38 protein-coding genes and 1 pseudogene (2 of these 39 running past the window's edge) are annotated in these 57,671 nt (G+C 38.7%); 18 read left to right on the top strand and 21 right to left on the bottom strand.

Annotated elements, in window-relative coordinates:
• The 4 genes from M2265_RS26045 to M2265_RS26030 all read right to left on the bottom strand — a co-directional run.
• On the bottom strand, positions 1-743 hold the 5' portion of the coding sequence (locus tag M2265_RS26045) for a D-TA family PLP-dependent enzyme (protein ID WP_206368338.1). It extends 367 nt beyond the left edge of the window; 743 of the gene's 1,110 nt are visible here — the first part of the coding sequence; the start codon lies at positions 741-743; its stop codon lies off the left edge, out of view.
• Entirely contained in the window at positions 740-1,216 is a 477-nt protein-coding gene (locus tag M2265_RS26040; RefSeq protein ID WP_021190979.1) for a RidA family protein, read from the bottom strand. Before M2265_RS26040 ends, M2265_RS26045 begins: the two co-directional genes overlap by 4 nt.
• Before the next feature lie 52 nt (positions 1,217-1,268).
• Positions 1,269-2,597 (bottom strand): gluconate:H+ symporter, encoded by a 1,329-nt coding sequence (locus tag M2265_RS26035; RefSeq protein ID WP_132773517.1) that lies wholly within the window; start codon positions 2,595-2,597, stop codon positions 1,269-1,271.
• A 317-nt stretch (positions 2,598-2,914) separates the two neighbouring features.
• Positions 2,915-3,958 (bottom strand): hypothetical protein, encoded by a 1,044-nt coding sequence (locus M2265_RS26030; RefSeq protein WP_132773515.1) that lies wholly within the window; start codon positions 3,956-3,958, stop codon positions 2,915-2,917.
• Between the two features lie 434 nt (positions 3,959-4,392).
• Here M2265_RS26030 and M2265_RS26025 point away from each other — a divergent pair, with 434 nt between their 5' ends.
• The 5 genes from M2265_RS26025 to M2265_RS26005 all read left to right on the top strand — a co-directional run bounded on the left by M2265_RS26025 (position 4,393) and on the right by M2265_RS26005 (position 9,833).
• Positions 4,393-5,562, top strand: a complete 1,170-nt coding sequence (locus M2265_RS26025; RefSeq protein WP_132773957.1) for an IS4 family transposase — start codon at positions 4,393-4,395, stop codon at positions 5,560-5,562.
• A gap of 612 nt (positions 5,563-6,174) precedes the next feature.
• The gene (locus tag M2265_RS26020) at positions 6,175-7,134 is read left to right on the top strand and encodes a YeiH family protein (protein WP_132773913.1); all 960 of its coding nucleotides are present in this window, start codon (positions 6,175-6,177) and stop codon (positions 7,132-7,134) included.
• Positions 7,135-7,591: 457 nt separating this feature from the next.
• Entirely contained in the window at positions 7,592-7,783 is a 192-nt protein-coding gene (locus tag M2265_RS26015) for a hypothetical protein (RefSeq protein WP_021190072.1), read from the top strand.
• 60 nt (positions 7,784-7,843) lie between these two features.
• Positions 7,844-8,599 carry a Ku protein gene (locus tag M2265_RS26010; RefSeq protein WP_132773915.1) on the top strand — a complete coding sequence of 252 codons (756 nt, stop codon included), beginning with the start codon at positions 7,844-7,846 and terminating at the stop codon, positions 8,597-8,599.
• Positions 8,600-8,858: 259 nt separating this feature from the next.
• Entirely contained in the window at positions 8,859-9,833 is a 975-nt protein-coding gene (locus tag M2265_RS26005) for an alpha/beta fold hydrolase (RefSeq protein ID WP_132773917.1), read from the top strand.
• A 56-nt stretch (positions 9,834-9,889) separates the two neighbouring features.
• Here the strand turns inward: M2265_RS26005 and M2265_RS26000 are convergent, their stop codons facing one another.
• A complete protein-coding gene (locus M2265_RS26000) occupies positions 9,890-10,957 on the bottom strand; it encodes a DUF4476 domain-containing protein (RefSeq protein WP_165905992.1) in 1,068 nt (355 codons plus the stop codon).
• 298 nt (positions 10,958-11,255) lie between these two features.
• On the opposite strand from M2265_RS26000, the gene M2265_RS25995 reads away from it, so the two are divergent.
• The 3 genes from M2265_RS25995 (at position 11,256) to M2265_RS25985 (ending at position 13,509) form a co-directional block, all read left to right on the top strand.
• Positions 11,256-12,398: a TlpA family protein disulfide reductase gene (locus M2265_RS25995; protein ID WP_165905993.1), complete on the top strand. Its 1,143-nt coding sequence runs from the start codon at positions 11,256-11,258 to the stop codon at positions 12,396-12,398.
• A 135-nt stretch (positions 12,399-12,533) separates the two neighbouring features.
• Entirely contained in the window at positions 12,534-13,181 is a 648-nt protein-coding gene (locus M2265_RS25990) for a SatD family protein (RefSeq protein ID WP_132773922.1), read from the top strand.
• Positions 13,165-13,509 carry a hypothetical protein gene (locus M2265_RS25985; RefSeq protein WP_132773924.1) on the top strand — a complete coding sequence of 115 codons (345 nt, stop codon included), beginning with the start codon at positions 13,165-13,167 and terminating at the stop codon, positions 13,507-13,509. Before M2265_RS25990 ends, M2265_RS25985 begins: the two co-directional genes overlap by 17 nt.
• A gap of 39 nt (positions 13,510-13,548) precedes the next feature.
• On the opposite strand, the gene M2265_RS25980 is transcribed toward M2265_RS25985, so the two are convergent.
• The 4 genes from M2265_RS25980 to M2265_RS25965 all read right to left on the bottom strand — a co-directional run bounded on the left by M2265_RS25980 (position 13,549) and on the right by M2265_RS25965 (position 18,127).
• Complete coding sequence (locus M2265_RS25980; RefSeq protein WP_132773926.1) at positions 13,549-14,454, bottom strand: AraC family transcriptional regulator; 906 nt, start codon at positions 14,452-14,454, stop codon at positions 13,549-13,551.
• A 253-nt stretch (positions 14,455-14,707) separates the two neighbouring features.
• Positions 14,708-15,730: an AraC family transcriptional regulator gene (locus M2265_RS25975; protein ID WP_132773928.1), complete on the bottom strand. Its 1,023-nt coding sequence runs from the start codon at positions 15,728-15,730 to the stop codon at positions 14,708-14,710.
• 174 nt (positions 15,731-15,904) lie between these two features.
• Positions 15,905-16,960: a sugar phosphate isomerase/epimerase family protein gene (locus M2265_RS25970; RefSeq protein WP_132773930.1), complete on the bottom strand. Its 1,056-nt coding sequence runs from the start codon at positions 16,958-16,960 to the stop codon at positions 15,905-15,907.
• A gap of 3 nt (positions 16,961-16,963) precedes the next feature.
• Positions 16,964-18,127: a Gfo/Idh/MocA family protein gene (locus M2265_RS25965; RefSeq protein ID WP_031288329.1), complete on the bottom strand. Its 1,164-nt coding sequence runs from the start codon at positions 18,125-18,127 to the stop codon at positions 16,964-16,966.
• 516 nt (positions 18,128-18,643) lie between these two features.
• On the opposite strand from M2265_RS25965, the gene M2265_RS25960 reads away from it, so the two are divergent.
• The 10 genes from M2265_RS25960 (at position 18,644) to M2265_RS25915 (ending at position 31,819) form a co-directional block, all read left to right on the top strand.
• Positions 18,644-20,914, top strand: a complete 2,271-nt coding sequence (locus M2265_RS25960; protein WP_207902517.1) for a PSD1 and planctomycete cytochrome C domain-containing protein — start codon at positions 18,644-18,646, stop codon at positions 20,912-20,914.
• Positions 20,915-20,917: 3 nt separating this feature from the next.
• The gene (locus M2265_RS25955) at positions 20,918-22,369 is read left to right on the top strand and encodes a DUF1501 domain-containing protein (protein WP_132773934.1); all 1,452 of its coding nucleotides are present in this window, start codon (positions 20,918-20,920) and stop codon (positions 22,367-22,369) included.
• A 12-nt stretch (positions 22,370-22,381) separates the two neighbouring features.
• The gene (locus tag M2265_RS25950; protein ID WP_132773936.1) at positions 22,382-23,407 is read left to right on the top strand and encodes a 6-bladed beta-propeller; all 1,026 of its coding nucleotides are present in this window, start codon (positions 22,382-22,384) and stop codon (positions 23,405-23,407) included.
• Between the two features lie 7 nt (positions 23,408-23,414).
• Positions 23,415-25,568 (top strand): FN3 associated domain-containing protein, encoded by a 2,154-nt coding sequence (locus tag M2265_RS25945; RefSeq protein WP_132773938.1) that lies wholly within the window; start codon positions 23,415-23,417, stop codon positions 25,566-25,568.
• Positions 25,569-25,586: 18 nt separating this feature from the next.
• Positions 25,587-26,876 carry an MFS transporter gene (locus M2265_RS25940; protein WP_021189434.1) on the top strand — a complete coding sequence of 430 codons (1,290 nt, stop codon included), beginning with the start codon at positions 25,587-25,589 and terminating at the stop codon, positions 26,874-26,876.
• Positions 26,877-27,158: 282 nt separating this feature from the next.
• The gene (locus tag M2265_RS25935; RefSeq protein WP_132773940.1) at positions 27,159-28,031 is read left to right on the top strand and encodes a ThuA domain-containing protein; all 873 of its coding nucleotides are present in this window, start codon (positions 27,159-27,161) and stop codon (positions 28,029-28,031) included.
• Positions 28,032-28,075: 44 nt separating this feature from the next.
• The gene (locus tag M2265_RS25930) at positions 28,076-28,963 is read left to right on the top strand and encodes a sugar phosphate isomerase/epimerase family protein (RefSeq protein ID WP_132773942.1); all 888 of its coding nucleotides are present in this window, start codon (positions 28,076-28,078) and stop codon (positions 28,961-28,963) included.
• Between the two features lie 182 nt (positions 28,964-29,145).
• On the top strand, positions 29,146-30,312 hold the full coding sequence (locus tag M2265_RS25925; protein WP_132773944.1) for a mandelate racemase/muconate lactonizing enzyme family protein: 1,167 nt from the start codon (positions 29,146-29,148) through the stop codon (positions 30,310-30,312).
• Positions 30,313-30,334: 22 nt separating this feature from the next.
• Positions 30,335-30,820 carry a VOC family protein gene (locus tag M2265_RS25920; protein WP_132773946.1) on the top strand — a complete coding sequence of 162 codons (486 nt, stop codon included), beginning with the start codon at positions 30,335-30,337 and terminating at the stop codon, positions 30,818-30,820.
• 33 nt (positions 30,821-30,853) lie between these two features.
• The gene (locus tag M2265_RS25915; RefSeq protein WP_207902518.1) at positions 30,854-31,819 is read left to right on the top strand and encodes a 2-hydroxyacid dehydrogenase; all 966 of its coding nucleotides are present in this window, start codon (positions 30,854-30,856) and stop codon (positions 31,817-31,819) included.
• Between the two features lie 73 nt (positions 31,820-31,892).
• Here M2265_RS25915 and M2265_RS25910 read toward each other — a convergent pair whose 3' ends face one another.
• The 12 genes and pseudogenes from M2265_RS25910 to M2265_RS25850 form a co-directional block, all read right to left on the bottom strand.
• Positions 31,893-35,066 carry a PVC-type heme-binding CxxCH protein gene (locus M2265_RS25910; protein WP_132773947.1) on the bottom strand — a complete coding sequence of 1,058 codons (3,174 nt, stop codon included), beginning with the start codon at positions 35,064-35,066 and terminating at the stop codon, positions 31,893-31,895.
• A 1,155-nt stretch (positions 35,067-36,221) separates the two neighbouring features.
• Positions 36,222-37,591: pseudogene (locus tag M2265_RS27065) on the bottom strand (IS3 family transposase).
• 84 nt (positions 37,592-37,675) lie between these two features.
• Positions 37,676-40,177: a sugar-binding domain-containing protein gene (locus M2265_RS25895; RefSeq protein WP_132773870.1), complete on the bottom strand. Its 2,502-nt coding sequence runs from the start codon at positions 40,175-40,177 to the stop codon at positions 37,676-37,678.
• A gap of 27 nt (positions 40,178-40,204) precedes the next feature.
• Entirely contained in the window at positions 40,205-42,148 is a 1,944-nt protein-coding gene (locus tag M2265_RS25890) for a glycoside hydrolase family 97 protein (protein ID WP_132773871.1), read from the bottom strand.
• Positions 42,149-42,195: 47 nt separating this feature from the next.
• Positions 42,196-44,118, bottom strand: coding sequence for a family 43 glycosylhydrolase (locus M2265_RS25885; protein ID WP_206368344.1), 1,923 nt, complete (start codon positions 44,116-44,118; stop codon positions 42,196-42,198).
• A gap of 76 nt (positions 44,119-44,194) precedes the next feature.
• Entirely contained in the window at positions 44,195-44,872 is a 678-nt protein-coding gene (locus M2265_RS25880) for a DUF3823 domain-containing protein (protein WP_132773873.1), read from the bottom strand.
• A gap of 11 nt (positions 44,873-44,883) precedes the next feature.
• Positions 44,884-46,740 carry a RagB/SusD family nutrient uptake outer membrane protein gene (locus M2265_RS25875; RefSeq protein ID WP_132773874.1) on the bottom strand — a complete coding sequence of 619 codons (1,857 nt, stop codon included), beginning with the start codon at positions 46,738-46,740 and terminating at the stop codon, positions 44,884-44,886.
• A gap of 12 nt (positions 46,741-46,752) precedes the next feature.
• Positions 46,753-49,878 carry a SusC/RagA family TonB-linked outer membrane protein gene (locus M2265_RS25870; RefSeq protein WP_132773876.1) on the bottom strand — a complete coding sequence of 1,042 codons (3,126 nt, stop codon included), beginning with the start codon at positions 49,876-49,878 and terminating at the stop codon, positions 46,753-46,755.
• 452 nt (positions 49,879-50,330) lie between these two features.
• Entirely contained in the window at positions 50,331-51,407 is a 1,077-nt protein-coding gene (locus M2265_RS25865; protein WP_206368347.1) for a glycoside hydrolase family 43 protein, read from the bottom strand.
• A gap of 8 nt (positions 51,408-51,415) precedes the next feature.
• Positions 51,416-53,989: an alpha-L-arabinofuranosidase C-terminal domain-containing protein gene (locus M2265_RS25860; RefSeq protein WP_132773878.1), complete on the bottom strand. Its 2,574-nt coding sequence runs from the start codon at positions 53,987-53,989 to the stop codon at positions 51,416-51,418.
• A 713-nt stretch (positions 53,990-54,702) separates the two neighbouring features.
• Positions 54,703-56,664: an alpha-L-arabinofuranosidase C-terminal domain-containing protein gene (locus M2265_RS25855; protein WP_132773879.1), complete on the bottom strand. Its 1,962-nt coding sequence runs from the start codon at positions 56,662-56,664 to the stop codon at positions 54,703-54,705.
• A 6-nt stretch (positions 56,665-56,670) separates the two neighbouring features.
• A protein-coding gene (locus tag M2265_RS25850; RefSeq protein WP_021188843.1) for an aldose epimerase family protein crosses the window boundary here: on the bottom strand, positions 56,671-57,671 show its 3' portion. Its footprint extends 142 nt past the window's final position; the window shows 1,001 of its 1,143 coding nt (coding positions 143-1,143); its start codon lies beyond the right edge, outside the window; its stop codon occupies positions 56,671-56,673.

Here is a 57,671-nt window from a genome sequence, read left to right as displayed (position 1 = left end):
CCATAGTCCCAAAATACAAACGTCCCTGGACTACAAATCACATCAGTTCTATCTGCGTGAAAAGTAAAAGAAGGTGAACCTCCGATAATCATCCTTGATATTGAGCTACATAATTGGTTTAATAATAAATGTGCTTTACTTAATAATGCATATGATATAGCACTTTGTTCTTCTCTGATTTTGAGATCAGAGTCATGGATATGACCATCATATCCATGTACCCCCATCAAACGAAGCCCTGGAAGTGACAGTATGGTCACGGCTAACTTCTCGACCTCTTCCAATGCTACCCCTGTCCTATTCATCCCAATATTTACATCAATATACACATCCATAGAGCAGTCTGCTAAAACACATGCCCTATTTAATGCCCTAGCGCTCTCATTATGATCGATTAAGCACGAATAATTGGTTTTACCAAAATGTTTTTTAAGCTTAATCAGACGTTCAATCTTAGGACCTGTTGGCTGATAAGCCAATAGGACGTCTTTAGCTCCAACATCTCCCAGAATTTCAGCTTCAGCAATAGTCGCACATTTAAATTGATTTATACCCGCCTTCCTTAAAGCAATACAGACATCTGTCGATTTATTTGTTTTGACATGTGGGCGAATCCGGCTACAATCGCCCCCTACCATCTCAATAGCTTTTTGAATATTATCGACAACCCGCTCTTCATAAACCAAGAGTGCGGGAGAGTCTACTTCTGAAACATCATTTAATTCATACCAATGCTTAATCATACTGTTTCATGTAATTCAAACAAAGCTTCTATTTCTACAGGAATATTATCCGGAAGTGATCCAAATCCAACCGCACTACGCGTTCCGATTCCATTCTCAGTTCCCCAAACTGCAGCAAACAATTCACTGCAACCATTAATAATAGCTGGATGCGCTTCAAAATCAGAAGTACAATTGACCATTCCCAACACCTTGATTACACGTTTTATACGATTAAGGCTACCTAGATTAGTTTTTATAGTAGAAAGCATTGTTAATCCAACCTGTCTTGCGGCAAGTTTACCTTCCTCAGGATTAAGGCTTGCACCGATTCTACCAATAATTAATGATGCATCATCTTGTACAGGCCCATGACCAGATAAATAGAGATATTTACCATCAATTACAAAAGGTTTATAAACACCCTTAGGTGCAGGTGCCGGAGGTAATGTTAAACCTAATTTTTCAAATTGTTCGTCTGCATTATAATTCATAATATGTTATATATTTTATGTTATTCAAATAATTATTTAAGGTAATTAAATTTTAAGTAATAATCATATCCAACGCTAGGACAGCAAGTAAACCGACAACAGATACAATAGCTTCCATGATTGACCATGATAGAAGCGTATCCTTTACACTCAACCCAAAGTATTCTTTAAATAGCCAAAAACCAGCATCGTTAACATGTGAAAACATCAAACTGCCTGCTCCAATTGCGAGAACCATCAAACTTGGATGAATATGCCCACCTGTAGCTAGTGGCAATAACACACCAGCCGCTGTTAACGCAGCCACTGTTGCAGAACCGATACATCCTCGTATCACAGCAGTTATCAACCACGCTAAAACCAATGGATGAATGGGTAAGGTCTGTAAATAATTAGCGAGTGCCAAACTGACCCCACTATCTTCCATTACTTGTTTGAATACACCTGAGCCTGCAATAATAAATAAAATCATTGCTATATCTCTCACAGCTCCATCAAAGATCTCCATAATTGACTTGATACTTCGCCCCTGTTTTATGCCCAAGCTATATCCTGCAAATAAAATAGCCAGTAACATAACTAGGGTTGGATTTGAAATGAATTTCACCCAAGACAATAATTTTTCATTACCCGTATCAATTACATAAGGAAGAACTGTACCGATAATCAATAAAAAAACTGGAAATAGCGAGGCTAAAAAACTAATACATGCACTGGGCACACTATAGTCACTACCTACTTCAGTACCAACCGGTTTAAAAAACAGTTCGTGCTTTGGTCTTATATTTCGTAGTGTCATTCCAAAAATAGGACCTCCTATAATTATTGCAGGAGTTGCAACTAGAAGCCCGTAAATCAATGTTACTCCCATATCGGCATGAAATAATGCCACTAGTGCCACAGGAGAAGGATGCGGGGGTATAAATCCATGTGTCACTGATAATGCGGCAAGCATAGGAAGACCAATATATACGGCAGGAAGTTTATAGCGATAGGATATTGAAAATATCAGTGGCACTAACAGGACAAATCCTACTCCATAAAAAAGAGGGATTCCGACTATAAAACCAGTCAGCATCAAACCCCATTGGATATACTTTTCTCCCATTAATCGTACCATGACTTTCGCTATACGCTCGGCGGCTCCACTATCTGCAACAATTTTCCCTAGCATAGCACCTAGTACCAAAATTAACATGAGGCTTCCCATTACTGAGCCAATACCTTTTTCAATAGCGAGAATAAGACTCTCCAAAGGCATGCCTAGCAAAATTCCAGAAATAACAGAAACTATTAAAAAAGATAGAAAAGCATTTATTTTTGCCTGTGTAATAAGAACAATTAGCAAAAACAAGCTTAATACAATGACGGTCAAGATCATTAGAGCAAGTTTAGGTCTATCCCAAAAGCATGTTTGCTTCAGAATATTGGTTCAATAAATCATTTTTTTCAATAATGAAGTTAGTGAACTAAACTCATAACTCCTAAAAAATATAAAAATAAAATCCTTTCAAACCTCTTCCCCAGTACAATAATGAAAAACTATATCAATCGTAATTTATTACAAGAAACCATTAATTTAATATATGTTGATGATTATTTTTATATCATAAAATTTATGACAAAAAGAACAATAGCTATTTTAAAACGAATAAGAAGGATGAAAAATAATTATCCGACAAAATTGAATGACAAATATTAGTGATTGAAACGCTTATTTGCATATCCATCTACAATTATACGAAGTTTATCACCTAGACTTGGATGTATATGAAAATAACCAGAAGGTTTACCTTTAACACGATAACTATTTAGTTTTTCATTCACACGCTTACTTCTAATATTATGTAAATTTCGATCGATGGCGGGATTTAAAACAACATAATTATCTTCAAAGTTAAAAATATACACTTGATCTATCCTAAAATATAAAGCTATATTAATATGTAAAAAGTGACACTCTGCTAATACTATTTCCGGATTTTCATCACCAAAGATAAACGGAATATCCAGTCCGGAATCTAATAAACAGTAATCAAAACCATCACCGTAAACATAAATTACGATATTAAAATTAACATCTCCAATGGGTTCAACTTCCAACTCTTCTGTAGAATTAATTAACTTCTCAACTCTTTTAATCAATTCATCATTTGGATTTTCCTCACACTTTGGCTCTTCATTTTCTTTTATTGGAAGCTTTCTAAAATCATCTAAACTAAACTGATCTCCAGCTTTACCATAACTTTGGTTATAGGCAAAAACCATCGCATTTTTAAAAATAGACTGAAAACCTTTTATAAAATGTAAAACAATAACACCAGCAATCAATACAGTGACTCCAGACAATATTATATAAACAGTATCTATCAAACTCCACTTATCCTCACTAGTAAATTCATTATAGCCAGGTCCAAATAAAAGAAAATATACACAAAATACACTAACCATAGGCAAATAGGGTAACAATTTCACTAAAACATAATCAACATTTTCCTTTTGTAGATATTCAAAAAAGAATATGGGAGAAACAAAAAATGTCGTTACAAGAGTTAATGAACTTATTACAAGCAAAGAGTAAAGAATATAAGTCCCATTTATAGAAGCTTTATCTAAAGCATTTACAATTATGAGTTTATGATATTGAAGAAAAACAACACTGATAGCTACAACGAGTATACATATCAAAATGTACAGCACTATAGATCTTAGTCCAAGATTATTTTGAAATAACTTTCGCATAAGCTTTGATTTTATTGGTTATATAAATTTATTAATTTTTTATTTAAAAATCAAATATTAAATATGAACACAGCAATCTTACATGATAGTCAAAAAAAACAAAATATAAATTAACTACTTAAGACATCTTTCTGTTATCTGTAGTTTTAAAAAAAGTGGTGCTTAATGATACAGGCAGCAAACCCTAATAAATTATCAATGTAAATAGTATATTCAATTAGTATTTAAGAATCTGCTACTAAATGTTAAAAGCTCAAAAAATCTATTTTTAAATGCATTAGAACATCTCTACATTCTAAATAACTTAATTTAACCTACTGTAAAACAATGACTTTAGAGATTAGCCCAGTAGCGTCCTAAACGTTTTTTAAAAAGTGGTGGTGAATGATATAGCATGGAATGCTATATTTAGTTTGCTAAAACAAATCACCACCATGGTAAATATAAATGTATTTTCTCAGATTCTCTCGCTTATCGACCGCGGTGGTTTCAATTTTTTGGTGCGCAAGCATGAGTCAGACAAGCACCACAAGGGGATCAACAGCTGGACGCATTTGGTAAGCATGCTTTTCTGCCATTTATCGTCTGCAGATTCTGTCAGGGACATCAGCAACGGTTTGCGGAGTACGACGGGCAATATGCACCACATGGGTATCAGCAGGGTGCCCAGCAAGTCCAATCTTTCCTACATGAATGCGCATCGTGACCACGTGTTATTCCGCGACCTGTATATTGGGTTATTGGACACACTCTGGCAGAAGCAGACGCATCTTCGCTCAGAACTGCGCATGCTGAAACGCAAAGTGCTGCTGATGGATGCCACGGTGATCCCGCTCTGCCTGTCGGTGTTTGATTGGGCAAGGTTCCGAAGTGCCAAAGGTGCGGTGAAGTTGCATACGGTACTGGATTACGATGGCTGTATGCCCAGCTTCGTGCATATTACCGATGGCAAAACACATGAATCCACCCTGGCAAAGACCCTATCCTTTCCCAAAGGATGTGTGGTAGTGGTGGATCGGGGCTATGTCGATTACGCCTGGATGAACGTTTTGGACAGCACTGGCTGCTTTTTCGTAACAAGGAGCAAATCCAATATGAAATATACGGTATTGAAGTCCTGGAAAAGCGATGAACTGAAAGAAGCCGGGGTGATTGAAGATCAGGTTATTGCCTTGGATGGCAGCTCAGCAGCTCGGTACGGAGATAAGAAGATGCGTCTTGTCCGGGTTTGGGACAGCATCAAAAATTTAGAATACGAGTTCCTGACCAATCATTTTCAGTGGAAGGCTGCCACCGTAGCTGCACTTTACAAAGAGCGCTGGGAGATCGAGACGTTCTTTAAACACCTCAAGCAGCGGCTGAAGGTCACCAGTTTTGTAGGCACCTCCCAGAATGCCGTTTACATCCAGATATGGACAGCCCTGATCGGGATATTACTCTTCAAGTATATTCAGAAAAGGGCGAAATATAGCTGGAACCTGTCAAATCTGGTGAATTTCATACGGCTGAATATCTTCGTGAAGATTGATCTGTGGAAATGGGCCGATGACCCGTTTATTTCGGGCAAACCGCCCGATCAAAATGGACAGTTTAACCTTTTCTGAAACGGACAGGGAGGATTTATTCGGAGAGTAACAATAAAATCTGCATGGAAACACCAGCAGATAGGGATTTATATGGCCCTAAAATTTATTTAGGACGGTACTGAGATTAGCCATAAATCAAATGCATAAAAAAGGTCAGAAGTAAAACTTCTGACCTACAACGAAGCTCCAATAATAATTAAAATTATTTTCCTTCAAATATTTGTTTTAATTTTTTAAATAAAAACTCTCCCTTAACATTGATAGCAACAATCTTTCCATCATGACCAATCAAATAATTCTGAGGAATTGCTTTGATACCGTATAGCTTTGATGCCTCATTATTGCATTTTATCAAATCCGACACTTCAGATGAAGTTAAAAGCGATTTATTCTAAAACTCCTCCCTTACAATTAAAGCCAAGTCAGCTAAAGCACTTTTTTAAAAGTAACATAGTGTAAACTAAATTCTCAACTTTTCCACTAATAAACCTATAACAAATAAGAATAATAAATCATAACCATAGGTAATACCCAATAACAAATCACCATTTCTATCAAAATTTTGTGTTCACGACATTTGTATCAGTCAAAAACACAAATCAAAACAGGACTAGTAACGAAAGGATAGAGATGGAAATTAAGGACAAAATAGTAGTTATAAGGAATAATCGTATCCGACAAATTATATTTGTAACGATAGCTATCACTTGCTGTATACCAGCACTCATCTCACCTCCTATAGCGCTCCTATTAGGGATAGTTATTGCCCAAACAGTTGGGCATCCCTATCTCCATCTTAATCAAAAAGCAACGCATATTTTATTACAGGCTTCCGTTGTTGGCTTAGGATTTGGTATGCAAATAGACAAAGCGTTAGAAACAGGAAAAACAAGTTTTCTATTAACGTTGACCTTCCTCTCATTCACATTAATTTTTGGTTATCTCCTTGGTAAACTTTTGAAAATAGAAAATAAAACATCTTTCCTAATAGCTGTCGGCACAGCTATTTGTGGTGGAAGCGCAATAGCGGCTATTTCCCCTGTTATTAGAGTACAAGAAAAACAACTTTCTATTGCATTAGGGACTATATTCACCCTTAATGCTGCAGCACTGTTTATATTTCCTGCAGTTGGAAATGCGCTTGATCTTTCGCAACTTCAATTCGGAATATGGAGTGCTATCGCTATTCATGACACCAGCTCGGTAGTTGGCGCTGCCAATAAATATGGTCCTGAGGCATTAGCAATAGCAACAACAGCTAAATTAGGTAGAGCATTATGGATCATACCTGTTGCTTTTTTAGCAGCTTATTTGTTTAAAACCAATGGTCCAAAAGTAAAAATTCCGTGGTTTATAGGACTTTTTGTAGTAGCCATGTTGGCAAATAGCTATATACCAAGTATCCATAACTATCAGCATATCTTCACTTGTTTTGCAAAAACAGGTTTAACACTAACACTTTTCCTAATAGGTTGTGGACTAAGCCGTAAACTCATTATCGAAATGGGGATAAAACCGTTCCTTCAAGGAATAATACTTTGGGTCATCATTTCCCTGCTTTCTTTAGGGACTATACTTTACTTTTTTTAATTTTTTCCATCATAAATGAAGGGAATAGTAAATCTAAATTTCTTAAAAAGGAACGCAGAAGATTATGTACGGTATAAGCATTGTTCAACTCTTTTCATTTGTCGAAACAGCCAAACCGATTATTATCGATTGTGCTTTTACCTGCCATTCCATTATTCAGTCAGTCCCTTATACTGCTCAAAATCTCCATTTATACACACCGATACTGTACAAATTATTACGTATTATTTCCGCGACATTTAGAAGATAAATAATTGCAAATTTCTATAAATACCATCTTGAGTTTAATAAAACTTTTACATCAAAATAATCCGTAAAACAATTTAAAAATAACATGTTAAATTAAAACCATTTACAGATCAATATGTTATATATTTAAAGGATAGCAGTTATCATTTATTTAAAGCTATACCAAATCAGTCAACAACGAAAAACATCAATATTTAATTTTAAAGCTATGAGCAACACTGACTTAGATTCTGTACAAATGCCAGAGGGTTATCTTGAAAAAGTATACCTTTCGGCGCTAGAAATTGCACGAAGAGAAGGATTTATAGAAGGCGAACGACACCTAAGAGAAGCCTTAACGCAATTTCCGGAATACATCGATCAAGTATTAAGGAGACTAAAACAGACTTGCTCCCTATAAACTGGAGATAAACTTTTAAAGAATTTAATTCCTAGTTGTAAACAGTAAAATTCATTCACTATGCGCGCTATTTGGACGGGAGCTATAGGATTTGGGCTCGTTAATATTCCAGTAAAATTATACAGTGCTACGGAAAGTAGCAGTCTAGATCTGGATATGCTCGATCGTAAAGACCAAGCTAATATTAAATTTAAAAGAGTAAACGAAAAAACCGGAAAAGAAGTTGTTTGGGAAAACATTGTGAAAGGATATTTTCTTAAAGATCATTATGTCATCTTAGAAGATGCTAACTTTGAAGAAGCGAGTCCAGAAAAAACAAAGATTATTGGCTTACATGCTTTTGTACAACTCAACGAAGTTGATAGCATCTATTTTGACACTCCTTATTATCTTGAACCTCAAAAAGGTGGCGAAAAAGCGTATCAATTACTCACAAAAGCACTTGAAAAGAGTAAAACTGCTGGACTTGGATCATTCGTCATGCGCAATGTTGAACACCTTGCCATAGTCAGACCCTACAAGGGCACATTATTGCTTAATAAGATCCGATATGAGCAAGAGATTAGGGCTATTTCTGAGTTAAAGTTACCCACTACAATCAAAATTCAGAAGAATGAAATGGATATGGCTCTTCAACTCATAAAACAACATAGCAAACCATTTGACATCAGTAAATACAAGAATGAATATACTGAAGATCTGCTAAAAATAATCAAACAAAAAGATAAAGGAAAAAGAGCAACAATCAGAAAAATTAGTATAGACAATACGAAGGCCAGCGATCTACTCGCCAAGCTAAAAGCAAGTCTCGCATAAATGACCATATTTTACGAAAAGAACTTTTGAATAAAAAATACATGTTATCTCAGCGTAAGAAACGTCTTATCAATAAATCATAATTTCACAAGCATTCTCAATCATCTATAAAAGACAATTTCTAGAATTAGGTAAAAAAGACTTATCTTACATCTGTTTATTGTTTGTGAATCAACAGGCCATAATTTTGGATTAAAGATCAAGCATCAAGCATTTTAAATAGATATTTTTAGGATTTACCCCAATTGATTTATTAAACATGATACATCTTGAATCTAGTTTTCATGAGATTACAGATACCATAGGCGGTACACATGACATCTTTAAAACTCTTTACTTCCCCACGGAAAAAAAAGCCAAAGCAACAATACTCATATTGCACGGCATGCAGGAACATAGTGGACGTTATGATGATTTTGCAAGATTTCTCGCAACAAACGGCTTTTTAGTAATGACCTATGATCATCTGGGACATGGTCGCTCCGTTAAAAATAAAGATGCATTAGGATTTATACAACGCGAAAACCCGGGAGTTAGATTAGTAGACGATGGTATTGAGATGGCAAAATTAATTGCAAAACAGTATCCCGATCTACCACATTTTATTATAGGACATTCTATGGGTTCTTTTATTACCCGTTGTGTTTTACAAGAAATTGGTGATCTATTCCATGGAGCCGTACTCATCGGTACAGGTACAATGGATAAATCCGCTGTTGTAGGAGAAAGACTACTCGCTTTATTGAACAAAATGTTTCCTAAAACCAGATCAAGTTTTATTAACTATTCATTTGGTGCATTTAATAATAAAAAATTTAAAAATGAACCTAACCAAAAAAATAGCAACTGGTTGAGTTTAGCAAAAGAAAACCGTGACCATTTTTTAGCTGATACACTATGTGGAATTCCATTTTCCAACAACGCTTTTTATGCGACTGCATATGTTGCCAATCGTGGTTCCGGTCCAAACTGGACGGATGGCATTCCAAATCAACTTCCATTTCTATTAGAAAGCGGTAAAGAAGATCCTATAGGTAATTTTGGAAAAGGTGTTATTAAGACCGCTGAAGACCTTATGGACCATGGTAATCAGGATGTAAAATACCACCTGCATCCCATGATGCGTCATGAACTTCTCAATGAATCGATCAAAGAAAAGGTATATATCGAAATCTTACAATGGCTTGAACTTAAATTGCCTTTTGAATCGATCTCTGTGACTGAGCATCCTTAAGTCTCAAAAAATAAGGATCGCTATATTTAGCGATCCTTATTTGATTAGAGCTTTACTTATTTTTGATTTCTCACAAATGCTGTGAATTTATCTTTGTAATCCAAGAAAGTAAACTCTTCTAACAAGGTTGCATAATTACGTTTATCTATACAATTCGGATACAGCTTTTGTGCTGCAGATAGCTTTCCCTGATCCCAACTTAGTTCTTTGAGAATTCTTTTAATCGAAGCAACAGGAAAAGCGACCTTTCCACTTACAGTTCCGAGTACTTTAAGTTTGTCGTCATCAAATCCATTCTGTCTCATTGCTTTAATCAGATCATTCAGCTCAACCTCAGTCATTCTCTCCAGATAATCACGATCGACAGGTTGATTTTTTATAAAATCCATCAATTTATTTTTACTATCTCCAAAAGCAAGTTGATCAGTTAAGGTCATATAGTTTCTTTTTTCCGGGCAATTAGAATAGGCCATTTTTGCAAAAGCAATCTTACCCTCATCCCAAGAAAACTTCTTAAGTACCTCTCTGATTTGATTCACCGAAAATGCAACCTGAGGAGCAGTCATACCAGCTATTTTCAATTTGTCATTATCGAATCCAGCTTGATCTATCGTTTTCAAAAAAGCATTAAACTCTGCATTCGTCATTTGTTCTCCATAATAATCATCACCACCAGATCCTGGATCAAACTCTCCCTCAATCATTTGCTTAGGGCGACCGTAAATAAATACATTTGCTGTACGCGAGTCAGGCATATCCTCTTCTGCAGGAAATAAAGCATACAAAGTCAAACTACGAGTTCTGTTACTTCTGGAAGCATTAGCCAAATAAGTCAAATCCAAAAAAGAACCTTCTTCATTAACCATTGAAATACCCCTTTTTAAAAGTGTCGATTTTTCTCTTCCGACAAAATCAACCTGAATATCGTAGCTATGGTCTTTCATGCGCTCCACTCTGATTTGTTTCGTGGGCCGTTCGTTATACTGAATTCCATTGATGTATAAGTAGAATGCTTCCTGATCCGAAAATACAGTTACATTTCCTCCTCGACTACTTCGATTTTGACCGTGAACAAGGCAAAAGCAAAACAAAAAAACAGCAATTAAATAAGATTTCTTTAACATAAAAAAGGATTGATGGTGTCTATATTCGACAGACATAAATATAAAAGGATTAACGCAAGTAACAATTTATTTTAATAGAGATGATTGATTGGCATTCTTATTAAAAATGCTTTATTTAAAAATTTCATTCATTTAGATCTCTCGTCATCTTTAATAATCAATATATTATACAACTAAATTTCCCCATTAATGAGATATAGTGAAATTTAATCTTTATATTCATTTAGTGATAAGAAATATATCATTATAAACCAATATAAAATCCTATTAATATATGACACAAGTAGTCAAAATTATCTTGTTTATTATTTTTTGTCAGGTAACTGCGCAAGCACAAGAAGTGACCATTTATGGAAATGTTTATGGAAAAAATCCTATTCCAAAATATATTTATCGTTTATATGAAAGTAGCAAATTAGATCAGCAGCAAATCGTAAATGAGCGTTTTAGCTTTACATTAGAAAAAGAAATAACGAAAGATATTTCGGGCTCGGAAACTTTTATAGTTTCTGATTCGATTTATAAAGATTTTAATGCATTAAATATAGCTTTTAGCAATGGGGACATTAATCCCAATAGAGATTTAATCTCCGTAATTATTGATCGTAAAAATATAAACTGCAGTATCGATAATGACACAAAAATTGTATATGTTAAAAATTCTATTTTAAATGAGGAGATGCAAAAAATCGTAGCAATAAATAGGGAATTTGGCGATCCGCTATTACAAACTGATAATAGCCGTCAAGAAGAATGGGATCGTAACAAACTAGCGCAATATTTAGTTATTTTGAATGATTATCCTCAATCATTGGTATCCTATGAGATGTTATTATCCATGATAGCTAACCCCTCGTTTTACTATATAAATTCGGGGCATGTATTCAAAAATCGAGAACAAATTTTAAATACGGTTTTACGCATCGATACTGCTACTATTGGAAGCAAAAAAGCAACCTTGCTCTATAATGCCTATGACAACATGATTTTAACCTATAGCGATAAGAAAAACGCTCTATTTCCTTTAATCAAATTAACATCTCAAAATAATAAGGTTAAAAGTCTAAAAGAAGTTAGTGGTAATTCTAACTATCTAATTATCGATTTTTGGCACACTGCATGTGGCCCTTGTAGACAGCAACATCCCGAATTCTCAAGAATATCAAAAGCATATGCAGATCAAAGTGAATTAAAGTTTATAAGCATATCGATGGACAGTAAAATGCAGGATTGGAGATCATATTTACAAAACCACAATTTTAACTTTATCAATTATTGGTTAGATTCAAAGCAATACCCGGCTTTCCAAGTTGAAGCCGGCATAGTGTCATACCCTCGTTATATTCTAGTCGATATGAGAACCAATCGGATTGTAAATGGTAATATCAAAATAGAACATCTAACAACAGTATTAGAAAATCTACTTAAAGAAAACTCATAAACATTTCAAAATACTAATCAGTCATGGTCAAGAGCTATTAAAAAAATGCTTCCATGTTTTTTATAATTTCATTTTTAATGAAATAAAACACTTTGTTTCATTATATTTGACATAAAGTAATAAAAATCATTTATCATGAAACACTTTATATTGATGAGCGATGTGATTGGAAGCGGTCAAAAAAATCAAGCATTGTTGATGCAAAACTTTAAAGAAACAGTAAGCAAAATCAATCATGATTATGAAAACAGTCTATTATCTCCGCTTACCATCACACTTGGTGATGAATTTCAGGGACTAACAAAGGATTTAGAAACAGCATTAAATATCATTATCGCACTAGAAGAAGAAATTATCATACAAGGGTTTGATTTTCAATTACGCTACGTGCTTATTTACGGTGATATTGAAACCAACATTAATAAGAGAATCGCCTATGAAATGTTAGGTGAAGGATTACGCGATGCACGATACAAACTCAACAGTATGAAGACCAATTCTCAAAGATTTTACATACAGATCGGAGATATTAATTTAGACTCTCTTCTAAACAATACATTTCTTATCTTCGAAAATATCATTGACAAATGGAATCCCGAGAAAGATTATAATTTAATCTCTGCATTTATTAAATTTAATGATTATAAGATTGTTGCTGAAAAAATAAATAAAACAAGATCTCAGATTTGGAAACGTGAGAAAACTTTAAATATTTCATCTTATGAAGCAACTAAAACAATTTTAAAATCAATAAGTAAACTGCCCCATGCACTTCGTTTATAAAATAATAATCATTCTTTTTTCAGAAGTCCTTCTTAGTCTTCTATTTTGGCTTTTCACGCCTAAATCGGTCAACAACAAAAAGTTTGATCCTAAATCTACAGTAAAAGGTATTTTGGAACGTTTATTTATGACTTATAGTTTATGTCAAGGTTTTCCACATGTGCTCACACTCTTTGGCGCTTTAAAATTAGGAACAAGACTTAAACGCGCGGATAAAGAAGACACTCCTGAAAACATCAAAAAAGAAGCGGCTTATAATGACTATTATCTGATCGGAAATTTAATTTCCGTAGCCCTAAGCATATTCTATTATACATTATTTAAGTAAAATGGATCATTGCACTGCCATCCAAATCTAAAGAAAAAATTACACAGTTGCCAGAGAACTTCCTTTGCTAACATGATGATAGGCATTTATATAAGCTTTTGGTGATTGCCCAACCACACTTTTAAAAGCCCGGTTAAAATTTGTCAAGCTATTAAATCCCACTTGATATGCAACGCCAGATATACGGTCCTTATGTTTTCCTGTCAATAAGCTTTTGCAGGCATCATTAATTCTGATCTCATTAAGAAAGGTAACAAAAGTATTTCCGGTATGTTTTTTAAAATAACGGCAGAAAGCCTGAGGTGTCATATGTGCCTCATTTGCAACATCCTCTAAAGTAATCTGACTATTAAAATTTTGCATGATATAATTGATAATAGCATCAAACCGAACTCCTTCATTCGCATTAAGATCAGACGAATACACATCGGTACTTAATGGTAACAAATGAGGTGACATTTCTTTCAATTGGTTCAATAAGCTTAGTAACTGTAACAGCACATCCACACCGCTAGCATTGTGAAGTCGGAGCATTAGATTTGCAATTTCGACCGTATACCTGCCCGGTATCTGAAAGCCTTGTTTATTCTGATTTAAGAAAGAACGTAACACATGCATCTCTGGCAATTGGAATAAACCCGATAATATACCCGAAAGGTTAAAATATAATGAACATGCTTTCACTTTTAACCGATCTTTCATTGTGAAATATTCCGGATTGGATTTAAATACATGAGGGACATTTGCTCCAATTAGAAAAATATCTCCTGAACGAAAATTATGCATATTATTTCCAACTAGCAAAGTTCCTTCACCTTGTTCAACCCAAATAATTTCATATTCATTATGATGATGCATATGCTGATAGAAATGCGGCAATTCAACTCTTTCCGATAGCATACTCTTACCATCAGGTATTAGCAAAGTAAATGGAAGTACTTTCATATTAATTGATCTTATTGGTGGTTTAGTTGGTGATTAAATTCCCTATTTACAATCACATGTTGCACATTTTCCATCCTTATAATTTCTATCGACTTATCACGTCACTAAACTAAAGAATAAAAAAAATGCATTGACAATGCTAAAAATACCACTAAAAAAATTGCGATATGTTTAATATATACCGTTGTTAAATAATGAACATATTTCCATTCTTCAAAACCACCATTTCGCTTTCACAAAAAGAAATCAGAATTTAAGCAGTCTTTCCCACATATCCATTTCTAAATCTGCTGCGGTATTCGCTCGGGCTGCATTTATATCTTTTTTTAAAGGCAGTAGCAAAATATTGAGAACTAGTAAAACCACAAGAATAACAAAGGTTGGTGACGTGCTCCTCCTCTTGATCAATCAGCATTTTTGCCGCAGCTTCCAATCTGATATTAATTAAATAATTGACAGGAGTCATATTTGTTAAATGCTTACAATATTTTGATAGACTCGTTTTTCCAAGTCCACAGTGTTCAGCCATATCTTCAAGTGTCCATGATTTTTCAAAGTCAGTACGCAAATGGTTTAAAAAGATTTCAACAGTTCTTAGATTGTGTGTTAACGATTGGTCAAACTCAATATCCCCCTTTTTAAAGAGACTTAAGATCTCCAGCAATAAGCTGTTGATTAAGATATTAAGTCTAGATTGCGGAATTTCTATTTCCGCATGATCCAGACACTTCCCTATCTCGATAAAACATTCTTGTATTTTCTTATCCGATTGCCAAACCCTAACATCATTCTCACGTAAGATCTTTGTCAGATATTCTAAATCTTCTTTTGAAAGAATGATCCAGTCAGGCCACTTCCATTCCTGATGAGGTTGCCTCACACCAACATCAATAATAATCCAGTATTGCTTACCTATCGTTACGATCGGATTACCGACCTTATGTAATTGCCACGGTTTAGTTATGGTTAAGCTACCGGGGTGAAGATGAACAGTCTCACTTTCAGTAGAAAAATATAAACTACCAGACTCCATAAACGAAAATTCTATTCCTTCATTCCGGTGCCAGTCCAACCCCCAGTTCTGATCAGTTTTAGCATCCCAATAACCCATACTATAAATTCCCGGCAAAATAGCATCCGGTAATTCCTGTCCTGGATAATCAAATCGACTAAGACCTTTCATCTGCACAGCCCCGTTCTCCGAAGCATGAATTAACGGTTCACAACGATCAGGCTGATAGTAATCATAAAAATTCTTTATTTGCGTTTTTCTCATGAATTAATCCAATTGGCATCGATCTTCTAATTTAATGATCATTTGACTATCATTCCAAAAATGCGACGATAATATTACACATCGACACGTAAAAACAATTTAAGGAATACGAATAAGGGGTGTCTATTAAAAATAATAGACACCCCTTATTAAAGATTTATATATGAAAATATACTAAACCAATCCAATCAATTTTCTATTGTAAGCTTCATCACTCCCTGTTGAAGCAAAATCGTCAAAAGCCTTATCTGTAACGTGAATGATGTGATCGGCAATAAATTTAGCACCTTCTATTGCACCATCTTCAGGATGTTTCAGTGCACACTCCCACTCCATCACAGCCCATCCTTTGTAATCATAAGCTGCTAGTTTACTGAATATCGATTTAAAGTCTACCTGTCCATCACCAAGCGAACGAAAACGGCCTGCGCGGTCTATCCAATTGGAATATCCGCCGTATACACCTTGCTTACCTGTTGGATTAAACTCGGCATCTTTGACATGAAACATCTTAATACGCTCATGATAATGATCGATATAAGAAAGGTAATCCATTGCTTGTAAAACAAAGTGCGAAGGATCATACAATAAACAGGCTCTCGCATGGTTATTTACCTTTTCAAGAAAACGCTCATAACTTACCCCATCATGTAAATCTTCTCCAGGATGGATTTCATAACAAAGATCAATCCCGTAATCCTCGTAAACATTTAAGATTGGAAGCCAACGCTTTGCCAATTCATTAAAACCGGTTTCAACTAATCCATTAGGACGCTGAGGCCAAGGATAAACCGTATGCCATAAAAGAGCACCACTGAAGGTCGCAACGGCATCTAAACCCATATGCTGAGAAGCTTTAGCAGCATATTTCACCTGCTCTACTGCCCATTCTGTTCTTGCCTTAGGATTTTTATGATATTTTTCGGGAGCAAAACCATCAAACTGATCATCATATACCGGATGTACTGCAACCAATTGCCCTTGGAGATGTGTACTTAACTCTGTTACTTCGAGTCCATAGCTATTGACAATCCCTTTTATCTCTTGCGCATAATCCTTGCTTTCAGCAGCAAGTTGCAGATCAAAATAAGACGTTGCCCAAGTTGGTATCTGCACGCCTTTAAATCCAATCTTTTGCGCCCACTGACAAATGGATTCTAAATTATCAAATGGAGGATTTTCTCCCAAAAATTGCGCTAAAAATATACCAGGTCCTTTAAGTGTTTGCATTTTCTAATTATTTATTTCAAAAACAGTCCATTTTTCATTACTATCACCACTTTTAATAACCGTATCAATAAAAGCCATTCCTCTGATACCCTCATCGACTGAAGGAAAATCTAATAAATCTGAAGGATTCTCACCATCCAATCGCGCCGATAAAGTCAACGAGAAACTACGATACAAATTTGCGAACGCTTCAAGATATCCCTCCGGATGTCCGGCAGGTGTTCTGCAATTAAATTTCGCAATATCAGAAAGAAAACCATTTGTTCCTGCCCGATACGTTTGGGTGGGTTCTGTATGCCATTTTACAAGTAAAGTGTTGGGCTCCATCTGAGCCCATTCAATTCCGCCTTTTTCACCATATAAACGAATCTTTAATGCATTTTCTTCACCTGCAGCGACCTGCGAGGCCATAAGTACACCAGCGGCACCATTGTCAAATTTCAACAAAACATTTCCATCATCTTCCAATCTTCGTCCCTCTACCATCGTATTCAGATCTGCACAAAGATGTGATATTTTCAAACCAGAAATATACTCCGCTAAATGTGCTGCATGGGTACCGATATCACCCATAGCTCCACTTTTCCCTGATTTTTTCGGGTCAGTTCGCCAAGCGGCACCTGCATTACCTTCACGTTCGGTGAGCGTACTTAGCCATCCTTGCGGATATTCCACATATATTTTACGGATTTTACCAAAAGCATTATCTTCAACCATCTGCTTAGCCTGCTTTACCATAGGGTATCCAGAATAAGTATGTGTCAACATCAGAAGCAAGCCCGTTTCTTCTACCTTCTTTTTCAACTGTAGAGCTTCGTCTAGACTAAAAGTTATCGGTTTTTCAATAACGACATGGAAGCCATTATCCAATGCCAACATAGCAGGGGCGAAATGCGCAAAATTAGGTGTCACGATTGTCACAAAATCCATACGTTCATCAGCAGGTAATTGCCGCTCCTTCTCAATCATTTCTTCAAAATTGAGATAAGTTCGGTTTTCAGGAAGAAATAACGCTTTTCCGCTCTCCTTAGCTATTTCAGGATTAATACTTAAAGCTCCGCAAACGACCTCCACTAATCCGTCCATATGAGCCGCAATTCGATGTATTGCACCAATGAAAGCATCCTTGCCTCCACCGACCATTCCCATTCGTAGTTTTCTATTCATTTTATTGGTTTAATATTTTTTGATGTATTGATACTATTTCTACTCTTAATCTTCAACAGATACTATTTTACCCCAGGTTTAGTTTCATTTCTGAAAGACTATTTTTCACAGCCTCTACAAAGTAAATGATGGTTTTGATTGATTAAACAAACTAATAAAAATAAAGATACCGCTAAACAGCATGTAATTAATTCATTATATTAATAGAAAACAGGCAAATATTAACCTAAATAAATTTCAACAAATAAGTTACAAACCTAAAGATGGGCTTTAAATAAGTTTGAACGCATTATTGCAACACGATCTCACAAGAATGTTCATATAACATTAGTTTGGGGTAATATTGAGTCAGATTCTCCAGTTTCATCTGATTAAATTTGATTAAACCAGTGATTTATAAAAGTCACCAATTATAAACAAGCAAACCAATTGCGTATCACACGCAAGTACTAACAACTCGTAAATATGTATCGAAGACCTATTTATTCTATGCTCGTGATCTTCGCTTGTATATATATGATACAGGCATGCCATAGACCGTCATCAAATCAGATGAGTGAAGAACCTATACCTGACAGTATCAGCTATAATTTTCATGTCAGACCTATTCTTTCCGATAAATGTTTTGCATGCCATGGGCCCGACGCAAATAAACGCGATGCAGATTTACGTCTCGATATACCTGAAGAAGCTTACAAAGCATTAAAGAGTAATGCCACAGCGCATGGTATTGTACCCTTTAAGCCTAAAAATTCTGAAGTTTTTTTGAGAATATCATCAAAAGACACATCCTATATAATGCCTCCTATTGCAACCAACCTCACTTTAACTGCAACAGAGATTGCTATTATTGAAAAGTGGATCAAGCAGGGGGCGAAATATAAAAAGCATTGGGCTTTCACTGCACCCAAAACTCCCATCATTCCCAAAGTAAAAAATACCAAATGGATAAAAAATGAAATTGATTATTTTGTACTTGATAAACTAGAACATAAAAAAATAGCACCAAATCCCGAAGCTGACAAAGAACGATTACTTAGAAGAGTTAGTTTGGATATTACGGGGCTACCCCCATCATTGCAGATGATGGATAAATTTATGGCAGACAACAGTCCTAATGCCTACGAAAAGGTAATAGAAACCCTACTGGCAAGCCCTGCTTATGGAGAACGGATGGCTTTACACTGGATGGATGTTTCCAGATATGCAGATTCGCACGGTTACCAAGACGACAATTACCGTAGCCAGTGGCCATGGAGAGACTGGGTTATTCATGCTTTTAACAAAAATACTCCTTATAATAAATTTATCAGCTGGCAACTCGCGGGCGACCTGATGCCTCAATCCTCTAAAGAACAGCTTTTAGCAACAGCTTTCAACCGAAATCATAAAATAACAGAAGAAGGTGGTGTAATCGATGAAGAATACCGTGTAGAATATGTGAAAGATAGAACAAATACCCTGGGAAAAGCTATCTTAGGAATCACCCTAGAGTGTGCGCAGTGCCATGATCATAAATATGACCCCTTTTCACAAAAAGAATATTTTCAAATGACCGCTTTCTTCAATAATGTCAAAGAAGTAGGACTCGAATCAACTGTTGGTGGGCCGGAGACATTCGCTAAAAAACCATTCATGGAAATCAGTAATGCTGATGTCCAAGACATCCTAAAGTTTGTCAACAAACAAGATACCAATAAGTTGATCGTATCTGTGATGGGTGATCAAGATACCCTCCGTAAAACCTACGTACTCAACAGAGGTGTGTATGATGCCCACGGAGAAGTCGTACAGGCAAGCACCCCTAAGTCAGTATTGGGATTTAGCGAAAAATATCCTAAAAATAGGCTTGGTTTAACGCAATGGTTATTTGACAAACAAAACCCCCTCACCTCGCGTGTATTTGTTAATCAAGTATGGCAGGAATATTTTGGTAGAGGTCTGGTCAAAACATCTGGCGATTTTGGAATGCAGGGAGAATTACCTTCACATCCAGAATTATTAGATTGGCTAGCAGTTGATTTTATGAATCATGGCTGGGACATCAAGCGACTAGTCAAACAGATCGTCCTCTCAGCAACATATAGACAATCTGCGGTAGTAGATCCTGACAAATTCAACGTTGACCCCGACAACATTTTTCTTGCTCGTGCTCCCCGTTACCGTATTCCGGCAGAACATGTCCGTGATGTCGTCTTATCCAGTAGTGGATTGTTGGTTCCAACCATCGGTGGTCCAAGTGTCAAACCCTATCAACCGGCAGGGCGATGGGAAGCGGCCACATCAGGTCGTGGATTATTGGCCTCATACCGACAAGACCATCAGGCAAGTTTATACCGACGAGGATTATACACATTCATAAAAAGAACGGTACCTCCTCCAGTGATGGCCATTTTCGATGCCAGTAATAGAGATCAGTGTGAAGTTAAGCGGCTTAATACCAACACTCCTCTTCAAGCACTTGCGATGTTGAATGATCCAACCGTACTTGAAGCTTCTCGAGTACTGGCCGCTCGCTTACTACAAGACAAAGGAACTCCGGAGACCAAAATAATAACCGCATTTCGTCGTATAGTCTGCCGTAAACCTAAGGAACAAGAAATAAAACGATTAACAACTTATTATGCCGACCAGTTAAATACATTCAAACAAAAAGCAAATGCTGATAAAGTCTTGGCCGTCGGAGAGTTTCCTATAGATCAGAAAGTCAATAAAACACAACTTGCTGCATTAATGGGCGTAATTACCATTATATACAATTTAGAAGAAACCATTACAAAATCCTAAATTATGGACAAAAATATTTTAGAACATGGTCTTAATTTCAATAGACGTCGATTCCTTTCAAAACTAAGTTTAGGCTTAGGCAGTGTAGCATTGGGATCTTTGCTCATTCCCGATCTATTTGAAGGAGGCTTTGAGCAAGCAGGACTTCCCTCGGGTATTCCAGATTTTGCTCCTAAAGCAAAGCGTGTAATTTATCTCTTTCAGAATGGGGCTCCATCACAACTCGAATCTTTCGATTATAAACCCAAACTCAGAGAAATGATGGGTCAAGAGCTTCCTGAATCCATACGGGGAGCACAAAGGCTTACAGGTATGACTGCCAATCAGGCGTCATTCCCTTTAGTAGGTTCCTACTATGATTTCAAACAATATGGAGAGTCGCGTGCATGGATCAGCGATTTATTTCCACATACAGCAAAAGTTGTTGACGATATCTGTATCATTAAATCTATGTTCACAGAAGCGATCAATCATGATCCCGCACTGACATTTTTTCAAAGTGGTGCACAACAAGGAAACAGACCCAGTATGGGTGCTTGGCTTAGTTATGGTCTAGGAAGTGAAAATAAAAACCTCCCGGCGTACACTGTATTATTATCACGCGGAAAAGGTAATGGTCAGGGTGTCTACTCCAAGTTGTGGAGCAACGGTTTTCTAGACTCGACCCATCAGGGCGTACAGTTCAGCAGTGGTGAAGATCCAGTGCTTTACCTAAAAGACCCTGATGGCTTAAATCGTTTTGAACGCAGAAAAATGCTTGATCAATTAGCCGCGATGAATGACCTCTCCTATCAGGAATTTGGCGATCCAGAGATCAATGCCAAGGTACAGCAATATGAAATGGCCTATCGTATGCAAACTGCAGTTCCAGAAGTCACTGATCTTTCTAAAGAACCCGATGATATCATCAAACTGTATGGCGCAGACTGCCTTAATCCCGGTACTTTTGCGGCCAATTGCCTACTTGCAAGAAAACTTAGTGAAAACGGAGTCCGTTTTGTTCAGCTCTATCATCAAGGTTGGGATCAACATGGTAACTTACCCACAGAAATGGCAGGTCAGGCAAAAGATGTAGACCAAGCATCGGCAGCATTAATTACAGATCTCAAACAAAGAGGTCTATTGGATGAAACACTCGTCATCTGGGGAGGAGAATTTGGACGAACCAATTACAGCCAAGGCGCCATGACCAAAGATAATTATGGGCGTGATCATCATCCCCGTTGCTTCAGTATATGGATGGCAGGTGGCGGAGTCAAACCAGGAATCGTATACGGTGAATCCGATGAACTAGGATATAACATCATCAAAGATCCTGTTCATGTGCATGACTTTCATGCCACAATCCTACATCAGCTCGGATTAAACCATGAAAAACTCACCTATAAACATCTAGGCAGACGTTATAGATTAACCGATGTCGCAGGAAAAGTAATCAATGACATATTAGTATAACCTTATTTTTTTATGGAAAGAAGATCATTTATCAAAAATACAGCAACCTTATCTGCAAGTTTCTTCATTATGAAGGACCTCATGGCCAAACCAAAAGGTCCAATATACGGACATCATAACATGCGCTACACACTTGATAACAAATGGGGACAATTAAATCCGCTCAAAAACCCAGTAAATGACTGCCATGAAATGGTCCAAGATAAAAAAGGACGTATTATACTATTAACCAATGAAACTAAAAATAATATCTTAATTTATAACAAATCGGGTAAATTATTAAACTCCTGGGGCCATGATTTTCCAGGTGCACATGGATTGACCATCGCCAATGAAGGCAAACAAGAATCGCTATTTATTACAGATACCGATAGGCATCAGGTTTTTAAAACCACATTAGATGGCAACATATTAAAAACCATCGATTGTCCTATGGAAACCGGTTTATATCAAAAAAAAGAAGAATTTGTGCCGACTGAAGTCGCTGTTGCAGACAATGGCGATTTCTATATTGCCGATGGTTATGGCTTGCAGTATGTCTTTCATTATAATGCTGACGGGAAGCTACAGGGCTACTTTGGAGGAAGAGGAAAAGAAGTAAAACATTTGGACAATGCTCATGGGGTTTGCGTAGATAAAAGAAGTGGAAATCCGACCTTACTGGTTACTGACCGTACACGCAACTGCTTTAAACGTTTTGATATGAACGGCAATCTCCTAGAAGTCATCGCATTGCCAGGAGCATGCATCTGCCGGCCAGTCATCAAAAATGAAAATCTTTATGCTGCTGTTTTAAGATCTCCTGATCTCAATAAAGCAGACAGTGGTTTCGTTACGATTCTAGACAAAAACAATAAGGTAATATCCAATATTGGTGGTACCATCCCAGTATATAGCAATGGCACCTTACAGCCCATGGCCCAAGAATTACAAATATTACATAACCCACATGATGTTTGCATCGATGACGACGAAAATATCTACGTAGCACAATGGGCATCAGGAAAAGTATATCCCTATAAATTTACACGAGTCTAATTTTTATATGAAAATTACCTTCAAAGGATTTACAGAACATGCACTGTTTGCGCTAAATATTTTTATCATCTTTTTATTAATATTTGGAAAACAGATCTCGGTACCACTATGGCTTCAATCATTTGGAAGAATGCATCCCATGCTACTACATTTTCCAATTGTGCTATTGCTATTGGCGATGCTGCTTGAAATTTTTCGTTACAATAAATCCTATGCAACATTAACCCTATATCACAAATTTACATCGGGACTACTGCTAGGTGGTATTTTCTTGGCAACAGTAACGGTCATTATGGGTTTATTACTATCACAAGAAGATGGTTACAGCGGAAGTACTTTACAGTGGCACAAATGGACCGGCGTAAGTCTTGTCTTTATATTTTCTTTCATTTATTGGATACGGGAAAAATCATGGTACAATTCTCCACTTTCAAAAATGTTTGCCTTGCTCACTATTATTTCACTTCTTCTTACGGGGCATTATGGAGCCATATTGACCCATGGCGAAAATTTCGTACTCGCTCCTGTCACACCCACCCCAGAAAAAGTCTCAATAGAGCAAGCGATGATCTATCAAGACGTGATTCTACCTATTTTTACAGCCAAATGCGCCAGTTGCCACAATATGGAAAAAGCAAAAGGAAGCTTAAACCTCACTGACGCAGCATCTATGTTAAAAGGTGGCAAAAATGGAAAACTATTTGTTCCCGGCAATCCCCAAATCAGTTTATTATTGCAACGCCTTCATCTTCCAGTTGAAGATGAAAAAAGAATGCCTCCAAAAGGAAAACCCGAACTTACTGCCACAGAAATAGCTGTACTGACCCTCTGGATAAAAGGAAATGCACAATTGGATAAAAAAGTAATCGATTTACCACAGCAAGATTCTTTACGCATACTAGCTTCTACAACTTTAGGCCCATCACCTTCAATGGCACAACAATATGATTTTGCAGCGGCATCAGAGGCAACGGTCAAAAAACTAAATAATGATTATCGGGTTATTTCCATCCTCGATAAAGGCTCCCCTGCTCTGTCTGTTAATATCTATAACAAAACGATTTACAAACCAGAAGCGCTAAAAGAATTGACAGAAATAAAAAGACAGATTGTATCTCTCAACTTAAACGGATTACCCGTGCAAGACGAAGAACTAAAAACGATCAGCACATTTGAAAATTTACGTAAACTGAATCTCAACTTCACAGCTATTAAAGGCGACGGACTGAAGCATTTACTTCCATTAAAACAGTTAAATACCCTATCACTATCTGGTACAGCAGTAAATTTCAATACCGTGAAGCAACTTGTTGCTATGAAAAACCTAAAAGAGCTATCATTATGGCGAACTGATATAAAGGAAAATGAAATTGGCCAATTGAAACAATTAGCAAAAGGAATTCGCATTATTACAGGCTTTAAAGACGACGGAAAGAGTCCCATAAAGCTAAACCAGCCACATTTAAGTACAACCGTTTCTATTTTCAAAAATAGAATACCATTACAGATTAAACATCCCATCAACGGTGTAGAGATCAGGTATACAACCGATGGAACCGAACCCGATAGTTTAAAGTCACCTCTTTACGACAAAGAAATTGAAATTAAAGAGTCCGTTACATTAAAAACTAAAGCATATAAAACCGGATGGTACGGTAGTGATGTCTTGACTTTTAACTTTTATCAAAGTCGCTACAGCCCCGACAGCATTGCATTTATAGTAGCGCCAAGTGAAAAATATAAAGGTGACGGACCGAAGACATTGACAGATTTACAACTCGGCAGCTTTGACATCCAGAATGGCAAATGGATCGGTTACAATGAAAACATGGCATTAATGCTATTTTTCAAAGAACAGCTACCCCTCAAATCTATATCGGTCAACATGATGAAAAAAATCCAAACACATATCCTTCCCCCACAGGAATTTGAAGTATGGGGTGGTACTAACGAAAAAAACATGCGCTTATTGCAACGTGTAAAAAATCCAATGCCACAAAAAGATGAAGCAGATGCATTTATCAAGATGGAAGTAAAATTTAAATCGCAATCAATCTCCTGCATCAAAATTGTAGGTAAAAACTTCAAAAAATTACCAGAATGGCACGCCGGAAAAGGACAACCAGCTTGGATATTTATGGATGAAATACTTTTAAACTAATCAATTTAACCTAAATATATGCATCAAATTCAAACATCTAAACTATTTTGGGCAAGTTGTCTCGCTCTTTTAGTCACTTCGCTTTCTTTCGGTATCCGTGCGGGTATGATGGATCAACTCGGCATTGATTTTCAATTAAATGCGACACAGTTGGGAACCATCACAGCTACAGCTTTTTGGGGATTTCCACTTGCCATCGTTATCGGTGGTTTTATTGTTGACATCATCGGGATGAAACGCCTTCTGGTGATGGCTTTCCTTTTTCATTTAGCAGGTATTCTATTGACCATCTTTGCACAAGGCTATTGGAGTCTTTTCTTCTCCACATTATTAATTGGCATTGCAAATGGTACGGTTGAAGCCGCTTGTAATCCATTAGTGGCCGCACTATATCCGCAAGAAAAGACAACTAGACTCAACTATTTCCATCTCTGGTTTCCTGGAGGTGTTGTGATAGGTACGTTATTGGTCACGCTATTTGTCCATCTGGGCATCGGATGGCAGTTCCAAGTTGGGATGATGTTAATTCCAACAGTTATTTATGGTTATATTTTCTCAAAGCTTGATTTCCCCGTTACAGAACGGGTATCCTCAGGATATTCCACTGCAGACATGTACAAGGCAGTAGGCTCTCCTTTATTTCTATTCCTATTTCTATGCATGTTTATGACCGCTATTACTGAACTATTTACAGGGCAATGGATTAGTTTACTGCTTAAAAATGTAACCGACAACGCCATTCTATTACTTACGATTACCACTGGAATTATGGTAATAGGCCGCGCGTTCGCAAAACCAATTGTTCAAAAACTTGCACCCCAAGGTGTGCTCCTTTTTTCAGCAATCTTTGCAGCAGCAGGTCTATATATGCTTGGTAGCTTTACAGGTAATGCTGTTTTCTTTGCAGCAATTATTTTTGGTATCGGTGTGTGTTACTTCTGGCCAACTATGATCGGTTTTGTTGCCGAAAATATTCCACAATCTGGAGCTTTGGGTTTAAATCTTATCGGTGGAGCTGGTATGTTTGCTGTTTCCATCTATACGATGATCATGGGCAGCTATTATGATGGATTAATCATAAAGCATTTACCAATTGGTTCCAATCTCGATCTGTATAGTTCAGCAACAGAAGGAACGGCAGAAGCTTTGGCATACACAACAGCTAAAAACCTAGCTGGGCCGGAAGTATTACAGATCACGTTAATACTTCCTATCCTATTGATCTTTGCTTTTGGAGGATTATACCTTTACATGAAAAACAAGAAAGAAGTAGGTGCCTATAGGCAGTGTAGTGAATTAAAAAGTTGAAGAAAACGAAAAGACTATAGCAATCAATAGTCCTTACATTTTACCAATTTAAAGCTAAGATATAGCTGATCATCGTTTCATATAAAACGTCATATACTTAAAAAACCAATTCATAGTTGACCATACATGACCGTATTTAATGTACAACATTTCCCGTCGTTTTATCTTGTTTTACGTTTATTTTATTTATATATTTGAGTTAAACCGAACGGCATAACAAACTGGTTTATACAGTACTATTTGTTCCTCGTTTATACAATTAAACCTAATTATAAAACCATAATGAAGCATCTAAAAAGCATTATATGTTTAATTACAATAGGCATATTGCTATCAAATGTATCTCCATCTGCTGGTCAAAGCAAAAAGAAAACAGTCAAAAAACCTCTAATTGTATTTGTAACGGGCGACCACGAATACAGTGGCGAAGAAACCCTGCCTATGATAGCAGCCGAACTTGAGAAAAACTATGGCATGCGAACTTTGGTGCTAAAAGCAAGTCCTGACTATAATTCAGAAGAAAATATCCCGGGACTAGAAGCTCTAAAAGATGCCGATCTTGCTATTTTCTACCTTCGTTGGAGACTATTACCTGCCGATCAAGTTAAACATATCGACGATTATTTAAAATCCGGAAAGCCGGTTATTGGTTTCAGAACCAGCACACATGCTTTTAATTATCCCAGTGGACATCCCTTGGAGAAATGGAATGCTTTTGGTGAATTTGCTTTGGGAGGTCCTCCAGGATGGGGCAAAGGTGGTCACACCCATTACGGTCATAATTCCAGTACCGATGTATCCATTATTCCCACACAAAGTAAAAATCCGATCTTAACAGGAGTAGATCCAAACTTTCATGTACGCTCCTGGTTGTACCATGTTGTACCCGATTATCCATCAAAAGGATCAACTTGGTTATTAATGGGAAAAGCTGTAGATCCAGATAAAAAAGCAGTTGAAAATCCTGTGGCGTGGACCTGGAAAACCGCTGCTGGAGGAAAAGTTTTCACAACAACACTTGGTCATCCCGATGATTTTAATATAGCAAGTTTTCAGCGGTTACTGATTAATGCCATACATTGGACTGTAGGAAAACCTATCCCTAAGAAATGGGCAGGAAAAATAGATATCAACGTTCCCTATAGACAACAATAGCTTCAATACACACGATATACTTTATCCGAAACATTACATACCCTATGGAATTATCGATACATAACTGGATGCGAGCCGAAACAATAGAAACAACAATTCGCAGAGCCTCCAGTTTAGGCTATACTAAAATTGAAATTGCTGGTAGTCCAGAACATTATGACACGAAAGAGGTCAGAAAACTTTTAAAACAATATGGATTATCATGTTGGGGCTCTGTCACATTGATGTTAGGAGATCGAAATTTACTGGCTAAAGATGAAGCTCAGCGCTCCAAATCCATACAATATGTCAAAGATGTGGCGCGCATGGTTAAGGAACTCGATGGTCACATGATCTCTGTGGTGCCCGGTACGGTGGGTAAAATCATACCCGACGGCAGACCCGAAGAAGAATGGCAATGGGCCATTGACTCACTACAAGACGTATATCACTACACACAGTCATCAGGCATATTGATCGGTATTGAACCAATCAATAGATTTGAAACCTATTTCGTTAACAGAGGTGATCAAGCATTAGCACTTGCTGCGGCCGTAGGTCCCGATTGCGGTGTGTGCCTTGACACCTTTCATATGAACATCGAAGAAGATGATCTCTATGAAGCAATCAAACGAGCCAAAGGAAAACTTGTTGGTTTCCATGTTGCCGACAACAATAGGATGGCTCCGGGAATGGGCACGCTGAATTGGAGTAAAATACTTGAAACACTCGATCAGATTGGTTATAACGAAGTGCTGTCTGTGGAATTTTGTTCACCTTTGGACCGTACTCCTGCAAACCCTTACCCCAATTCTATTGATGAGCATCCCGAAAACCTCTCTCCTGAACAAAAGAAATTTCTTGAAGATCATGGCAGTGCATCAGTTTCGGAAGAGTTTTATACAATGCTCACTCAGAAATCATTCGAGATTTTGTCCAAACTTATTAAGTAGCTGTCACAAAAAATGTTGTAGGCTACAACATCCGAGCAGGATTCAAAAATATAAAATGAGCTTTTCGCAACACCAGCAATAATGCAATTGAATAACTCATCGAACTTGATATCACAGACTAAGGAGTAATCAATATTAAATTTCGGTAAATAGCATTATTTACCCTATTAGAAATAGAAACAATGAAGATAACAAACATAGAAGCATTCTGGCTGGGATGTCCTATACCAAAAGAAAAACAGCATTTTTCAGATTACGGTCTGCTAACCAATTTCGACATGACACTCGTGGTCGTTACCACTGAAGATGGTCTTCAAGGTTTCGGAGAGGCAAAAGCAGCTGTCGGATCATCTGGAGTATGCGCATCCATAGTAAGCTGCATTGAAAATGAATTAAAACCCATTTTAATTGGTAAAAATGCAAAAAATATAAACCGTCTTTGGGAGGAGATGTACAATGGCACACGCGATCATTATGCACTCACAAGAGGTCGAAGATTCCCTATCCTTGGTCGAAGAGGATTAACTATAGCCGCAATGAGCGGTATCGACACCGCTCTGTGGGATTTAAAAGGTAAAGCTTTGGGAGTACCTGTTATGGACCTTCTTGGCGGAGCCTGTCGCGAACAAATGCCTGCGTACGCCAGTGGTGGCTGGGCTTCCGTTGATCATATAGGCGAGCAGCTCAATAGTTATGTTGCTAAAGGATTTAATGCCGTAAAAATGCGTGTCGGTATCATGGATCAAACTGTCCAAAACAGTATTGACCGTGTCAAAGCCGCAAGAAAAGCACTCGGTCCTCACATTAAACTCATGACAGATGCACACGGTACCTTTAGTGTACCTGAAGCAAAACAGTTCTGTCGAGGAGTAGAAGATTGTAATCTGTACTGGTTTGAAGAACCCATTAATCCTGACAATAGACACGGTACAGCAGAAGTCCGAGCTTCCACTACAATTCCCATAGCTGCAGGAGAAAGTGAATTTACAAGCTTTGACATCCGCGATTTACTTGAAGTCAGAGCGCTAGATGTCATACAGCCCGATGCAGCGATTATTGGAGGTATTTCCGAAACCATGCGCGTAGGACACCTAGCAAGTGTTCATCAATTAGAACTTGCTCCGCACTGTTGGGGTTCTGCTTTCTCATTTATGGCAGGGCTCCATGTCGCATTTGCATCCCAGGCCGCAACAATCATTGAGTTTTCACTTGGAGGTAATCCTATGATGTATGATCTGGTCCACGAGCAGATTACAGTTACTGATGGCGTCATCGCGGCTCCAGTGGCACCGGGGCTGGGACTAACACCCAACTGGAATTTTATTAATGAGTTTAAACAGAAAATCTAACTAACAAAATAAATCAATAGATATGGCACGGGCAATCAAAATCAACCACGTTACACTTATCGTAGATAATCTTGAAAAGGCAGCAGCATTTTATCAAAACGAACTGGGTCTGGAACCCCTTGCTGCCTTTAGATTTGATTACCCTGTGATGTTTTTTAAATTTAATGATGAGCAACAGCTTCATCTCTCGGAATGGGAAGATACGCCTTCATTTCGCGGACATATTTGCGTTCAAGTAGATGATTTTAACAAGATTTTTTTTCGCATGAAAGAACTCCAGCTGATCGATATTACACCCTGGGGGAAAGTAAGAAAATTACCAGATGGTGCCATGCAGCTTTTTCTACGTGACCCAGCAGGCAATCTCGTCGAAATATCATCAGCACCGGGCAGTGAAATTGATCCACTTATTCTAGAAGACGATCTCTATGAAGAAGGTATCTATATTTCCAATAGAAATGATTTCAGGGGATACAAATCTGATGAAGCTACCTTATATCATAAATAAACGCCAATAAAGAGTACTGCGGAATCCCATCATATGACAATCAAAAAAAACGTTTTATTACTGGAAACTATAGCTGAAGAAGCCTTAGTCATGCTGCAAGATCAAGTTAACGTACTGACAGGCTACGACAGTATTTCATTGCAGAAAGCAATTGACAAATACACCATAAACGCCATCATTACCCGTGGAAAGGGTCAGATCAACAAGGCACTATTGGATGCTTGTCCCGCCCTACAGGCGGTCGCCCGATGTGGCGTAGGACTTGATAATATTGATGTACATGAAGCAACTGCTCGCAATATCAGCATCATACATGCTCCTGCATCCAATGCTTCAACAATTGCAGAACATACTCTAGCCCTCATGCTTATGCTCACACGCAACCTGTACGAATCCATTCAGCAGGTAAAAAATAACAACTGGAACTGGCGTAACCAATATAACGGAGATGAGCTCCATGGAAAGACCCTTGGTATTATCGGTCTGGGCAATATAGGTCAACGTGTGGCTAAACTAGCTGATGCATTTGGTATGAAGGTCATATATTCAAGCCGATCTACCAAAGATGTTCCTTATCGACAGGTTACACAAACAGAACTCCTGCAACAGGCCGATATTGTCAGTCTCCATCTCCCCTATACTACTGTTATCGGAACCTTATTGGGTGCGCAGGAGCTCAATCTGATGAAACCTACGGCTTTACTCATTAACACAGCCCGAGGAGCATTGATCGATCATGAAGCACTTGTAAAGGCACTAAATACAAACAGCCTTGCAGGTTTTGCTGCCGATGTATTACCAGAAGAACCTCCAAAGCATCCGGACGCACTTGTCGATCATCGACATACACTCATTACTCCGCACTCCGGTAGCCTTACTGCTACGACCTATAGACACATGTGCGTCTATACCATCACCAATGTACTGGCGCTTTTACGGGACGAAAAAACAGAAAGTAGAAGTGTCTATAATTTGAGTGCCCTACAGAAGCAAGCTTAAGGGTATCGGCGATATAAAAAAGGTTAAGTAGCATAACACTACTTAACCCTTAGTATCAAATAAGTTCGTAACATTACTTTTCTAATGAAAACTCCTGCAACAATTCCGCTGGAGCATAAAACCCCTTTTTGCTTTCTGAAGCTGCCCTGACTGCTTTTACTTTTTCTTTGGAAACTGCAGATGCTTTGTTCCCAAAGGAATTGCGTACATATGTTAATACCGCGGCCACTTCCTCATCACTGAGCATTCCTTCAAAGGGTGTCATCGGTACCTGACCCGGAAATTTTGTTCCATTGACTTCCATCGGCCCATGTAAACCTTTAAGTACTACTTTAATTAAACGATCTTGGCTACCTGTCACCCATTTCGTTCCATGAAGAGGTGGAAAACCAGACATCGGTAAACCATTGCCATCAGCTTGATGACAGGTGATACAAAATCCTTCTTTTGCAAAAAGGGCCTTACCTTTAATATACTGATCACGTTCTATTCCGGTAAGAGACGTTTTGACTTTATCTGGACTATCATCCTTCAATTCCTCCCTCCTAGTCAAATTAGCAACAGCCATTGTATAGGCAGGTTCGATCCAATCATCAACACCCTTTTTAGCTATTGCCAGCATGATCGGCATGCCTTTCTCCCTTGGCATCCAAGATGCGGCGGTAAGCACCTCAAGACGTACACGGCCGTGCGGATCAGATGCGGCCTGCATCAGCAACTTTTCATGATCTTTTACCTGATGCCCCGTATAGCGCAATACCCTTACTGCTGCAGCCCGAGCATGATAATCATCCGATTTCAACACCTTCCTCAACAACTCTTGATCAACCTGATTCAAACCCCAGCTTACCCATAATGCTTCAACCAGCTGATGCGCATATTTCGGATTACTTTTATCCAATTTCGCTACCCAGTTTTTTAATTGTGGCAGTACTTCTGAGGATTTCCGCCCCCGGAGTTCAGCACGGGTACGATAACGGGTACGGTATTCCGGTAATTTCAGATTATCAAGCAATTGAGGAATAGATGCTCCAGCAATTTGAGCCGGTTTTAAAAGTGGTCTTGACGGGTAAGTGATCCGATAAATACGTCCGTGTACATGATCGCGCAACGGATCACGGGCATTATGCTGCATATGCCCGATTAAGATATTGTGCCAATCCGCAATATATAGAGACCCATCCGGAGCAAATTCCAGATCAACAGGCCTAAAATTCTTGTCAGAACTCTGCAATAAGTCCTGTCGATGTGTACTTTTGTAACCCGTCCCATCATCATTCAACCGGTGTTCTTTCGTTCCTAAAAAGCCGATGGTATTGTTGATCAAGAAATCACCTTGTAGAGAATCTGGGAAATGGCGGCTTGAAACAAACTCAAGACCAGAAGTCGGTCGCACCCGATGTTCATCCTGTACCAGATTTCGGGATTTAGTCGTTGCTACACCATATTTAGGTTTTATAGTCACGGGCAGCATCCAGCTGACATCAGGTCCGGAGGTTTCAGCATAAAAATTTTGCCCCCATTCATCAAAAGCTATCCCCCAGGGGTTGGGTACATTAGGCTGCGCCATCCGTTCCAAATAGCGACGTTGTGGACTATAACGGTAAAAACCACCATTCGTACCACGAACAGGCCCATAAGAAGTTTCTATATTAGAATGTAAAAATACTCCTTCTCCCATAATGATTGCTCCCGAAGGATCGACCGTAAAGGCATGAATATTATGATGGGTATCGTGATCATCAAAACCACTCAATAAAATCTCTCTGACATCAGCCCGATCATCGCCATCCGTATCTTTTAAAAGCATAAAATTAGTTCCTTGAGACAGATAAACACCGTCAGCAGTAATTTCGAAGCCTACAGGAAGATGTAGTCCATCCGCAAAAACGGTCTGCTTATCTGCTTTACCATCCTGATCAGTATCTTCGAGTATAATCAACTTGTCATTAGGTTTCGAGTCTCCTGGTTTATAGTGAGGGTAACTAGGCATTGTAGCAACCCATAAACGACCTTTATTATCAAACGTAATTTGACAAGGATTAGCCAAATCTGGAAATTCCTTTTCTGAAGCAAAAAGATCAATCTTAAAACCTGGGGCAACTTTCAGGGTTGCTAAAGCATCATCCCCGTACAGATAAGCCAAATTGCCATTCTTTCCAGGATCATAGTTTGTTTTTACTTCAGGTACAGGGGTTGTCTTTTTATCCGCTGCCGCCACATCCATTTTCTTTCCATGCGCAGCCAGCCAGATTGCCGTATCTCTGATCGCAGTCATTTCTCGGATTTTCTTAATTTCAGCAGGGTAATTATCAGGCCCAAATGGATCATATCTTCTACCATAAGCATGTACCCCATTCGGAATTTTAATATCGTTATGCCACATCCAATTTTTTTCAAGAACAGCATGACGTACAAGATCACGGTTATCTTCATTTTTATCATCAGCCTTCCCAAAAATTAGGTCTGCCAACAAAGGCGCAAAACGCGCATATCCAGCATCTGTAAGCTGCGATCCATCTATTGTTAGGGGCTCTTTTGTCCAGAAATACCAGCGCTCTGTAGGGTTATACACATCGACAAAGTGTACGTTATTCTTCGCTGCGATCTCTTTCATTGCAGCAGCATATAAAGACAAATTCCGATTCTCTTGCTTCCCGTCAGGGAGATCATACTGCTTAGAGAGGTTTTCAAAAGCAATCGGAGAAACTAATGCCAGTTTCACCGGAGATGTACCGTTATACTGTTGTTTAATCGTATGTTTAATAAAAGCATCCAGCTCCGATTTATAATTTTCCAAACCCTCAGCGCCTTCAAACGATTCGTTATAGCCGAAGAAAGCGATGATGATATCAGCTTTTAAACGAGCCAGCCATTGATCCTCAGTCTCAAAAAAACCTTCACTTCCTGAGGATTGAGCAAGATCCGTTTGAAAATTTTCTGCTCCAGGAAAAGCCCAAGGCGATTTCCGGCTCGCATGAGGCCTAAAACCAGGCGTGTTGCCCCCATCGCACATGTTTCGGATATAGAGGTTTGAATCCGGATAACGTAACTGAAGCTCTGTTTCAAAATGCCCATAATTCATCATCCGAGATCCCAAATTATTGCCAATAAGAACAATATGCGCTCCTTTTTTTAAAGGTAAGGTTGGTTGGTTTGATCGTACTAGAAAAAGAATACCGCCAACTGCCACGGCAGCCACGATAATAAAAAGAACCCACGTTCTTTTCGTTACAATTTTCATCATTTTGTCATTTAGGTTATCGCTCAATATTCATTAAGCTTGGTTGCGTCTACGTTGCAATATAACAAATTATCAAGCAATTACATTTTTAAAACAATGCTATTTTATAAAAAACCCTTTTCAAAAAAACCTCCGAATAATATAAAAACACACGCTTAGGAGTACTACAAGCCAAAAAACACAGAAAATGTCGCAAATTATTCTTTTGTATCATTATTGAAACATACAGATATAGCGGGATAAAAATAAAAGAGACTATCATCCCAAATATTCTTTTTTTTCATAGAAAGCGTATCATGCAACAACCAAAATAGAACCAGGTTCTGCATTCCACAATGCTCTTTTTATGATTTTGACTGACGACAATACGGAAAAGGCATTGCCACACTGTAATCTTGAGAAATCATTTTGCACCATGGCGATAAAACAATGCGCTATGGCAGATTGACTTCCCATCCCTTCCAACTCTTATAGCAGTATGGCTGCTTGTATTCACGCTGCAGCTTAATCATTTTGCGCCATGGCGGTATAGCTATTCGCTGTGGCCAATTGATTCCGTACCACCGCCATCACATATTGCTGTAAAGCGGCATACATTTGCACTTCGGATAGTTCATATTGCGCTACGGCTTATTGACAACACGTGAAGGCTGAAAGCTATCCCTACGTAACATGCTTTAAAGGAAACAGAATTTCATTATTAAGAAAAACTAATTAGGTAACATGTAAAACGGCAGTATTATCTAGTGCCCCGTCAAAACCAAAAGAACTTCTGGCAGACAGCCTATCCAGCTAGGGGAAGTCTAATTTTTAGTTGAATCTGTTCGAAATCATCTCGGGGATCTTATTTTTCCTACTGTCGTAACGAAAAACCAATAGGACTCCTTTGCATTGCGGTACGGCGAAATAAAATAAGTATAGGGATTTGTGCGTAAACCATACCGCGACAAGATAAACCACATGCGCGTCCGCTCCATGTTACGTAGAAAATTGAGTAAATCTTAGTCTACAACCAAAGAAACTATTTCGTGATTTTTATTTGGAAAAAACACAATTATGAAGATCAACCTATCGAGCACCAACGATCTTTCTAAAATTTTTTTTAACAAGAAAGGCTGTCTCATTTTGGACTGCCCCCAAAATATTGGACAAATTTAGTTAATTAGATTTGTAATAATGAGCTCGATATTCTGTCGGGCTCATTCCATTTAAATTTAGTTTTATCCGTTGATTATTGTAATAGGAGATATAATCTTCTATTTCGCTTTTTAACTTCTCTGTTGATTCGTATTGTTTTAGATAAAACAGTTCTGATTTTAAAATTCCGAAGAAATTTTCAATTACGGCATTATCAAGGCAATTTCCTTTTCTGGACATGCTTTGAGTGATTCCGTTTTCTTTGAGCCACTGTTGATATTTAGGCATTTGGTATTGCCAGCCCTGATCTGAATGTAAAAGCAGTTGTGATGCCCCCCTTGCTTTGGGCAGTGCCTTTTTGAGCATATCCATTACCCCTTTAAAGACCGGCCTGTCAGTAATTTCATAACTTATAACTTCCTGATTGAACAGATCAATTATTGGGGAGAGATACAGCTTTTTTTCCTTGACTTTGAACTCAGTAATATCCGTGGCCCATTTTTGCAAAGGTCCCTCAGCCTGGAATTTCCTGTTGAGGATATTGGGGGCGATCTTGCCCGGTTCACCCCGGTATGACCTGTATTTCTTTATCCTGATCAGACTCTTCAAACCCATTTCCCTCATTAATCTAAGAATGGTCTTATGATTGATATCCACTCCATCCCGTTTGAGCTGCAGGGTAATGCGGCGATAGCCAAAGCGGCCCTTATGTACATGGTAAACTTTGTTGATTTGCGCTTTGACCTGTTCGTATTTATCTGCTTGTCCCTCCTTCTTGGAATGATAATAGAAAGTACTTCATGCCATCTTAACGCAACTCAGCAGGATATCAAGATCAAATTGATGCCTTAGCTCCATTATGGCTTTCGCTTGTTTTCGGCTTGAGCTAAGGCGCTGAGCTTTTTTAGCAGGGCATTTTCTGCACGTAAATACTCATTCTCCTGCAAAAGTTCCTCTTCACGCGTGAGCGCTTTATTCATTTTTCTAACTTTTCGCTTGATCTGCGGATTTGCTTTCTTTGTCATCAGGGGTCTTCCTTTTGGCCGTGCCTCCAATCCTTCTGGACCGAACTTGTCCAGCCTTTTCTGCCATTCAATGATATGGGCATCCGAGGAAAGGTCAAAGCGTACACGGGCTTCTTTCAAAGATAAACTTTCTTCTCGGATTGCGGTAAGGACAGAAAGCTTAAAAGAAGCACTAAAGTGTCTTTTCCCTTTCCTGGGAAGTAGCCCCGATTCCCCCTGATACTTATATATTCTGTACCAGGTCTCAAACAAAGAATACGTAATCCCGAATTCTTCTCCCAAAGACTTTGCAGAACGATAATGCTCATCCATTTGTCTAACACAGCTCAACTTAAATTCAAAACTGTGCTTGTTTTTCTTATTCATAAAAATGCCCCCAGAAAGTGTCTAACTTTTTGGGGGCACTGCATTTATGATGAAACAGCCTTTCTTGACTCCCAGTAAATAATACTACCTATTCTCCTTACGCTGAATGAGCATCGAAGTATTTTCAAGCCATGGTGCTGAAAATTGGACAGAAACATTTCCTTGCCCAGGATTCAATTGAATGTAAGCAATCATTTTGCCATGATATACGCGATGTCTATTATCAGTATAGTCTGTCATATCACTGTTGTTTCCAGCCTCCAGTCCCAAAAGCCTAGCGGCACCTACGATCCTGCAGGTAACCTCATCATCTGCCAGCACAACAGGTCTGTTGTTTTTGTCAACCACCTGCAGTTCCACTTGAATCACGTCGCCAGTTCTTGCCGAAACAGAAGATTCTGAGATGATCGCTAAGGCATGAGAACGTCCGGATGTTTCTAGAACTTGACGTACCAGCTCCTTTTGTTCCTTGTCAAATCCAATAACTTCCAATCTCCCTTCTGCATACGGGATATCCCAATAAACAATGCCCTGTTCTTCATTATACGATTTGATATCACCGACAACTTTACCATTTAGTTCTAATCTTGCAAAAGCGGTATTCGTATAGCAGACAACACGTATCAATTGACCTTCCCGATAGTTCCATATAGGCCAAGCATCCATCGATGGAGCTTCATTTTTACGTTGCCCCCTTTCAGCTTCGAGATCCGACCACACATCAGTTTTACCAACCTCACCTTTTAAGGCATAAGTTCCTAAGTAAGCCATTGGTTTTTCTGACCATAAGGCTTGACGAAAATATCCTCTCGGTTTAATTAATCCCGCAAAATCTAATAGGCCAGAATAAAAGCCTCTTGATGGCCAAAGACCAGACTCGCCCAAATAATCAATTCCAGTCCATAGAAACTGGCCGAAAATATGATTATTCTCTTGAACAGCTTTCCAAGCAGCAAGATCATGTCTATTTTCACTACCAAATATGACTCGTTTAGGGTAGCGCTTATGATCTTCCTGATAACGGCTTTCTGTATAATTATATCCTGCAATATCTAACACTCCTGGATATTCCGTTTCATTAGACATCGCAACACCTGCTAGTCCAGCAGTAACGGGTCGACTGGTATCGTATTTTTTAACAACAGCAGCCAATCGCTTAGCAATATCTCCCAACCGCATGGCATCAGGAGCATCTTTTTTATAGCCTCCAAAAATAGGCTGTGTAAATCCATTCCCTTGACTTCCATCAAGAATAGGATGAGAATAAGGATCATTTGGATAGTCAACTTCATTGCCGATACTCCAAGCAAAAATAGAAATATGATTGCGATCTCTTTTCACCATATCTGCAAGATCACGTTCACCCCAATCTGCAAAAAAATCGTATGCACCTTCAAATCCTGCTGTTCCCACATTCCAACCAGCTATCCATTTACGCTTTGGATATTCCCATTCATCATAGGCTTCATTCATCACCAAAAGGCCCAATTCATCACAGAGATCATACAATGAAGTTGCTTGTGGATTATGACTGGTTCGGATTGCATTGACACCCAGCGACTTTAAAGTCAGCAATCTACGGCGCCATACTTCGGGGTAAAATTTAGCTCCCAATACACCCGCATCATGATGAATACATACCCCCTTTACTTTTGTCCATTTTCCATTTAAAGCAAAACCCTGATCAGGATCGAAAGCCAAGGTCCGAAAACCCGTTTTCACCTCCGAACGATCGATCTCTTTGCCATGGTGCAGCACCACTGTTTTTAACTTATAACGATTCGCTTGCTCCAAGCTCCATAATTTCGGATTCTTAACCGTTATCTTCACGGGTACTGATATGCGGCCATTGGGAGAAATTGTTGTTTTTTTAACAATTTTGCCGACAGTGTTCCCGGATTCATCAATCAATTCTTGTACTAATTCAACCGCTGTAGCCGCACTTGTTTCATTCACAAGTGCTACCTCTACGTGTAAGTTTCCTTGATTTCCTTTCACTGCTGGGTAGGCATATACACCCCATTGTTCTAAATGTACAGGGTTAGCCTTTACAATCCAAACATCGCGATAGATGCCAGATCCAGTATACCATCTCGAATCGGCACTATGACTGTGATCGACCTTTACCGCAATTGTATTTTCTTTGCCGTATTCGACTAAAGAAGATACATCGTATGAAAACGAGATATAGCCATAAGGGCGTTTACCAACAGATTTTCCATTAACAAATACCTCACTCCGGTTATATACCCCCTCAAAATAGAGGTATAACTTTTTACCTTGATCTGCGATAGGAATGATCATTTTTTTTTGATACCAGCCGATTCCTCCTGGTAAGTAACCTGTAGCACTGGCCAAATTTGGACTTAGTGGATATTTCACGCTCCAATCATAAGGCAGTTGAACCGACCGCCAAGCCGAAGAAGACAGCGTATTTATCTTGGTTATATCCAAATCTCCAAGATGAAACTGCCAGTCTCCATTTATTTTCTCGCTACTTCCAAATCCCAGTTGCGCAAATAAAGATCTTGATCCAAACAAAAAGATCGGGATAAGCAAGATGATATGTTTTACTATTCGAAGCATCTTTAAGCAAATTAAAAGGTTATGTATTTATTGTCCTACTATGATAAATCCACCATCAGGCTGAAGTGTCACCTTTAATTGTTTACCTTTTGGCGCAGGCAACACGTTATGCTGTGGTGACCGATCCTTATTATCTTGGTGCAATTCCCACTTTTCGCCCGAAAGCATTGGTAAATGAAGAGTTAATTCTTTTACTTTTTTCTCTGCATTGATACCGGCTATGTACCAACGGTCACCATTCCTCCGCGCTAAAACGACATATTTGCCGGGATAGCCATCAATCAAAACAGTCTCATCCCAGATCGTGGGTACCTGTTTCATAAAATCAATAACATGTGCGGGCATCTCGGTTAGATTGTTGGGTGTGATTCCGAAATTTTGTACAGGGGTCTGAAATAGCACGGCAGTAGCCAATTGAAATGTCTCTGTCGTCTTCCGTATCATTCCTCCATTGTTCTCCCGATTATGTCTTTTATTAAGAAGAACGGGACCGAAATCCATTGAGCCTACAGTATTGCGAATAAACGGATGTAAACTCGCATTAAAAGCTTCGGTATCATTAGCATGTTGTGTGAAAATCAAATTTTCAGAAGCGAGTACAGCCTCACTCCCCACAAAATTAGGATACATACGTTCCCAGCCTCGTGGTAACGTGCATCCGTGGAAAATAACGGATAAACCATGATCATTCGCATCGGATAGAATATCTTCATAAAGCTTCATAGTCTCCTGCTTGTCACCGCCAAAAAAATCAACTTTTAGACCCTTAATACCAACACTTTGCATCCAAGCCATCTCCTTTTTTCGAGCGACAGCTGTATTCATCATATTTTTAGGTGTTTGTGGTGCATCATTCCAAAAACCATTGGAATTGTACCACAAACAAATTCCGACACCTTTATCTTTTCCATAGTCAATCAAGGCTTCAATTTTATCGCGTCCGATTTTGCTATCCCACCAATTATCGACCAAAACAAATTCATAACCCATCGTAGCAGAGATATCTACAAATTTCTTCTGATCTTCAAAATTAATACTGCCATCCTGCCACTCCAGCCAGCTCCAAGTTGAACGTCCAAACCTATACTCTTTTGAAGCTTTGTACATGGGTTCAACCACATCAAACGCGATGGTGGTTTCTGCAATAGGTTTTAGCGTACTTCCGACAGTCAGTGTACGCCACGGTGTATTGCCTGGTAATGCAATTGCAGGATTAGCGCTCCCTATGCCATTATTTTCTCCGATCTCCGGAAATGCAATCTTATATTGACCATCTTTTGTTCCTTCACTCAACTTAGATCCACAGTACAGTGCTCCTACACCTGTTTCAGAAACAAGTACCCAACCGCGATCTCCGACGTGAAATAATGCCGGAAAGCTGAAACCATAGCCATACTTGGAAGGAGCACCCAATTGCTCATCTGCCACATACTCCTCTTCATAACTTGGCTTCGTCTTCATCCAGCCAGACATGGGTGGTGCTTGAGCAGTTAGAAAAGTTGTTGTTACATTCGGGAATTTAAAAGAGCTCAATTCCTCTTCGATATATAAATTAGCTGCTTCACCTACCTGTGGCACGTGATAACGAAAAGCAATATCATGATTACTTACCCTAAATATGACATGTAAAGCTTGTTTATTTCCATTTTCTAATTTGCAAATCAACTCATTTGCCTGATAATGTACCTGTCTACGTTTTATCTTCTGTTCCTCATACTGCTCATCAATTTTATTATACTGCTGATCCACCAGTTTTAAATTGCTCGATAGATCAACCTGACGACCTTTTAATCCAAGTGCAGATTTTTCAAGCATTGCCTTTCCATCCAACTGAACATCATAGTAGAGATGACCATTTTCTAAAGACAAATTGACTACTAATCGTTTATCGGGTCCAGAAACAGTCACATTTTGTGCAAAACTCAACAGTGAGCTCAAGCTGAGAAAAGTGACAATAAGTAAGCATTTCATTATAGTGTAAGTTTTTTGTGTAAAAATTATTAAGAACGTAAATCCAACTAGTGTGTAGGAATTACCTTTTTAATGGTTCCATCAGCTCCAAATGATAATTTATCCATGCATACTTCACGGTTGTAACCTGCTGCATCTCCCATGTGTATACCGTCAGGGTAATTAAATCGGTGATATACAATATACCATTCATCAGTACCCGGTATTTGAAGTACGGAGTTGTGGCCAGTACCATAAATTCCTTTAGACGGATCCTTTTCAAGCACAATATTGTTTTCAGGAAGATGGATCTCTCCTACAGGAGAAGAAGATGTTCCATAACGTACCCGATAGTTTTCACTGCGGGTATCATCTTCAGACCATAAAAAATAATACGTGCCATTTCTATAGATCACATAGACACCCTCACGAAATGTACCATCAATCTTTAATGTCTTTGTCGTATTTTGTTTGATGGATACCATATCCTTATTCAGTTCCGCAACAGCGAGGTAACCATTGCCCCAATACAAGTAGCTTTTCCCCGATTTCGGATCATTAAAAACAGCAGGATCTATTTCTTGTCCCTTATTAATTCCTGCTGGTTTAAAATCGATCAATGGTTTTCCCGAATCTTTGAAAGGTCCAGTAGGTAGATCAGCAACAGCAACGCCTATTTTTTGCGCTGCTGTGAAATAATAGTAATATTTATAATCCCCTTTTATTTTTTTCTCCGCTATCGTTGGAGCCCAGGCATTGCGCGGGCCCCAAGGCACATCTTTTTTCAAATCCAGAATAACACCCTCATCTTTCCATTCTTTGAGATCAACGGAAGAAAAAGTCTTAAAATAAGAACCACCCCAACCGTCAAATCCATCACTAGTTGGGTAGATATAATATTTCTTTGTTTTATTTGAATATAACACATCTGGATCGGCATAGAAACCATCCAATATCGGATTTTTTCTAGTTACCAATTTGATGTCTGCCGGTGTTCCCCAACGCTCAGTAACGGCTTTAAATTCACTTCTGGATAATGGAATGATTGAACCATGTCTCGGATGAAAATCCATACTAACCTCATGATCGATTACTTTAAAGCGATCCAGATCAACCGATTCACAAAACTGGTACTTGCCCTTCCCATATACATCGTACATTAAAATATAACGATCAGACTGATTAAGTTTAAACACACTTGATCCTTCCACAGCATCTCTAGTCTGTTGTTTATAGCCCGGTTGTTCGATCCATTTGCTCGAAGTAAGCGAATCTGTTATAGCCAATTTAATACCGTTACCATGCCCTTCTGTTTTATAAAACATATAGAAAAGTCCGTTTTTATTGATGATATCTCCATCGATACAAGATTTACCATTTTTAGGCATAAACAACACCTTTGGTTCTGTTTCCAAATCGGTAAACTCACGATTAGCATAAGCATAATAAATGATATCAGGACCGTCGCCATGCTTCATCGACCAGTAAACCATATATTTACCAACAGCAGGATCATAGATCGTCTGTGGAGCCCAAACGCGCTTCAAACTTTCATTACCTTTAAACCGATCTTGGATGTTAATTACACTATGTTTCCAATGAATAAGGTCGTCCGATTTTAATAATATCATAGCACGATTAGAATCCCAGCCTTTCGATGAGGTCATATCCGTCAATACCATGTAAAAAGACTTACCATCCTCCCCTCTTAAGATATGCGGATCGCGCACTCCACCAGTTGTACTGATAAGCTTTGAGTCCAGCACAGGTTGATTGTTATTGAGGGCGCGATAAGTATAGCCATCCGTACTAACCGCAAAACAAACCGATTCATCAGCTACTGCATTGCCTTTGAAATAAGCAAATAAATAGCCCACAAAGTCTTTTTCCGTAGGACCAGATTTATATTCCTGTCCGATGGCTGGCCCCATCATACTAACTGTAAAAAAAGTGATTAAGATGCTGGCCAATTGCCATTTTCTTTTGTTCATGTAAGATTTAAGTTATAGAGTAAATAAAATTAGGTTGAGCATGCATTTCACGAATTTACAAATAGAACAACATACTTTAATTAAGCATGATCTTTTGTACCGGAGTATAAATATACTCTCCAGCAGATGAAGATTTCACCCCGATACGCACAAAGATATATGCCTGCCCTTTGAATTTATCAGACAATTGTCTCGTGATGCGCGTTTCAGTACCGAATAAGACTTGTGGAAGATCAACATTAATATCTTGATCAGAAAGAACATGATCGGTCAAAATAGATTTACTCAAGAAAAGTTTCACTTGATCGAGTTTAGCCGATTCGGTCGTTTTTTTAACCGTGAAGGTTGCCGCTATTTGATTATTGGCAACCTGAAAACTTTCATTTCCAATGACGAAATAAGGCGTTACCGGCACATCAAGCACCGTATTTCCATTCACGTTTACGAGAATTGTATCAGTCGATTGCTGTAGCCAAGGCGCATTTCCTTTTCGAACCAATTTATATTTGCCCCGAAACAGATTTGCAGAAAATTCTCCTGCTTGATTAATAAATACAGGGATAGCTGATTTTAAGGGATAACCGTCCTGCCATAGCTCCAGTTCAGTACCGTTATTTCTTACACCAACCGCCTTGCCCTCAAAGACCACTTTGCCAGATAAAAATTCTTTAGGAGCTTCAAAATTATCATATTCACAACCAACAGCCAAAAAACCTAGTGTAGCGGTTAGTAGAGTTAAAATATTCTTTTTCATAATTCAATAAATTAATGCAACGGATTTCTAACAATTTTTGGATTATTGTCCAATACCTTTTGCTCAATAGCAGAATAATAATTTGCTAAACGAAAGAATCGTGCTCTACGGAAACGACTAGGTTTGACACGTGCATAGATAAACTTCCCATGATCTGCATGGCCTAGACGCACTACACGGTATCCATATAAGCCCCGTACCACAGCATTAGGATCATTTTCAGCGCCATTCCAAATGATATGCGCCAAACGCCATCTTTTTAAATCAAAAAACCGGTGATCTTCAAAAGCCAATTCTACCCGACGCTCATTACGGATGATCTCCATCGTCAATGTGCTGATGCTGTTTGCTGGAAATCCAGCACGTTCACGTAAGGTATTGATATATTGCGTGGCCTCGCCAACCTGACCGAGTTCAAAACTTGCTTCCGCGGCGTTTAAATAAATTTCACCTAAACGGAACCAAGGCCACCAATTTGCAGCCGAAGTACCTCTAGCACTAGCAGCAGGTGCATCACTAACAAATTTGCGGATGTAAAATCCTGTATTACTCACATCCTGTGCATCATCTTTGGGGCCGTCAAAACCAGTCCATAATCCACCTGCATTTGCTGTCCCAAGTTCATCGCCCAATTGCTTCCCCAATTCTGGCGCGGTGACAAGTTGGTACGCCCCATTTTGCCAAGTAGCAACTCCTGCTTGAATACTAACTGCTGTATTTCGGAAGGAACTTCCTGGGTAAATGACGGTACCATATAATCGTGCATCCTTATTTTTGAAAATATCATCAATATGTGCATAAGCAATATAGTTTCCATTCGCATCACGATCCTGTAATGTTCCTTTTCGACCATCTAAATAATCGAAACTTTCCACTAAGCTAAGCGAAGGCGAGATTCCAGAGGTGGCTTCATTATCCTCCGTTAAACTTTTGACAATATTTTCATGCGCAAATCGATGAACTTTAAGACCCACAGCAAAATCCTTTGCAAAAATCACTTCAGATCCAGTCTTTTTGTTTAACATTTCGTAAAAATTAACGCCTTTGTCAGGGTTCTCTTTAAACAAGGTAAAAGGACCGCTCATAAGTTCTTTAGAAGCGGCCAATGATTTACGATAATAATCGCTGGCCATAGCCGCAGGTATACCGACTTCATTGCCTGCTGTTACTACAGGTTCAGCCATCAGCCCATTATATTTGGCTAAGGATGCTGCATATAACATGGCTCTACTCTGTACAGCTAGAACAGTATATTTATTGGCTCTGGTTTTACTAGTCGCATTATTTCCGAGATCTTCTTTAATCGCTTCCATCTCTTGGTAAATAAAATCGTAAACCTCATGCTCCTTTGCTCGGGGCAACTGAAGCGGTGTTGGATCACCACTGAAGTCATAAATCATCTGTTTTGTCACGATAGGAACTCCACCCATACGTTTTACCATTTCAAAATAAACAAGCGCGCGGACAAAGCGCATTTCAGCTATATATTGTTTTTTTGTTGTTTCCGTTAGTTGGAGACCCAAAGTTTCTATATTTTCTAGCGAAAGGTTGATATCTCGAATCAATCCATAATCCCAATAGCGTCCATAATCATCCCCAAATTGAAAATCATTGCGTCCATTCTGATCACGGTGCCCAGACCACATGGCATCGTCCAGCTCAGTCATTCCTCCGCTGTTGAAAACACCATGTAACGTCGGTAAACGGTTATAATAGTTTGCCATCAACGAAGTCAGCAATTTTGGATCATTCCAAAGTTGATCGTCAGTAATTAATGTTTTTGAATCTCGATCTAACCAATTGTCGTGTTTACAACCTCCAAATCCAAGGCAGACAAACAGCGCTAAACAAGTATATAATTTTTTCATTGTTGATTTTCTTTAAAATGTTAAATTGAACCCAACCATAAATACGCGCTGCTGCGGATATACCACTGCTGCCGCAGCTTCAATCTCTGGATCGATCTGAAATTTCTTCACGTTGTCAAAGGAAAATAGATTAGAACCATTGACATACACTCGGATTTTCTCAGCTTTAATTTTTTTGATGAGATCATTAGAAAAATTATAGCCAAGCTCAAGATTTCTGATTCTTAAATAACGAACATTTGTTAACCAAAAATCACTATTTCTATGATTAGGTCCAGAATTACCATTACGTAGTGCAGGATAATATCCTGATACCCATTCACTATTTGCATCATAAGGATCAGTACGATGCCATCTATCTTCTAAGAGATATGCTGGTAAATTTCCGCCACCATGGAATGCATTGCGCAATTCGTAATCTTGAAACCATGATTGCATCGCTCCTCCGGAGAAATCAGCATTCAGATCAATACCTTTCCAATTTAGTCCTATTCGTCCTCCAAATGAAATAATCGGAGCCCACCCGGTTTGATAACCGATTGGACGTTCGTCCAGATTATTAATCACACCATCACCATTAACATCCTTGTAGATAAAATCTCCAGGCAGTTGGTTCCGGTTATTTGAACCATCATTGTTAATTGGATGATTGCGAATCTCCTCTTCCGATTGGAAGCGGCCGACAACTTGGTAGCCCCACCATACACCTCCCCAACGATCTTCGTTTGAATTCCGGTATTCGTTCCAGGAGTTGCTGAAGCGCGGTTTATAAGATTCGATATTCTTAAAACGAGAATAGGTAACATTTCCACTCACCACATAATTCAATTCACCGATTTTATCCGTATAAGTGATCATACCTTCAGCTCCATAGTATCCATTCTTACCCAGATTCTCATTAGGTAGCGCATATCCGATCTCATCAGGTAATAACACATCATAACGTTTACCCGGAAATCCAGTACGGATAATCTGGAAGGCATCAGCTGTCAGCGTCAATTTATTACCAAATAAACCTGCATCCAGCCCGATGTTGTAAGTGGTATTCTTCACCCATGATAGATTTCTGATAGGAACACCACGTGGTTGCACACCTGTCACATAATTACCATCAAGAATCGCATCTCCTTGAGACCAATTGTAGCCTGCTAGATAGCCGTGCATATTGACGCCATTTTCCAAACCTGTTTGTCCTGCAGATGCCCGAATTTTGAAGTCTGTGACAACACTTTTCAAGGGTTCAAAAAAGTTTTCATCCGATACTCGCCATGCGACAGATGCTCCCGGAAAAAATCCCCAACGGCGATCCTTATAATATAAGTATGAACCATCGTATCGACCTAATAACTCAACTAAATACTTACCCTTGTAATTATAGTTTAATCGACCTATGTAACCTGCACGAGCTTCATAAGACCAATCATCTCCAAGGTCATTAACTTCAGCGAGTCGCATTATCGGGATGTAATTGTTCGTTGGATTTGCTCCTAATGAGCGGATCGTACGTACCCAATCCGAACGTTCATATCCTAATGTACCTGAAAGGGCATGATGACCGATATTTTTATTGTAATCAATTAGGAATTGCGCCGAGCGCGAAACAATATCCAGATTGGTATCATAACGCCATCCAGAACGTGTGCCTCCTGTAGCTTTATATTCATCGTTTTCAAAGCGATACACATCATAAGTATACTGGAAACCATCAAATTTATTATTGGTATAGTTGTACGACACAGTTCCTTTAGCAGAAAGACCAAATTTTGTTTTATAGGAGGCAAATAGGTTTACATTACCTGCCAAATATTTATTGTCCTTGTAGCCCGCAATATCACGATCAAAAACTGCTGGATTATAAGCAAAGTCGTTAGTATGATTCGGATATTTAGGGTTATCATTAGCGTAAGGTGCTACAGTAGGCCTGTTTTTGAACATCGCCAAAATAGATGAAAAATAGCCATCTCCTCCTGGCAGACCCACATCTTGTGTTCCTTCATGCCTTCCTGAAATCTGTGTACCTATTGTCAACCCTTCCAAAACAGTCGCTTCCATATTGGCTTGCAAATTGGTGCGCTTGTAATTAAAGTCTTTGATCATCGCATCCTGTGTCAGGTGTCCAACTGAAAGAAAATAATTAGACTTATCACTCCCTCCTGTCATATTCGCATTAATGTAGCGCTGTGGTATATTCTTACGAATAATCATATCGTAATAATCGTAACTTTTGTAGCCTGGCTCTGTCCCCATTTGCCATTTTTCAAGTTCTTGGGGTGTATATACCGCATTTGGATCTTTGTTTTCATTTTGAGCCGCCTCCACAAGACCTCGGGTATATTGCGCTGCATTGGCTAATTCAGGAAAACGAGTTAGATTTTGCCAGCCTTGATAGCCATTGATATTTACTTTTGCAGTTCCGCCCTTATTTCCTTTTTTTGTCGTGATTAAAACAACACCACCCGCTGCTCTAAATCCATAAATTGCAGCAGCAGCATCCTTCAAGATCGATATACTTTCGATATCTTCCAAATTTAAGGCATTGAACATATCTGCTCCAGAACCGTTTTGTGTTCCAACCCAATCCGTTCCTGTTTGACCGTCATAGGAAATACCATCGATCACATAAAGCGGATTTCCCATATTACGAATCTCAATTGCTGCTCCTCTCCCAGGACGAGCGTCTTTTCCACGGACGGAGATACCTTGTACTTTGCCTGCCAAAGCTCCTGCAGCTGTCGTAGAAGAAGTACGTACAATATCATCTGACTTGATATTACTGACAGCGCCAGAGATATTCCGTTTGGATTGCGTACCGTAACCCACGACCACAACTTCGTCCAAAGATTGATCACTCGTTTCCAACACAACCGAAAAGTTAGTCTGGTTGCCAATCGCAATACGTTGTGTTTTGTATCCGACATAAGTGATCACTAAATAGCCTTTTCCATCATGCAGTTGAAATCGACCAGTATTGTCTGTACTGGTTATTAAATTGGGCATTCCTTCAACAAGCACACTGGCTCCTACAATCGGCTCCTTGTCCTTGTTAATTACCTGCCCCGTAATTTTAGTTTGTGCATATGTCATTATGGATATTAAACTCATAAAAACATATAAGTAAAGAATCTTTAAGTTTTTCATAATTTATTCGTTTTCAATAACTGATTTTGGTTACCTACGATCTTGCCAATTTTAGATAATTTCTTGACGTAAATAAAGCGACAAGTATACCGCAAGTCAGCATGTTTAAGAATACATAAAAAGTTATTTATTAAATGTTAAAAATACACTTAAAAAAAAGTGACAAATTTTTTTTACCCCTGATAAAAAAGTCAAGCATAGCATTACAAATTCATAGTCTTTTATTGAGGGTTTTAAAAATGTGTTGGTTATAATTGTAAAACAAATATAAAAAAATAAATGTAAAACAAACATTTATTTTTAAAATTCATATAAGTTTGAATCTACCTAAGTAATTACACTTAACAAACAAGATTTAAAAGACTAATTAACAACAATATAGATGATCACTCCTTCCTGTGACCATCTATATTGAGACTTTATTTGGAGGAGAACTGTTATGCATTCCAATCTTAAAAGCCTGTAGGCATTCCATATTTTTTAGTCAACATGGACAGTTCTTTAGCAGTTATCGGCATGACAGAACCATGCCTTGGTGTAAATGCTCCACCCATCGGCGTATTTTTTATAAAATTGAAATGCGTAAGGTCCGAACTTTTGCAAAACTGATAATAGCCTTCCGTATAGCAGTCATACATCAAAATGTATTCATCTGAATGAATCGATTTAAATACACTAGAACCTTCAACAGGTTTCTTTTGATCCACATTGAGATGACGATATTCGGTCTCATATGGTCCAGTTATATTTTTACTTGTTGCCCGCATTACGCCACTTCTTGTACGAAAACCATTATTCACTGTAGATAAGCCCTCATCTTTAAAAAACAACACATATTCCTGCATCTTTTTATCATATACGATATCACCATCAATGGCTGCTGTGCCAAAATCAAATAACAGCTCTGGTGTACTGATATCCGTAAAATCGGCATTTGCATAGGAGTAGAAGATTTTAAAATAGGGCTGTTTTTTATCCCCTACTGCATACTCCCAGTCATGTCTACCTATCGAATAGTAGATCATGTATTTTTTCTCGACTACATCCCAAATCGTTTGTGGCGCCCACACGGCATGTAAATTTTCCTGATCAAATCCTTTTAAATTAGGAAAACGTGTTGGAAAATCAATCGCCTGATGTTCCCAATGGATAAGATCGGTACTTTTCATCAAGATGATACCATCATTACTCTGCCAACCTTCGCTTGAACGCATATCCGTTAAAACCATATAGAACGATTTTCCATCTTCAGCACGCATAATATGCGGATCCCGAATACTTTTTTTTAAGGCAATGCTGTCCGATGCAATGACCGGTTCCCCTCCATTCAAAGGCTGAAAATCTATACCATCTTTACTTATTGCATAGCGAACCTGTTCACCGTCAGGGCTGTTGTCAGAAAAATAAGCAAACAGATAGGCTACTGGAGCAATTTTTAAAGCCTTTTTACTTTGTCCAAGTGCAATTGCTCCATGCTGTATAAATAACATCAGCAATGACCACCTGATCATAAATTGTATCTTTTTCATAATGCTTACTATTTTTTGGCAGGAATGCGAAAAACGGTGAACGAATAAGGAGACAATTTGCACCTGTCTAATTGAAATGTTGCTGCAACAGGTTTAGCTGTCTGATCTGTTGGTTTTCCTGAAATAACAGTTGCATTCACTTGTTGATTTGCAACACCGATAGTCGAAAGATCAAGGTCAATTTCAACAGGTAATAAATTCACCAATTTGACGATGATATCACCCGATTTAGCATCGCGCACAATTGATTTTCCAACACGTTTGTTCACTGCTTCATCGTGATTTGATAACTTTAATTCACTAAAGAGATACGTATCGCCTGCATGCTGTCCAAATGCCTGCTGGATATAGTAACCCACAGTAGGTTTCACTGTCGTATTATTAAAGTAGATCAAATCTGGAGACCATTGCGTATTACCTTCTTTGGCCAACAGAGGTGCATATGAAGTCATGGTGACTACATCGGCATTTCTTTCGACATTGCACAGGTGTAATGCCTCTGCCAATGCTGTTTCAATCGTACTAGCACGATTGGGAACATGTGCAGCATATTCACCAAGATATACTTTAGCTTTCTTGCGGTCATAACGGTCGTAAAACTCCTGATTATGAATAAACCAACCCGGTGGATTGTAATAATGCTCATCGATTAAAGGAACATTTAATTTAGTTGCCAAATCCCAGCCTTCCACATAGTCCGATCCTTCATAAAATGGACCTGCTGTACCAATGACTTCAATATCAGGATATTTCTCTTTTACGGCTTGATAAATCAGGGTAAAGCGCTCTTTAAACAGATCGGTAATCAAATCTTCGTTACCAATGCCAATATATTTCAAGTTAAAGGGAGCTGGATGACCCGCTTCAGCACGTTTCTTTCCCCACAATGTCTTACGATCACCATTCGCATATTCAATGAGATCCAAAACATCCTGAATATAATCGCCCATGTCCTCCATAGGGATACCGCACTGCTGCCCGCCCAGTTCGTGACCATGATGTCCCGAATTTTGGCAAGGTACACCTGCAGCCACCACGGGTACAGGTTCTGCACCCATATCTTCACAAAACTGGAAATATTCAAAATAGCCTAAGCCAAATGATTGATGATACCCCCAGAGATTACGCTGTGGTTTTCGTTGCTCCACAGGTCCTATCGTATTTTTCCAATGGTAGATATTATCGATACCATCTCCATGAGCTACACAGCCGCCAGGGAAACGCACAAACCGAGGTTTCATGTCAGCAATAGTCTTAGCAAGATCTGCTCTTAAACCGTTAGCTCTATTTCGGAAAGTATTTTTAGGAAATAACGAAACCATGTCCATATCGACGGCTCCATTGTTGGAATAAGTAATCTCCAATCGAGCATCCGAAATGGTCACATTTCCAACCATATCCAATTTGTACTGTTCCCATTTTTTTGATAACTTCTTCGTTTTTGTTTCTCCAATAGTATTACCGTGCCCATCGATTAAGCGAATCTGCAAGTGGCCCAACTGTCCTGATTTCCCTCGGGCATATATTGAAAAATTATACTGCTCGTCTTTCTTAATGGAAATACCGCCAAACCCTTCATTGACGATTCCTGCTCCAGGTTTACCCTGCAAAGTCACATAATGCCGGTTATTTTCATGAATCGGAGATAGCGTATCAATCGTAATAACAGTTTCCCTATTCGTGGTGCGCCAAGCAGTTAAACTATGCCATTCTTTTCGATCCATAGGCGTATATTCAAATCCCCTATTCTGTATTAATTCGGCATACAATCCACCATCAGCGGCATAATTGATATCTTCAAAAAATGCTCCGATAAGTAGATCACTGATCTTACGCGCTGGAATATGTTCATCTAATTTTAGATTTCCTTTCAGGGGAGTAAGTGAAGCAAAGCGTTGTACATCATCGACCATCCGTTCACTATTCAACTTTCCCTTATAAGCATCCAACTGCTGTTTCTTTAACAGATTCTCTAGGATTTGCCACGCGACTTTATGAACTGTTCCCGTATAGTTACCATCAGAGAGACGGATCGCTACTTTTGTATTATGCACAACAGTAGCTTTTTTTGCGGTAGAAAACATTTTAAAATCCTTCGTTTCTACAGCGTAGTATCCTTTAGCGCTCCGATCCGTCTTCCAAATCACTTGGTAAGTACCCGTTGTCTTATTGTAATCAATAACAGGACTAAGGCAGTTGCCTCCGGCAAATACCAAAGGGTAAGACTGACTTTCCCATTGGATCAAATCGCGCGATGCACTATGTGCAAAAGCACCATCTTCTTGATTCAAACTCCATACACAATGCCAGATTCCTGTCGGTGATAAAAACAGGAAAGGATCAATCATCTTCTTCTGCGATCCCCATTGACCGTAGTCAGATCGTAAGAAACTAGCTTCTGCACCAATGGTGGTCCATTTTTTCTTGTCCAAGCTCCATGCAAAATGTAGCCCGTTGTGGTGATCATTCTTTCCCGAACTATAGGCAAAGATATAAGCCGAATCCGGCTCATTGGCATATAATGCTGCATGTTTTACGACAAAGAATAACAATAAGCATATATAAATAAGCTGTTTTTTCATCAGAATAAAATTAGTAGTAGTTATTTATGTTCAAGTTCATAACTTCATTATTGGCTATAGCTTGCCAATGGTAGCGATATGAATTATAAATACTGGTGTTTATATACCCTTTCTTTTTATCATGACATGAAGAGTCCTAGATGGCACCAAATAGAATTTTAAGTAACATCGGTCCAACAGTTCACACCCTATCAAGATTGACTGTTTTACCTCAGCTTTTAAGGTCTTATTGTTGCAGTGAACACGTTGAAATGACACGACGTAAATAACTGTATACATCAGTCTAAAAGCGCCAACACAACCATATGCCTGCTTCACCTTTCGGTTTAAAGACCATCACAATGTATCATCTTTACGAGATCGCATCGATTCCGATTTACAACTGCATCTGCCCCACAGTACCAACACAACCAAGATGGACTGTGTCACCTGAGTTTTAAAGACCGTGATGTACTTATTTTTCCAAATGGCACCAAGTAGAACTTCACATCATATCCCACCCCACAAATGCCAGCATCATGCTGATCACATATTTGCAGACACGACAGGGTAAAGACAATGATACGATCACGAGTATATTTATAACCTGACGCCTAGGTGAAGGATTCAGGAGTTAATCATATAACTGCGTTGTCTAAGACAAAGCTTCGTTTAGTTCATGGTGATTTGCATCTACGTGCGACCCATGACCGTATCATTGTAAAAAACTTATTTTATTGAACAGCCAACTTAATGACGGTCAAAGAGTATGGTGCAAACGTATCCACTATCTTTTTCCCTTTATAGCTGACCTGCTCCACTTTGGGCTGTATTTTCAACGGTTCTTCAAAACTTGTCGAAATACTCAAGTCCGCATTTGCCAAGGTCGTTTTTACAGCTGCCTGTTTCATTTTTTTCTTCGAATTGATATCAAAATTAACCTGTACCGGTTTACTATTATAATTAACAAATTTGATGATCAACTCCTTCTTTGCACTATCATATACAGAAGATGCAAACAAACTATCCTTCCCTGCAACCGCATCGCCATTCCATTTAACGGGGATAATATCAGTCCCCTTATTGGTCGAGTACAATTTCTGTACCTGATAACTTGGCGTACCGTATGCATGTAGATTATCGACCCAAATCAAGTCTGGGGTCCATTGCCAACCATCGACATGACCAAATAATGGCGCGTACGATGCCATTTGCACGACATCTGCATTTCGTTCCAGTCCGGTCAAGAAAGCTGCCTCTGAAAGCGCCGCTTCCCAAGTACTACGGCCAGGGCCATTAGGTCGGGTGGTGTGCGAAGCATATTCTCCAGCAAACACTTTCGGGCCGTTACGGTCATAATCATCATAACGGGAGACACTGGATAAAAACCACGTTGGTGGTCTATAATAGTGCTCATCAATAATATCAATCTTCATATCCCGTAGCTGCTCATCCAAATAAGCAAAACGCTCGCCATCGGGATCTGTACCGGAACTAGCAATAATGGCTATTTCAGGATGCTTCTCGTTTAAAACCTTTTTGAATGCAGCTAAACGCTCTATATACTGAGGTCCCCAATTTTCATTTCCTACACCAAGCATTTCAAGGTTGAAAGGAGCCGGATGCCCCATGTCCGAACGAAGTTTACCCCAGGTCGTTGTAACTGCCCCATTGGCAAACTCAATCAGATCCAATGCATCCTGTACATAGGTGTCCAACTCATCCATCGGAACAAGCTCTGCCGTATTAAACTGACAGGCCATCCCGCAATTTAAGATCGGTACCGCCTTAGCTCCAATATCTTCAGCCATTAAGAAATATTCGTAAAAACCCAAACCAAAAGTTTGAAAATAATCTGGAGCTGGTCTGTGCTTAAACTCAGTATTCCAACGGTTGATAATCAATTCGCGTTCCTCGATCGGGCCGACCGTCTTTTTCCATTGAAAACGGCTCGCTAAATCCCTACCTTCCACAATACAACCACCGGGAAAACGAATAAATCCAGGCTTCATATCGGCCAGCATCTGTACCATATCTTTCCGCAAACCTTTAGGTCTATTTTTCCAAGTCTCCGTCGGGAAAAGAGAAATCATATCAAGTTCTGCATCTCCAACTCCTTCGATCCAGACATTTAACTTGCCTTTAGCAACAGTCTCTGAAGCCGTAAACTTCGCAGAACTACTTTTCCAATCACTTCCACTAGACAATATTAAACTACTATTTCCGACCACTTTATCCTGATCATCCAGCAACTCAACACGAATACGCATTCCGGCAGTTGCTTGTTTAAAGAGTAACGAAAACTCATACTGCTCCCCTTTCTTAATTCCCATACCACGGAACCCTTCATTTTGTATTCCTAGTTGCACACCCTTTGGGTTATGGATCTTCAATGAACGCGGATTACCTTTTCGTTTGCTGTTGTTTAAAATCAGAAACGCTCCCTCAGGTTCTTTGGTCAGTTTTTTCCAACCCATCCAAGGTTCATTAAATTCGAATGAACGATTTTTAATCAATTCGGCGTATATCCCACCATCGGCACCCATGTTAATATCTTCAAAGAAAACACCCCACATATCTGGTGACATCTTTCCGGCAGGCTGATCAAGGTCTACTTTAAGATTGACAGGACTCTGTGCAAACAAAGGTGTAGAACCAGCCATTAAAGCTGCTAGTAATAGCTCAATTTTTTTCATCCTATTTTATTTTATCGTAAATCTATATTCCGATTTCGTGCTATAAGTCTGCTCTGGTTTCAATACTGTCGAAGCAAAAGCAGGATGATTAGGAGCATCGGGATAATGCTGTGTTTCTAAACAAAATGCAGAACGGAACGGATATGCCAAACCACCTTTTCCTTTAGGATCAGTGTCCTTCATGAAATTGCCACTATAAAACTGTAAACCCGGTTCTGTAGTCAATACCTGCATTTCTATTCCCGTTTTCGGCGCATACACAGAAGCAACCTTTCTAAAACCAGCCGCTTGAGACAATTCAAAGTTATGATCATACCCTTTTCCGATCTTCAACTGAGCATTATCTGTTTCAATACGATCGCCGATGACAAATCCTTTACGGAAGTCAAATGGTGTTCCCGCGACTTGAATACTCTTTCCAGTCGGTATCAAGGTATCATCCACTTCCGTAATAGCTGCAGCATCGATTTGGAGCTCATGATCCAGTATCGTTGCAGATCCTGCACCATTTAGGTTGAAATAAGCATGGTTCGTTAGGTTTAGTACCGTCTCTTTATCCGTATTTGCTTGATAATCCATGACCAAGCCACCGGTATGACTTAAGGTATAGGTTACTTGCATTTTCACTTCACCAGGATAACCTGCCTCTCCATCAGGAGAAAGATAAGTGAAGGTAATGGATGAATCCGAACTGTTCGCGACATCCCATACCTGATTATAAACACCATGAGTACCCCCATGCAGGGAGTTTTTTCCATCATTCTTCTCCAGTTCGTATTTAACTCCCTGCAAAGTGAAAGTTGCATCCCCGATTCTATTTCCATAACGACCTACGATAGCCCCATAAAAATTACTCGCATTAGCTTTATACTCCGCAGCACTGTCATAACCAAGGATCACATCTGTCAAGTTGCCGGCTTTATCCGGAACCTGTAAGTTCACTAACCTTGCACCATAATTTGTCAGCGCAGCTTTAAGCTTGCCATTCGTTAATGTATACAATTTGA

It is taken from the genome of Sphingobacterium kitahiroshimense, from assembly GCF_025961315.1.
In the GTDB taxonomy this organism is placed as follows: Bacteria; Bacteroidota; Bacteroidia; order Sphingobacteriales; family Sphingobacteriaceae; genus Sphingobacterium; species Sphingobacterium anhuiense.
The sequence above is the reverse complement of the archived record's forward strand: the minus strand, read 5'-3'. Positions and strand labels throughout refer to the sequence as shown.

Coding starts and splice junctions, on each gene's coding strand:
- M2265_RS26040 (WP_021190979.1), bottom strand. CDS start 1,216: ATGAATTATAATGCAGACGAACAATTTGAAAAATTAGGTTTAACATTA.
- M2265_RS26035 (WP_132773517.1), bottom strand. CDS start 2,597: ATGATCTTGACCGTCATTGTATTAAGCTTGTTTTTGCTAATTGTTCTT.
- M2265_RS26030 (WP_132773515.1), bottom strand. CDS start 3,958: ATGCGAAAGTTATTTCAAAATAATCTTGGACTAAGATCTATAGTGCTG.
- M2265_RS26025 (WP_132773957.1), top strand. CDS start 4,393: ATGGTAAATATAAATGTATTTTCTCAGATTCTCTCGCTTATCGACCGC.
- M2265_RS26020 (WP_132773913.1), top strand. CDS start 6,175: ATGGAAATTAAGGACAAAATAGTAGTTATAAGGAATAATCGTATCCGA.
- M2265_RS26015 (WP_021190072.1), top strand. CDS start 7,592: ATGAGCAACACTGACTTAGATTCTGTACAAATGCCAGAGGGTTATCTT.
- M2265_RS26010 (WP_132773915.1), top strand. CDS start 7,844: ATGCGCGCTATTTGGACGGGAGCTATAGGATTTGGGCTCGTTAATATT.
- M2265_RS26005 (WP_132773917.1), top strand. CDS start 8,859: ATGATACATCTTGAATCTAGTTTTCATGAGATTACAGATACCATAGGC.
- M2265_RS26000 (WP_165905992.1), bottom strand. CDS start 10,957: ATGTTAAAGAAATCTTATTTAATTGCTGTTTTTTTGTTTTGCTTTTGC.
- M2265_RS25990 (WP_132773922.1), top strand. CDS start 12,534: ATGAAACACTTTATATTGATGAGCGATGTGATTGGAAGCGGTCAAAAA.
- M2265_RS25985 (WP_132773924.1), top strand. CDS start 13,165: ATGCACTTCGTTTATAAAATAATAATCATTCTTTTTTCAGAAGTCCTT.
- M2265_RS25980 (WP_132773926.1), bottom strand. CDS start 14,454: ATGAAAGTACTTCCATTTACTTTGCTAATACCTGATGGTAAGAGTATG.
- M2265_RS25975 (WP_132773928.1), bottom strand. CDS start 15,730: ATGAGAAAAACGCAAATAAAGAATTTTTATGATTACTATCAGCCTGAT.
- M2265_RS25970 (WP_132773930.1), bottom strand. CDS start 16,960: ATGCAAACACTTAAAGGACCTGGTATATTTTTAGCGCAATTTTTGGGA.
- M2265_RS25965 (WP_031288329.1), bottom strand. CDS start 18,127: ATGAATAGAAAACTACGAATGGGAATGGTCGGTGGAGGCAAGGATGCT.
- M2265_RS25960 (WP_207902517.1), top strand. CDS start 18,644: ATGATACAGGCATGCCATAGACCGTCATCAAATCAGATGAGTGAAGAA.
- M2265_RS25955 (WP_132773934.1), top strand. CDS start 20,918: ATGGACAAAAATATTTTAGAACATGGTCTTAATTTCAATAGACGTCGA.
- M2265_RS25950 (WP_132773936.1), top strand. CDS start 22,382: ATGGAAAGAAGATCATTTATCAAAAATACAGCAACCTTATCTGCAAGT.
- M2265_RS25945 (WP_132773938.1), top strand. CDS start 23,415: ATGAAAATTACCTTCAAAGGATTTACAGAACATGCACTGTTTGCGCTA.
- M2265_RS25940 (WP_021189434.1), top strand. CDS start 25,587: ATGCATCAAATTCAAACATCTAAACTATTTTGGGCAAGTTGTCTCGCT.
- M2265_RS25935 (WP_132773940.1), top strand. CDS start 27,159: ATGAAGCATCTAAAAAGCATTATATGTTTAATTACAATAGGCATATTG.
- M2265_RS25930 (WP_132773942.1), top strand. CDS start 28,076: ATGGAATTATCGATACATAACTGGATGCGAGCCGAAACAATAGAAACA.
- M2265_RS25925 (WP_132773944.1), top strand. CDS start 29,146: ATGAAGATAACAAACATAGAAGCATTCTGGCTGGGATGTCCTATACCA.
- M2265_RS25920 (WP_132773946.1), top strand. CDS start 30,335: ATGGCACGGGCAATCAAAATCAACCACGTTACACTTATCGTAGATAAT.
- M2265_RS25915 (WP_207902518.1), top strand. CDS start 30,854: ATGACAATCAAAAAAAACGTTTTATTACTGGAAACTATAGCTGAAGAA.
- M2265_RS25910 (WP_132773947.1), bottom strand. CDS start 35,066: ATGATGAAAATTGTAACGAAAAGAACGTGGGTTCTTTTTATTATCGTG.
- M2265_RS25895 (WP_132773870.1), bottom strand. CDS start 40,177: ATGCTTCGAATAGTAAAACATATCATCTTGCTTATCCCGATCTTTTTG.
- M2265_RS25890 (WP_132773871.1), bottom strand. CDS start 42,148: ATGAAATGCTTACTTATTGTCACTTTTCTCAGCTTGAGCTCACTGTTG.
- M2265_RS25885 (WP_206368344.1), bottom strand. CDS start 44,118: ATGAACAAAAGAAAATGGCAATTGGCCAGCATCTTAATCACTTTTTTT.
- M2265_RS25880 (WP_132773873.1), bottom strand. CDS start 44,872: ATGAAAAAGAATATTTTAACTCTACTAACCGCTACACTAGGTTTTTTG.
- M2265_RS25875 (WP_132773874.1), bottom strand. CDS start 46,740: ATGAAAAAATTATATACTTGTTTAGCGCTGTTTGTCTGCCTTGGATTT.
- M2265_RS25870 (WP_132773876.1), bottom strand. CDS start 49,878: ATGAAAAACTTAAAGATTCTTTACTTATATGTTTTTATGAGTTTAATA.
- M2265_RS25865 (WP_206368347.1), bottom strand. CDS start 51,407: ATGAAAAAGATACAATTTATGATCAGGTGGTCATTGCTGATGTTATTT.
- M2265_RS25860 (WP_132773878.1), bottom strand. CDS start 53,989: ATGAAAAAACAGCTTATTTATATATGCTTATTGTTATTCTTTGTCGTA.
- M2265_RS25855 (WP_132773879.1), bottom strand. CDS start 56,664: ATGAAAAAAATTGAGCTATTACTAGCAGCTTTAATGGCTGGTTCTACA.